The organism is Syntrophomonas curvata, from assembly GCF_052976825.1.
In genome coordinates this window covers 519042-576712 of record NZ_CM129641.1, presented here as the reverse complement: position 1 = coordinate 576712, position 57671 = coordinate 519042, and the positions used below count along the sequence as shown (strand labels likewise).

Below are 57671 nucleotides of genomic sequence, written 5' to 3'. Positions count from 1 at the left end.
AAATTCATCCATACTCATGATGGGGGTTTCATATTTCTCTGCTGATTTAATCCGGGTAAGATTGCTCATCAACACCCCTCCTTAAAACTTGCTATAGTTGTGCAGTTCGCCACTTGAACCATGTTTTCTCTGTATTTCCCGTATCTGGGGGACCCAGTTGCGAAGTTTATCTTCCACCTCGTCTTCCCGGGCCTGGTCGACCACCATTATCCGCTCCTCGTCCAGTTGTACTCCCAGGTTGTAGCATCGTTGTTTCCGGTCGGAACCTACTATCAACCCCTCATACTCTTCTTTGGCATAAAGTCCTTGTTCCAGAAATTGTTTTTTAGAAATGATATCTCCTTTTTTTACTTCCATAAGCTTACAACTCCTTTGCCGTCTTTAAGCTTATTTTGGCCCTCCATGCAGTACTTTATGTAAGCCTGTTGCGTTCGCCCTGGCTCCGTTCTCGCTTATTGGGAGTTGTCAGCCGTTTTATTATAGCTTGCAATAAGTGCCTGCTTTTGTTTGCGGGTTAAGGCTTTAATCTCCCGCTCCCGTTTCAGGGCTTCACTTTTACTTGAGCATTGTTCAGTATAGACACATTTTACTGGTAAGCGGCTGCGGGTATATTTGCTGGCTATGCCGGCATTATGGTTCTCCACTCTTTTTTCTATATTAACGGTGTAGCCTGTATACAAGGTATTGTCACCGCATTGCAAAATATAAACATAAAACATTTTTAACCTCCAGACCCATGCGCAGGTTTAGCCAATCCCGAACCATTTTTTCGGGAATATTATCCCTCTTAGGGAAACAAAAGAAAACACATTCCATAAAATACATTACAGTACAGGTAATAAAAGGAGTGATTTCCAAATGTTAAAATTGCACCTGTCGTCTGTTTGGGGCAGATTGGTTAAAGCGCTGGGTATATGCAAAAACACTGTTTCCGTCTATCAATATAAATATTATGATGAGCTCACCGGACTGCCCAATCGACACTATCTCCATGAATTAATAATTCATCTGACCCTTACTACCCGTACCCGGCTGACCCTGGCACTAATTGAGCTTAAGCCCACTTATTCAGGTGAAAATCAGGGTTTTCTGACCCATGATTTAGTGATCAAGCAAGCAGTCGAGATACTGAAAAAAAATATCTTCGATAAAAATATCATCATCAGCCGGTATGATGCCTGCAGGATTGCGGTGCTTTTTACCGGTATGAGCAAAAAAGTAACCACTTCCCGGATAGTTGATATGATAAGCAAACTGGGAGACATCGCCCTGCCCGGGGATGAAAACCGGAGGCTGGAGCCATATGCAGGCATTGCTTCCTACCCGGAGCCGGCCCATGATGCCAGGCAACTGGTTTCTATGGCGGAAATGGAGTTACACGATATTAGAGAATATAATTACAGCAATGTGAGTAGATTTAAAGATGTTTTTGCAACCCTCCGAACCATGGATAAAACCGAGGAAGAGTTTCTCCTTATTGCATGTACCCTGCTCAAAATAATCAACCTGGTCGACCATTACACCTATGCCCACAGTCTTCGAGTTTCCACTTACTGTGATCTGCTGGCTGCAAAGCTGGCTCTTTCTCCTGCAGACAGAAAAAATCTGTATTTCGCGGCTCTGTTGCACGATGTCGGGAAGCTAGGAGTGGCTAAAGAAATTCTCTGCAAACAGGATTCGCTCACTGACCATGAATGGGAGGCAGTCAAAAAACATCCCTTGCTCAGTGCTGAAATGCTGCAACAGTCCGGGCACTTTCCTCACCTTATACCAGTGCTCCGCCATCACCATGAGAACTACGATGGCACCGGTTATCCAGACGGGCTGGCCGGTGACCTGATACCTTTGGCATCAAGATTGCTAAGTATTGCTGACAGCTATGACGCCATAACCACCAATCGCCCCTACCGCCCCGCCCGCAAACCGGAAGAGGCTCTTCAGGAGCTCCGGGCGTTTGCCGGCAGACAATTTGACCCGCTTTTTGTACCCATCTTCTGTAATGCTATAATAGAGAACCACATAGAAAAACAGGGGAGTTAGCTCCCCTGTTACCATCTGTAATATGTGTGTTAAAAGCGGTGATGAGTGACCCGCAAGGGCAGGTTGAACTTATGAGTAATGGTGTTGCCTATTTCTTCTATATCCGCCAAAGTAACATCTATTACCAGACATTTCAGCCTGGCATAAATGCGATAGGCATTGTCCAGCTCTTCAGCCACCATTTCATCCAGGCTCTCAATGCTTTCTGGAATCCGGAAGCTTCTGAGCCTTTCTTTGCGTAATTCCATAAGTGTATCTATATCACAGGTCAATCCTACCATGGGGATTTTACCTTTTAGCTCCATAATTTCCTCGGGTATCTGGGTATCAAGGGCAATGGGATAATTGGCTACCTTTATCCCCAGATTGGCCAGGTGCATGGACAGGGGAGTTTTTGAAGTCCGGGGAAGCCCCAGAATAATCAAATCGGATTCGCCTATAGTCTCCAGATTCTGGCCATTGTCATGTTCAATGGTGTACTCAATTGCCTTCATGCGATTAAAGTACTGGTCATCCATTGTATGCGTCAAGCCGGTAATATATTCAGGTTTTAAGCCGGTTTTGGCCTGGATAGCCGCGAAAAGCGGCGACATGACATTAACCGCAATAACATTATTCTCCTGAGCTTTTTTATCCAAGAAACGGGACAATTCTGGAATAACAATGGTATAGATAATCAAGGCATCTTCTTCAACCGCCTGTTCTATAATCTTAACCACCTGTTCTTCCTTGGTTACCCGGGAGAAACGAGTTATGCTCCGCTCCATTTTAAATTGTAAAACAGAAGCCACCGCAATTTTTTCAGCAGTCTCACCTACAGAGTCTGACACAGCAAAGATGTGTAGTTTGTCAGCCATAAACTCATCCCCCTTCATTAAGGTCAGTACTAACTACCATCCGACTATATACTTGTTCTACAATCTTCAATGAATTTCCTTTTTTTTGACTTGGTAATTTTAGTTCGGTCTATAAAACACCGTAACCAGGATCGGGTGCCGCCCCTGCATCTCTTATTCCGCTGCACTCTGCTAGAACCCCGACGCCCTGGTAGGGAAAAAGCTTCAGTTCCAGATGTCTATTTGCCCTCCGGTATTATCGGGGCTGGTGTCGGCTGGTAGTGCTGTGCTGTCGCAGCTTAACAGATTGCAGAGCTCTTGCATGGAGGCCGAGGCAGAACTATCATGCCATGCAGGTTCTTCCTGCAAGTGGTATTCCCTGCCGTTGACGAAATATCTGCGGCTTCCCGGGATAAGCCTTATTGCCTTGCCCCCATCAATATTAAAGCTGAACAAACCAAAGCCATATAGATTATCAAACCCTATCTTACCCAGATCTATGGCTTGGTAATGGAGAAGGTCTTTTAAATATTCCGGAGCAGGGTATTTTTTAAAACGCATAAAGTAGCGGGAGTATATAAGGGCCACTGCACCAGATATATGCGGGGACGCCATAGAGGTGCCGGACAGTTTGACATATTGATTATCGGGGTAAGTGGAGTAGGTCTCTACCCCTGGTGCCACAATATCGATCCTGTCATTGGAATTGCTGAAGTTTGCTGCCCGGGTATTGAGCTCTACCGCTCCTACGGCCAAACATTCGGTATAATAAGCCGGGTAGGATATTTCCTCGGTGTAATCCTTGCCGTCGCCTGAGTTACCTGCCGCGCATACCACTGTAATACCCTCCTGAGCGACTTTAACCAGTTCCCGGTGCATGGCATTGTTAGGCAACGGGCCGCCGAGGCTCATGTTGATGACATTGACCCGCTCCCCCTTCTTGCCTTCCCACTGGCGTGCCCAGGCAATACCCTGGATTATATCACTATAACTCCCCTGCCCATTCTTGTTGAGAACCTTTACTGCCAATATTCCGGCATCCGGAGCCATACCCAGGATTTGGCCCCGGGCCGCGATGGTGCCGGCCACATGAGTCCCATGGCCATTGTAATCCATATAGTCCGGCTCCGCTGCCACAAAACTCCTGCCTCCTATTATATTAGGAGCCAAGTCATGATGCTTATAGTCAACTCCGGTGTCAATTACCGCAACTACTGCCCCTTCTCCCCGGGTAGTCGGCCACATTCGCCGCGCTGCCATGAGCGAAACCCCCGGAGGCGACCAGGGCTCGGTGGACAGGGTATGGGCATAAACCCCTCCTATTTTCGGTTTAAAAATACGCATTATCTTCACCTCTCCCTGCTCTATAGTAAGCAAGTAGAGGTAATAAGTTGCCAGTAACGGATAAGGGTCATAGAATGGTATAGAGGCCAAAAGCGCGGGATTAATAAATATTTTCTTAATACGGCATATAAATATGTAAAAAGATTAGCTTGACTGGAAAATACATGATAATATTAGGTCAAGCAAGACTTCCGAGGTGATATCATGGATGAAGGAACTATTTTTGTTCTGATATTGGGTTTATGCTTGGGTATAGGGCTGGTAGCCACTATTATAGGTGTTTTCCTTTTTAACGGATTTCACTGGTGGGATAAATTATAATATTTCCAGCTGATAATCTTTCGTCTGCTATAATCCTCTCATGTTCTCACTTCGCAAGAACCTTTTATCCCGGCTTTCCAATACACTGTTTACGGTATCCAGCATTTTCTGACGCTCCCTCTGCAAGGTGCCGCTGACAGGCAGGTAATTGGAGGCATGGGAACCAACAAATTTGAGATTATCAATAGTTATGTTTTCCAATAAACATTTCATTTCTTCCAGGGTTTCAAAGGCATCCGGTACTGTAAACTGTCCCGAACCGACCTGCCGAAAGAGAATAGTGTTGGGAACCGGGGTTACGGTTAAAGCAGCCAGATAATGGGGCCTCATGGCGTTAATTATCCCGGCCGTAGCCAGGGCATGTTCCCGGGAACCTCCTCCCCGGCCGGCCAGTCCTAATAAAACCATGGCGGAAAGATTCATCCCGGCATTGACCAGATTCCGCCCGGCTTTAAGCATTTCCCGGCTGTCGACTCCTTTCCTGATATCCTTTAACAGGCGGTCGTCCCCGGTTTCTACCCCCAGGTAAGCCTTGGTAAGACCTGCTGCCCGTAACGCTGTTAATTCAGACATGGACTTATTCAGGATACTGCGGGGGCCGACATAACTGCCTACATGACGCAAGGATGGGAAGGCGCTGTATAACAATCCCAGTATCTCCAGCAGGGTATCGGTATCAACAGCAATGGCATCCCCATCACAAAGGAAGACTTTTTCCAGGTCATTATAATAGTTTTTAGCCATGATAATGTCAGTCTTGATTTCCTCCAGGCCGCGTACCCGATACTGCTTGTCCTTGTACATTCCGCAGAAGGTGCACTGGTTATGAGAACATCCGATAGTGCATTGCAATAAATAGCTCCTGGCTTCACTAAAAGGCCTGAATATATTACCCTCGTATCTCATTTTGCTCCCCCCCTGTCATTTAGCCCTCATACCCTCGGAATAAAGCTTGCATAACAGCCGGTAAGGTAAATTGAAACAAGTACAGGATTACTGCGGCAATTGCGGAAGGCCACTGGTTCCGCCTGCAGGGTTTTCCTCCGGCTGCTCGGGTATTACCGGAGGTTTTTTCTCCTCTCCAGCAGGTGGCAGTTCCTCTTGCTGTCCCCCTTCTCCCCCTTTATCAGGCGAGGTTTCTTCCTCATCCTGGGGTATCTCCTCGCCTGGCAGCTCATCCTCAGGTGCAAGCTCGCCCTCATCCGGCAATTCTTCCTCAACCGGAGGTGTTGGCGCCGGCTTTTCGTAAAAGATCTTGCCATAGTAAAGCGTATTCATATAATCTCGCCAGATGGGTGCGGATATACTTCCCCCATAGCTGCTGTAGCCTTTTACTACGGTCCCATCACTATTGCCGGCCCAGACTGCAGTGGACAGTTCCCTGGTATAACCTACATACCAGAGGTCGCGACTGTCAGTGGTAGTTCCGGTTTTACCCCCGCTCTTGATGGCTATGGCAGCACGGCTGCCGGTTCCGCAGCGTACCACATCATTCAGTATACTGTCCATCATATCCGCAGTACTACGGCTGATAACCTGCCAGGAATTCGAGCGGTTGGTAAAGACCACCCTGCCGCCGGCATCCTCAATGCGCTCAATGCAATAGTACTCGTGATATTTACCGCGCTCCGGAAAGACCGCAAAGGCTGCCGCCATTTGTATCGGCGATATCCCCTTGTTCATTCCCCCCAAAGCCAGGGCCAGATTTTTGTCTTCTTCCTGCAGGGTGGTTATTCCCCATCGCTCCAGGTAGGCATAAGCCTCATTGACCCCCAGTTGGTTCAAAACCTCCACCGAGGCAACGTTATAGGAATTGACCAAAGCATTCCTGACACTGCTTTTTTCCGGGGACGGGCCATAGTTTTTCGGTTTGTAATTGCCAAAATCACGCGGCTTGTTATTTACTGTCGAATCGGGGTTAATAATTCCTTTATCCATAGCAGCCGCATAGTACAAGGGCTTGATGGCTGATCCCGGTTGTCTGGGAAGAACCGCCATGTTAAATTGGTTTTTCTGAAAATCCACCCCGCCAACCATGGACTTAACGGCGCCACTGGCGGGATCTATGGAAACCAGCGCAATATCCCGTGCGGCAATGCCCTGGTAAGCCAGGGAGCGCGCCTGTTTCTGCACTGCTTTTTCGGCCGCGTCCTGCATACGACTATCGACCGTAGTGTATATTTTTAAGCCTGCCTGATAAAGGCTCTTGGAGCCCAGCATACTCTCCAGCTTGCTGCTTATATAGCCGGCAAGATAAGGATGACGGCGGCTGTCAGGGGTGGACTCCTTTATATGAAGGGGCTGTTCTCTAAGGGCAGCAGCTTCGTCAACACTCAGCAGACCCTGTTCCAGCAACACATTGATTACGGTATCCTGCCGGGCCTTCATACCCTCGAAATTGCGTTCCGGCGCGTATGCTTCGGGCGCCTGGATAATTCCGACCAGCATGGTTATTTCCGCCTTGTTAAGCTGCCAGACATCTTTGCCGAAATAGGAGCGGGCTGCGCAGGGTATGCCTGAGCAGCCCCGTCCCATATAGATTTCATTCAGATACATATTAAGAATAGCATCTTTGCCATATTTTTCTTCAATGGCAACCGCTATGAGAACTTCCTTGATTTTTCGAGTGTAGGTCTTTTCCTGGCTCAGAAACAGGGTACGGGCAAGCTGCTGGGTAACAGTACTGCCCCCTTCGGTCTTGCTGCCGGAACGGAGATTATTCCAAATAGCTCTGCCTATCCCCCTCGTATCCAATCCATTATGTTCATAAAAACGGCGGTCTTCCACAGCAACTACGGCCTGTTTTAAAAATTCAGGAAAATTCTCGCTATATATCCTTTTATATCCCAGACGCGTCATTTCCTGACCATCGCTGTAATAAAGCACACTCTGTTCCCGGGGTTGATATTCCCATTGCTTAATTCCCGTCCCTACCAGAAGTACTTTGGGCATGGTCTGGGTCAGGGACGCTCCCAGGATAAAGAAAAGCGCAAACAGAACCAGCCCGGTTATGAGCAGGCCCAGGGTTTTAAAGAATCTAACCATTATGCCTTCCTTCCCACTTTTTAAAAGTTAATGCGAATTTCGCGTTTAAACAATATTAAGTGCAGGCATATGCACTCATAATCGATTTGATGAATCCTCCCCAATACTATCAAGCTTACTCGTCTATTTTCTAATACAGTATATAACAGAGCTTTCTTTCAGGCAAAGAAGGACTTTGTCGAGTTTTGCGAACACCTGTTCGCAGACCGTTTTTTATGCTATACTGGGAAAAAAGTACTTGCCGGTTTAAATCCAACGCTGATGGAGAGATAAAGTTATATGAAAACAGGAAATGCCAGCCTTCCGCTGCACGGAGGAAAATGTCCGGCCTGGTTGTTTACTCACATGAAGGCCCTGAGCGCAGCTATAATTGAAGTGATTATCGAGGACAAGGGCACGGCCGAGGTCTTAAGGAGATTATCGGATCCTTACTGGTTTCAGGCTCTGGGTTGCGTGGTAGGTTTTGATTGGCACTCTTCCGGGGTAACCACTACTGTCTGCGGAGCTGTTAAAGAGGGCCTGGCGGACATAGCTCCGCGGGCGGGCCTGTATTTTGCCGGCGGCAAAGGCAAGGCGTCTCGCAAAACTCCGGCCGAGATTATCTCGGTCTTGGAACACTACCCGGTAGCAGCAGAAGCCCGAGAGCTGATTTATGCCAGCAGAATGGCAGCCAAGGTTGATAACACTGCTGTACAGGACGGCTTTCAGCTTTATCATCATTTCTTTGTCTTTACCGCCGCTGGTGAGTGGGCTATTGTCCAGCAGGGGATGAATGAGGACTTACGGCAGGCCCGACGCTATCACTGGCTCAGTTCAAAGCTGGCCGATTTTACCGAAGAGCCTCAGGCAGCTATTTGCTGTGATAGAGCTGCCGATACTCTTAATCTGGTCTCCCGGGAAAATGGAGGAATACGTGACCTGAGCAGCAAAATAGCGTGCCGGCAGCCCAGTCGAATCATCGGTGAAATTAAACAAATGGAAGAAACGCTGCCCACCCTGGCTTTGCCCCGCAGACACAGTATTCCCCGAAGCTCCTATCTTAATAAAGCCTTGAATGCGGTTTATGCGGAGCAGCCTCAAAATTTTGAGCAGCTGCTTGCCATACCTGGAGTGGGACCGGGAACATTGCGTGCGCTCTGCCTGGTTGCCGAGGTGGCCTACGGGGTTAAACCCAGCTTTACTGACCCGGTGCGTTACTCTTTTGCCCATGGAGGTAAAGATGGCTTTCCCTTCCCGGTCAATGAGAAAGATATTGAGAATTCATATACCACCCTGGAAAGAGCCCTGCGCAAGGCCAGGGCGGGACGGAAAGAACAGCTTGACGCCTTGAGGAATCTGGCCCGGTGGCACAGCCAGGCTATTACTATAAAGGCCGGTCCGTTTCCAGCCGACCATAACCGCCAGCTTGTTCAGGACAGTAAAAGAGGATTCCTTAACCGCGGCAGTAAAGAAACCCTCTTTCAGCCCGGGTTATTTTAAAGCCTTGTCCATCATTACGGCACACTGCCCCCGGGTGGCATTGCTCTCAGCCTTAAAACCAGGGTATATAAGGCCTTTACCGGTACCTGCCTCTACATAGGGCTGGTACCAGGCGGCATCCGCCTGCCGTTCATTTACGGGTAAACCTATAACCTTTACAACAACCGTCAGCAGTTCAGCACCAGTTAATTGCTGGTCCGGTGCAAAACGAGCGCTATCTATGCCCTGCATCCATCCCATTCTTGTACAATAGGCAATCGCTTTACGGGCCCAGTGCGAATCACTTACATCCAGGAAATCCTTATCACCCGGAAAGGTCTGCACTGTTCCCCCTTTGGCCAGGGCCAGCACCTGGGCAAATTCTGCCCGGCTGATACCGGCTGCCGGGCGGAAGCTTTTATCCGGATAACCTGTCATCACCCCTTGTTCGACCAGTTTCATTACTGCTGTATAAGCGGGATCATTGGCTTTTAAATCGTTAAACGTCATCCGGCCCGTTTGGGGGGCCAGTCTCTTATAAACGCTTTCTCCCCGGATATAGTCGCCCAGTGCCATCAGCGCCTGTTCGCTGGACATGAGATTTCCCTTCCCGTCCTTTATATGGGCAAAGGAGCCATCCTTAAGCTGGTAGGACATTATTATGTCTATCAGTTTCTGACCGCCCCGCGACCAGGGTGCACGATCCGGGTCTATTCCTGCCGCCACCAGGGCCTGCATTACCATGGCAGCTGATTCCAGATTTTCGGTTTTCCAACTGGCAAAGCCGCCTCCGGGCAACTGGGCATGACGCAGGTAGTCTACAGCCCTGGCAAGCACAGGATCTGCCTCCGGTCCGCTTAAGGCCAGCGCTATAATAGCTGCGCTGGTGACATCGACATCCGCGTCGGTATCTCCAGTCAGAAAGTTAAACCCCCCGTCGGGGTGCTGCTGCTCCTTGAGCCAGTCAATCGCTTTTCCCCTATCCCATTGACTGGCACCGGTTGCAGACAGGGCTATCATTGACCAGATGTGTGCATTTACCAGCTCTTCTCCGCCGTTATTAATGCTGTCAGGGAATTTACCCGAGGGCAGCTGTTTTTTTTCCAGTCGGCTGATAAGGTTTTGCCCGGCAAAATCGGCCGGGTCTTTACCGGCAGCTTGCAGGATAATCATGTATCGGGCCAGGCTGGTAGTTATGTCCAGATCCGAGACCAGTTTTGTTTTTATATCCTGTTCCAGCTTTGCCACAGCCGCTTCACCCTGCCACCGGCTATCCATGAAATCCTTCTCGACAGCCCGCAAAGCTATGGGGGTCCAACCGGTAAAGCAGTCAAACTGTTCGGCTTGGCAATGCTGCTGGAGGTAATCGGTACATTTACCTGCAGCCGTTTCGGCCTCCGTTCCGACAGGCGGCGACGCCATCGCCACTGGCGCCGCGGTTGAGCATACGCTAAAAAAAAGCAGCCAAAGGCACAAAATTGTTTTTTTGAATTTTATACCCACCGTTCATCCTCCTTGATAATCATATACTTTTTCCGATTCTTTCCCAAGGGCCTTGGCCTGCGCCCCTTTAAGCACCAAACGGTTTTAGCGCAGCGGCAGAGGAGTAACCCCTTGCGGATCAAGCATTACTCCCCAGCCATAATCAGGATTGATGCTGCCCTGGTTTAAAAACGCAACTGCTCGTTCCAGCCCCTTTTCATCTTCGGCTACCATCAGCCAGAGGGGGTTGGCATCACCCATGCCGCTGGCTGTAGCCTGCACACAAACACAGCCTCCCTGGGCAACCGCCTGCCCCTCCTGCATAGCCGCATTAAGCAATTTAAAGCCGGAATCGCTAAACCCACAGAAAAGACCGGTCCGGTGCGGGTTGGAGTTTAGCGCCTGTATGGCCGGCAGTGCTGCTATTTCTTCCCGCAGCCCCAGTAAAATAACCGGTTGCGGCCTCGTCTTTATTACTTCGTTATTGACTTCCCGCAACTGTACCGTTTTTATACCCCGGCTGCCCAAGCTTGCCGCCAGCAGGCCGGACGCATCTTTAGCCGAAGGCGAATAGGCCAGTAAAACCCCATTGGTAAAGGGGTGGGGGAAGGCCCCGATCATGGCCGGAGTAAAAGCGGCTGAGCCCCAGTCATGGTAGTCCCACCAGATTACATCGCCATCGCTTAATTTTACATCTCCCGCGCCACTGCCAGCCAGGATTCCGTTGATATAAAAAAACCAGTCCTGTTTCGTTCGGTTTAGTGCCATCTTGCCGGTATATCCTGAAGTCAGACCGTTTATGGAATTGATAAAAGATCCGCCGTAGGAGGTTTTGACATCCAAATAAGATTCGGTCAGGCTTAAAGCGTCCTGCTGGTCCTGAACCGCCACCCATTGGTTAAAAATTACCGCCTCACCGTAATCCCGGGTGACCAGCAGATGAGCCCTTGACTCCCCCCTCCGGGGTTCAGCTTCACCAGCCCTGCCGCCTTCGGATTCCGGCTCACTGGCAGCAGACTTGCCTTTATCCACTGAAGCTGGTTGAATTGGATGGGCGGTTTCATTGTCGGTCTGCTTCTGGGAGGTGCTATTTGATTGGCTTAACCCCTTACCAACCGGTGCATCTGATACCGCAGCCTGCCGGGAATGACTGCATCCCGACAGTAACAGTATCAGTATCAGGAACACTGCCAGTACGGATTTTTTTCGCAAATTCTTACCACCTTATAGCGTTAATTTATAGATTATCATTGCGGCCTCCGCCCGGGAGAGCTTGCCATCTCCTCCAAAGCTGCCATCCGGATAGCCGCTGAATATCCCCCGGCGCTGCAGGTCAAAAACCGCTTCCCGTGCCCACCCGGGAATCTCATCCCCATCAGCGAAGCCGGTATTGCCCGGTTTGGATTTCGAGGTCCCGGAGGGGAAGATTCGGTTTAACAAGCAAGCAGCTTCATTGCGGCTAACCGGGTCATAAGGTCTGAAGGTGGAGTCCGGATACCCGCTTATCCATCCCTGCCGGGCGGCAGCGGCAATTGCGCTATAACACCAATTGTCTTCACTCACATCTTCGAACCCGGGGTCAGTTTTATCTACATCCGCCCCTTTTACTCTTATCAATAATCCCAATATTTCCGCCCGGTTAATACTGCGGTCCGGCTCATATCCCCTGCCTGTACCTTTAATAATTCCCTTTGCAGACAGGCTTTCGATAGCTTCCCGGGCCCAGTCGAATCGGGCGTCAATGTCGTCGAAGGATGGAAGGGGCTTGGAAGTGCCGCTTTTGTCCCCTGTTATCTCTTTCCCCTTTGCAATCAATGCAAAACTGGTAAAATGGTCAACTTGGAATATTACCAGACCATTTTTCAGGTCTATTATAGCAGGAATCTTTACCCATTGCCGGGTCTGGATATCGAACCAGGCAGGTGTTAATAAATCCAGATCGACCTCATCCGTAACAGCCAGTTTTATGGCCATGGTAACCGGGCGGTTAAATCTTAAGCCATCAGGTCCAAACTCATAAATCGATGAAAACAATCTCACCGCAGCGGTTTCCGGTTTATCCTGCGAGGTTTCTTTAATGGTTATTTTTGTGTTTTGAGTCAGGGCCCCTTCCGGTATCTTAAGGAAAACTTCACTGTCTGCCATAATCCCCCCTTCCCTGCCCGCTTCTTTAATAATATCAACTCTGTTTTCTATAAGAATCTGCCGCAGCTTATCCATTTCTGCAGCAGCCATCCGATCTCCCTGGTTTAAGACCACGTTTCCTTTTTTCAGCTTGCCAAGCGCCTGCTCATACGGGCCGGATAAATCAACCGTCCCCTGTTTAATCTCCAGCGGCTTATTCGCTATCACTGCAGGAGCACCTACATCCTTGCCACCGTCCAGTGTATACAGCCATTCCACCCGGTCGCCATTTCGTATTATTGCACTACCGGCACCGGTACCGGGAAAGATGCCGTTTATCCTGAACAACCAACCACTCAGGGGGTATCCCTCTTTCTTTTCCGTCAGGCCAGCTATGCTTCGGACATATTCGCCGGATATGCTGTAACTGATATTATTCTGGTTCAATACGCCCTTCAGGGCATCCAGAACGGTACAGCTGCCTGCCCAGTTCCAGTTAGCATTGGGAAGGATAGTACCAGTTCCTGCATCGCCGCATATACTGATCGAGGCGGTTGACTGCTGTGGTTCTGCTCCTCCGCCTCCCCCTCCTGGATCAACAAGGTCACTGTTCACTTCCACTAATGGAAGTTGTTGCACCTGCCCTCCTGCTGCAGTTTCAGCATTATAGCGCCCCCGGTCCAACGAGAAACGGAATTGATAATTGCCGTCACTACCGGCACGCACCTGGTTAACATATGACTTCTTGCCATCCTCCCGTTCCACCATCAGGCTTACCCATTGCCCCGCCCCGGCGTGTCCCGATATTGTCACCTGGTTGCCATCAACTGCGCTATCCGCCAGAGCAGGCATCGGAGATAACAGCAGCACGGCCAAAACCAGGAAGCTAAGAAACCTCTTGGTCATCATATTCGCCTCCCTAATGTACCGGTATTACACTGGGTGTAACCAGGGGGTTTTTGTCATCCCAATTGTCCCAGACCAACACCCGCACCTCATAAGAACCTCTGGCGGGGATAGTGAAAGCGCTGCTGAAATCTGCGCTCTCCCCCGGTTGCAGGATTTTACCGAGTGATGTCAGTATTGACTGCTGTTCGCCAGCGGTATCATAGAGTCCTGCCAGCACCAGAACCGGAACAGGGTGGTTAGCTGCATTGCAGATAGCATATTTCATGCTGGCATCATTATCCAAGCTGAAACGGTCCGCTGATTGCACGGTAAAACACAAGCCATTGGTATCAGGCAGTACGGTATGGTATTTTGATTGTCCCCGCACAAGATCCCCCAGAGCGAGCAAGGAATGATATGTACTCATACGATTGGGCACGGTGGGGTCATTCCACCCTGAAGGCTCCCAGCTGTAAACAAACCATCCCTGATTGGCTTGATACGAAAGAAGGGCATCCACCATATTATCCCCCCCCTTTATCCATTCGTCGGCAAAGGGATCTATTCCCAAGGCTGTAAGCGCTTCAATTACTGCTGCAATTGAGTCCGGGCTTTCACTGCCCCAGCTTCCAAAACCACCGGAAGAAAGTTGTTGCTCCTTGAAATATGCAAGGGCGGTATTTACGGTTGCAGTTACGGTATCTTTGCCCGGTTGCCGGTAATCTGGCGCCAGGGCAATCAGGGCGTGGGCGGTGGAATCTACATCAACACCCCAGCCGCTTTCGTCAAAGCCACCGCTGCCATCCTGACTGCTGCAGATAAATGCAACGGCATCATCCCGCTGGTAATTAACTGTAAAGCCATTTACCCGGGCGAAATCCAGGGCGATTACCGCCCAGACCGTTTGATTCAGGCTGGCATTGGCACCGTTGACAAAGCTTCCATCCCCATTCTGCATAGCGCCAAGCTCTGCAATATTGGCGTCGATTACTGCGCTATCCTGCCGTCCGGCAATCGCCCCAATAATATTGCGGGCATAATCACTGGCTGACACAGCATTTTCAGGTGAATATTTACTTCCGCACTCCACCGCAGCCCAGCGCATGGCTAAAACCTCCCAGGCATTGCAGTTATCCATCCGGTTATAATATCCCAGTAACTTATCGCGGGCAGTATTGATACTGTCAGGATTGACCGCTTCAGCCCTGCCAACGAAAACACTGAATACCAGCATCTGCATCAAAATAACGATTATCAACCTGCTAAAACATGCCTTTAAATATGATTTAAACATTCATCCACCTCCAGAACGTATAGCCATTTACGGCCTGACCATTAAAAAACCCCGACTTTTAAAGGCCGGGGCATAATAAAGGCAAAGGTTTGTATACCATCCCTTAATCCTCCCTTCTTATCCCCAGAAGTTAAGTAGTCATTACTGCCGGCAGGTCTCCTGGCTTAAAGTCATCCTAATCCCTGTGCCTTCCCAACCGATGCCCGGTCAGTGGCTGTATACAGGTTTCGTCCTTAATACAGTAAGGGGAACTGCAACGGATTCTCACCGTTTTCCCTATTAAAGCAGCTTATGATGGCTGCTGCCGGCAGGATATATTAAATTATCTTCATATTATATAGTATCGCCTGGTAAATCAAGTAAAGACATTTGAGATGTGAAAACAGCCCTATAAATATAAAAAATGTTAGAGATAAAAAATATATATATCCACTATCTTGTCATTTAGTGTCGACTTGTGTAATATTATAAGTAACCTTCACCCCCCAATTAACTAAATATAAATTCCATCACATTCCCTCTCCGCATGAGCCCTCCCCGGGCTCATGACACTTTTCTGGGGGTTTTACGTTATGTTTTCCAAAAATAGCAGTTTATTCAGACCTGATTATGATTTAGAATTATATATATGTGTCTGCTTTTGTCTAATAAAAAGATTGCTTATTTCTTGCTCAACAAACTAAGGGAGGCCAATTTAAATGGGTAATAAGACAGCAGAAGGTCAAGTCATTGTTGTAACCTCCGGTAAAGGAGGAGTGGGAAAAACTACGACGGTGGCCAATGTTGCCAGTGCGCTGGCCAAGCTGGGCCATAAAGTAATGGTCATGGACCTCGATATAGGATTAAAGAAACTGGACCTTATTCTGGGGCTAGAAAACCGGGTCATCTATGATATAGTCCAGGTTATAGAAGGCGAATGCACTTTGAAACAGGCTCTGGTTAAGGATAAACGCTTTCCTGAATTACATATGCTGCCCGCGGCTCAGACCCGCAATAAAGATGATATTACCCCAGAGCAGGTGAAAGAGCTCTGTACCCAACTGAAGCCTGAGTTTGACTACATATTTATCGACTGCCCGGCCGGTATCGAACAGGGGTTTAGGAACGCCATAGCCGCAGCCGACCGGGCCATTGTAGTTACTAACCCTGAGGTGTCAGCCGTTCGTGATGCCGACCGAATCATAGGCATGCTGGAATCAGCTAATTTCAAGGATATAAAATTGGTAGTAAACCGGATTAGAAACGATATGGTTAAAAGCGGGGACATGTTAAGCATCGAGGATTTGATGGAACATTTATGTATTGATTTGCTGGGGGTAGTCCCCGAAGATAAAAATGTCGTCGTCTCCACCAACAAGGGTGAGCCTATTATTTTAAACGACCGTTCCCAGGCAGCAACCGCGTTCAACAACATCGCCCGGCGGATGCTGGGTGAACACGTTGATTTCCCGAATTTTGAAGAAATTTCGTTCTGGAACCGGGTTAAAAGCCTCGGGCGCAACTTATTCCCTGGTAATTAAAGGGGGTTTATAAAGTGCTAAATTTTTTGAAAAGGGTTTTTAGTGGCGAAGATAATTCTAGCAAAGGCCAGGCCAACAATCGCTTAAGGTTGGTCTTGACTCATGACCGTTTGGGAACTTCGGCTCAGCTCATGGAGGTCATAAAGGAAGAGATTATTGAGGTTATTGCCCGGCATGTTGAAATTGAGGGAGTTCCCGAGGTAAAAATCATAACTGAGGGTAGACATGCCGCTCTGGATATCAGCATACCCCTAAAAGGCAGGTAGAATCTCAAATGTTAAAAGTAAAAGGAATAAATGACAGTCTGGTTATGGTTTTTGAAAAAGGCAGTTTTGAGGAATACCGTTCTTTACTGGAAGATAAGATAGTTGCCAACAAGCAATTATTCAGCGGTTCCCGGGTTATTTTCCGGGGTGAGGGGCTGCAATCCTTGTCTCATGATGAGCTCATCGCATTACAGAAACTATGCTTGGATAACGGTATGATTCTCAATAATACCCCCAGCAGAGGCAGCATATTGGAAAAGACCGCCGGTCCCCCCCCTCCTTCTTCTGCAGCCGAATCAAAAAAGCCCGACCCCGCTTTTTCTAATACGGGCAATAAGGATTTAATTATACGCAGAAACCTTCGTAGCGGTCAGAAACTGCACTCAGAAGGTTCAGTGGTTATCTGGGGTGATGTGCACGAAAGTGCAGAAATTACTGCGGCAGGCGATATCATTGTGCTGGGTAAACTGGCTGGCATAGCCCATGCCGGTTATTATGGCAAGGAGAACTGTGTGGTTTTTGCCCTCAATCTGGCTCCCAGCCAGATCCGTATCGGCAGCAGAATATCACGGGCCAGTGATGATCAGAATAAACGGCCCTACCCGGAAATAGCTTTCCTGGAGGAGGGCAATATCTGTGTACAGGAGTATACTTCCGGTAAATTGCCGCGGCGCTAGACTTAAACGGATGCGGCCCGCGCCCCCATAGGGCGCACGGATGTTCGTTGCCGCTTACGGTTAATGTGGCGGATAGATTGGGATTAACGCAGATATGCTCCCTTTATTCCGCGTCAAAAAACACCTGTATTTTAATCCGTGATTACGGCCTGCGGCCACGAGTGGTACCACTGTCCTTTACCGGCCTCAGCATCCGGGAACCGGCGGTTGGTTCATGCTGTACCATAGGATCTCAGCATATACGCCTGGTAGGCGCTTGGGGAGGTTTTGTTCTGTGCTTTCGGAAAAACGTTTAACCGGGCTACGCCTGCGTTCGATTGTTTCTGCCCTTTTTAATCACCGTCTGTTCATCCCTATTATACTATTGTTTATTGTTCAATTGCTGGTAGTGGTTGGACTTTTTACCCGGGTGGAAATGAAGCTTTACGATTCCTGGTTCCGCCTGAGCGGGGCTAAACATCCTGGTGACGAAGTAGTAGTTATTGCCGTAGACGATTACTCCATTGAACAAATTGGCCCTCTGGCCTGGCCGCGTTCGGTGCATGCAGACCTGGTAGACAAGTTGAGCCAGGCACGGGTAGTCACCTTCGACCTCACCTTCGGTTCCCTGAAAGAACCGCAAGGGGATAAAGCTTTTGCCCAAGCTATAGAACGCCACGGCCGGGTGATCCTACCCTTTGAGTTCGATTTTGAAACCGGTGACAACGGAGAAAAGGTGCAATACATCAAGTTTCCCCACCAGATGTTTATGGAGCATACGTCCGGCATCGGTTTTGTAAATACCCCTACTGACATAGACCAGGTAGTGCGCCGCGCTACCCTGGTGGATGTTAATACCTACGAATTCCCTATTCCCTCGCTGGATCTGGCCACCTACCTGGCTGCGAAAAATCTGGGCGTGGAAGACTTAAAAATCATCCCCGGCTATCTGGACATTAAGGGCTATAAAATCCCCATCGACCATGAAAACAAAGCCATGCCCGCCTTCTGGGGGCCGCGGGAAACCTTTAAGAATATTCGCTACGCTGATGTGCTAAACGGCAAAGTTGCACCGGAATACTTCAAGGATAAGATTGCCATTGTCGGTTCTGTCACCCAGGATGAACATGACGTATACGCCACCCCCTATACTACCAGTAACATGGTAAAGCACGGCTCCCCTGAGACCCCGGGGGTAGAGATCCATGCCGCCATTACCCAAAGTATGCTGTCCAATCTCTGGTACCGGCCGGTAAGTCCGCTGCATAATTTCCTGTTCCTGCTCTTCGGCGGGACGCTCACCGCAGTGCTGGTAGGGCGGCGGGGCCCCTGGAAAGGATTGCTGGGCACTTTGCTCATAATGGCGGTAAGCATCGGCCTGGTATACGGCTTATGGCACTATCACTGGTGGCTCAACTTGGCTGCCCCCCTGATTCTCATCCTTTTGACTTATGTTGTCGTCACCTCCACCGACTTTATCCAGGCCGAGATGGAACGCCGTAAAACCCGGGCGGTTTTTTCCCGTTACGTTTCCCCTGATGTGGTGGAGGAGCTTATGAAGGACCCTGACAGTGTTGAGCTCGGCGGCGCCAAGAGGGTGGTTACCATTATGTTTGCCGACATCCGCGGCTTCACTGCCTACAGTGAAAACAAAGACCCGGTAGATGTAATTACCCGTCTTAACGAGTATCTTACCGTTATGACCCGCACTATCCAGAAGCATGGCGGTACTCTGGACAAATATCTGGGGGATGGCCTGATGGCGTTCTTCGGCGCCCCGATATATTATGAAGACCATGTGGAAAGAGCAATAAGGGTAGCTGTAGAAATTCAAGATGCCATCAAAGAGCTTAATGCTGAGTGGGCTAAAAAGGATGGCTCCCCTCCTCTGCTGGTCGCTATCGGCATCAATACCGGCCCGGCAGTAGTAGGCAACGTTGGCAGCCCCGAACGCATGGACTATACCCTGATCGGCGAGGATGTGAACCTGGCTTCCCGTACCGAAGCCTTGACCAAACTCTTCGAGACCCTGGTGCTGATTTCGGAGCGTTCTTACGATTTTCTGCCACCGGGGGAAATCAAAGACTCCCTCCACTATGTGGGCGCGGAACTGGTCAAGGGATTTACCCATCCCATCAAAGTCTATTCCCTATCCGGTCTGGACTTGCACTTTGAAAAATCCAAGGATAAAGGCTTTAAATAACATATAAAATCACCCCCGGCTGATTTGACTGCCAAAGTAAACACCGCCTGAATACTCCCAGATTGCTCCCAGCACCAGAGACGACACGGCATTGTCCGGGTTACTGAAATAGGCTTCACTGACAGCATCCGGGGCTAGCAGGTCAAACCACATGCCGGCAGTATTGGCCAGAGCTGATTTGTAGTAGAGACCACAGGTACCTGCTACTGCCGCTATATTCGTACTGTTATATTCGCTGCTGTTAATATTGAAGGCTTTTACGCATAGCAGTACGGAATGGTTGGCGATGGCCTCAGGAGGGATGCCACCCGAACCGCCCCCAGCCCCGCCACCGGATTGGGAAAAGGTTTGCAGGGTTAGGTCCAACTTCATTTATATAATAGGAAAATCGGTAGTCACCCGGTGCAACTGCCAGACTATAGGCAGTCTCCTGTTCTCCAGCGGTCAGACTTACACTGGTACTGGAACCATCCGTACCGTTGGCTGAGATACAAATATGGATTTCTTTGCTTCTTTACTTCCCTGGCTTACCTGTACTTCACCGCTTTTTACTTTCAGGCTGGCTCTAAGGCCGGCACGACTTAGCTCCGGGTCCCGGGTGAGAAGCACTCCCAGAGCCCGTGCCAGGTCGCCCCGGCGGAATTCCTGGTCAGGGTAAAAGCTATTCTTATCCTGGCTCAGACCAGCCATGCCCGCCGCCAGGGCCGCCGCTACCGGTCGAGCTGCCCAGTGCCTGTTATCCATATCGCTCAGTACCGGCAATTCTGCCTGGCTCGTATCTTCTCGGGATAAACGCATAAAAAGGCTGATTCCCTGGGCTCGGCTCAGCTTTTCCTCCGGCCTGAACGTGTTATCAGGAAAACCTTTTATGTATCCGGCCCCAGCTGCTGCGTTGATGTAACCCGCCGCCCAGTGCGATGCGTCCATATCACTGAAGCTGCCGGCATCAGGGCCGCCTTTTAGTCCCAATATCTTGCTTGCCAATACTGCGGCCTGAGCCCGGGTTATACCCTCAGCAGGATGAAAAGCTCCATCCGGGAAGCCGCTCATAATACCTCGTTTAGCCAGATAGCTGATATATACTGCATTGGCATCTCCGCCTATATCCTTGAATACCGGAGCCGCCGACTTTCCTGTATCCCCTGCTGCAAAAGCCGTTACCGATACCCAAAATAGTATAACCAGCAGATAGAGGAAAAGAAAACGACAATACTTTTTCAACCGTACACTTCCTTTCTAACCTTTTCTATTTTTCTAGATATTAGTCAAAAAATGCTTCTATCCTGCTTGTTTCGGAAAAACAGCCCCCGCATAAAGCGGGGGCTATGGAGCGTTATATCTCACTTTCAGGCGGCTAATTTTTTACCATCCAGCTTATCCTTGCCCACATAGATTGCCTTACCAGCATCTACATTTTTTGCTTTATCCTGCGGGCCGGTGAATCTAACGTCTCTTTCTTTGTTTAATAGTTAATGGCATGGTTTATGGCTGAGGAGACGTTCCCAGCTCTCCTTCCGTCACTGCATGGTCAGTAAAACCAACGATTCGGTTATCGGCGTTCAGAGCAAAGACCCAGATGTGGTCAGCCGGCGCAACCCCATTGATATAACTCCCAATGGTATAAGCATTTCCTGTGGCTGACCCATCCGAGCCCATAGCAGCTTGTGAGGGAGCAGCCGGGCCGCTGGGACCAGGAGCAGTACTGGGCATTGCAACAATCTTGTATTGGCTTGCCTCTGAGGGAGGATTTGCAACTGTAAATGATGTTTGGCCCTGGTAAATACCGGGCGAGAAGTTAAGTTCCAACGCGGGCGCCGGGGCGGTATTTGCAATTTCACCGGGAATAAGGGTATGATCGATAAATTTTGCAACCTTGCCGGAAGCGTCCAAACCAATTACACCCAGGTGGTAATCTGCCTGTACCGGAAACAAGACGATACTGGAACTGAGAGGGGGACTACAATCCAGGTACCCGCTGAACTCAGGAGAACTGCCAAAGCTGTCTTCCGCCGGAGTATTGCCGGTAAAAGCTGCGGCCTGGAAAATCCATTTGAAGCCACCGGTGCAGGCTGAATCCCCGATGCTGGCCAAGTGGGTGCTTGAAACCCATATACCAGGTGCAAAAGTCGGCACAGTGTCGAAGGCGTCGGATGGAGCCTGTGCAATTTCGGCTGCTGTAACAGTATGGTCGGTATAGGCTATAGTCTGGTTTGAAGCATCTACCGCCGCTACATTTACATGATTTCCTTCAGCAATAGGAAAGGGGGTTCCCGGCTCATATAACGGACCCGTTACAGGCAACCCGGCAGGAATCCAACTATTAGTATCCAGGTATTCTCCCTTAGACGGGCAGGGCAGTGCATCCGGGTAAACGCGATACAGGTAATGGTCAGCACCAGGATAACTTAGACTGCTGAAGCGGCAATAGCCTGAGAATACCCAGTGCTCCAGGCCAAATCCGGTCAGAGGCGGGGGCGAATCGATTACCTTAAGCGGTGCAACGGCTATTGCCTTGCCATTCTTACTTATAATGTATTCGTATTGGAGCGGGGGCAGTTTGCTCTTAAGCTCAAAGGTGACAGTTGAATCAGTAACAGAGGTCGGAAATATAGCGGCAATATCCTGACCGTTAATATCCGCGGCAGGAGCATTGACTCCCGCCTGAATAAACTGAATGCTTATACCCGATTCATTATCTTCCCACAGGTCAGCTGTCGAATCATTAACTTGTATAGTTAAGGGAGCAGAGTAGGACATTGGTACATATTGCGGATTTACTCCGAGCGGATGAAGTACCGTAACTGCAATTATCTTGGTCAAAGGAGCATATCCCGGAGCCGTTGCATTAAAGGTTACGGTTTCCGTTCCAGTGGTATTTATATCTTTACAAGTGAATATTACCCGGCGGCAGGCGGTTCCCTCACCGGAAAGGCTTACATTTACGACATCGTTTCCGGTTTCGGTCCAGGTTATTTGGGCATGGGCCGGATTAATAGCAAATTCTCTGCCAATATGAGCCGGTACCGGGAATCCCATGGGTCCAGGGAACATCACCGGCATGTATAGTTTTTCCGGTATGGTGCCTATAACAATAGTTCCACTGCTGGTCCCTGCACTACCGCTGCTTCCACTAGTTTTTAAATGAGCACCAGGTGAATTACTATAGGCTTGCTCCAACGCCTGGTTCAGGCTATTTAACAGGTTGGGGGCATTCTCGGGGGGCGACTGATTTCCTGAATTCCGCCCGGTACTTCCTGGTGGTGCTTCCTGATTATCGGTAATCTCCTGCGCCCGGGTTTCTATCCATTCTTTCTGCTGGTTCCATTCTTGAGCTTGGGAGGGGCTCATAGGCGCCGGAGGGCTCGGGGCCTGTCCCTGTCCAGTTACGCCGCAACTTTGACCTTGAGCCAGGGTCTGAGCCTGTCCGCCGGCAATAACTTGGGCTTCACCTTGCAGGAGGGTAGTGTTGCAACCCGTTATAGCGACACTATTGCTCCAGAAGCTTCCTCTGATTGCGGCAACTCCCCAAGGCATGTCTACTTTTACTTTTACTTTTTTCCTCTCCGCAGTCTGATACCATTTCTCCCCATCGGCTGCCAACAAATCAAATACCCTGTCTCTGGCAGCTATTTTATCGTGTCTGCCCTGAGTCAGCTGCTGGGATGCCGCTCCATTTGCTCCGGTACCGGTATATCTGGAGGCCAGGGCTCCGAAGAGTTTTCCGTTTATAAGTTCTACTTCCAGCAGGTCTATGCCGGTCCCGGGGGTACCGTCGATTTTGATATAGGCTCGACCCCGGGACTCTTTTATCTTTAGCTCACTGTTGTTTTTTAAGAGTATGCCACTGCCGTCGGGATAGGTTATTTCTGCCTGGCCATCTTCACCGGTAATTATGGTATCCCCCGCAGCCGCCATACTGATTTCCGATACGGATTTGGTCTTATCGTTCACCGAGCTTTTAATGGTTACTTTGCCGCTTTTTACTTTAAGTTTTCCGGTAAGAGTTACCTGGCTCAGGTCGGGGTCCTTGGTCAACATGATACTCAAAGCCCGGGCCAGTTCTCCCCGGCTAAAGACATTATCCGGATCTACTTTATTGTCCTCCGCATTTATCATGCCTGCTGCCAGGGCAGTGGCTACGGAGGCAGCAGCCCAGTGGCTGTTGTTCAAGTCCTTTAGCGGCGGGAGCTCCGCGTCAGTAATATCCTGCCGGGATAAACGCAAAAAAAGGCTTACGCCTTGAGCCCTGGTCAGGCTCGTTTCAGGTTGAAAGCTTTTATCAGGAAAGCCTTTTAAGTATCCTGCCTCTGCTGCCATTTTTACATAACCTGCAGCCCAGTGGTCTATAGGGACATCATTAAAAATACTCGCTTCAGAGGTGTCCGGAGTTAAGCCTTTAATCCGGCAGAGGATCGCCGCTGCCTGGGCTCTGGTCAAACCCTCTCGGGGGTGAAAATTTCCGTCGGGGAACCCGCACAAAAATCCTTTTTTAGCCATGTAATTTATGTAGATGCCATTGGCATCCCCTTCTGCATCACTAAATGCTGAACCAACCGGTTTACTGTCGCTTTCTCCTTCCGCCCGGCCCATCCCTGCTGCTAATACCAGAAACAATACAATCAGAAGGCAAAGGAAGAGAGAATAATTACGCCTCTTCAGGTTCGTCCACTTCCTTTCTTGACGTTATGGTATTTCCTATCGACTCTTATTGTTTTCCATATAATTCAAAAATCTCCTGCTTTGTTCCCGCTAACGGAAAAAGTATCTGCATTTTGGTTTGGCTGGATAATTTACCTGGTTTGCGAGTAAGCTGACGATCTGATCTGCCTAGGAGCGTAATGATGCCAGGAAATACACTATCAGGCAGATTAACGCCATGCCAAAGCCTATGACTCCCAGATATGCATATTTTTCCACTTGAGCTGAATGATTAGTCTGGATAATCAGAGCCGAACCTATCAGAGCCCCGGTGATAATGAGGCTGGCGCTGACACGGCTGGCCAGTTGGGTCAGTTTGCGGTCGGTTTTGGGCGTGAATTCCACCTTCATAGTAATGGTTAGATTGCCTTCTTTGGCGGCGGATAAAAGGGCATTAAGATAAGAAGGCATCTTACCCAGGGGCCTTACGTCCTGATAGTATTTACTGCGGAAGAACTTGTATACGCTGTCAGGTTTTAAACGCTCTTTATATACCTTTAAGGCCAGAGGCCGGGCTACCTCGGTAAAATTAAAATCCGGGTCCAGTTTTTTGCCCACACCCTCCACCGTAATCAGAGCCTTCATAAGCGCAGTAAGATAGGATGGCATTTGCAGATGGTAACGATAGGCCAGTTCCATAGCTTCCTTTCTTAATCTTTTCATATCCAGGCTGCCGATATTGGTGGACGACACATCCTTAACCAAGTCAACGAAATCCTCATAAAAATCCTCATTATCGGTTGAGTCCCCCGCTATCCCGATATCCCTCAGGGTCCCCATAGCCTTGTAAATGTCACCTTTATTAAGGCTAACCAGCAATTCACCCAGATAAAGCAGCCTGCGTTCGGTCAGGGTACCGATTTCCCCAAAATCGATGAATGCGATAGTGTTTTCATCGACTACCAGAATATTTCCCGGATGGGGGTCAGCCTGAAAAAAGCCGTGCAATAGTATCTGGGACAGAAAAGCTTCGGTACCCAGTTGTGATATCTTGCGGCGATCCCAGCCCTGGCGGTCGATTTCACCAATATCGCTTAGTTTGAACCCAGCCAGGTACTCCTGGGTTAAAACCCGGGGGGTAGTATATTGCCAGTATACCCGTGGAATCACTACCCTTTCGTCGTCGCGAAAGTTGTTATATACCCTATCGGTATTGCGAGCTTCCCGAGCATAATCCAGCTCCCGCAAAAGCATGCGGCCATATTCTTCAACCATATCATAAATACCGATACGCCTGGCTTCAGATGATCTTCGTTCTGACATTCGGGCCAGACCTTTTATTATTTCCAGGTCGCTCTCCACCTTGCTTTCGATGCCTGGCCGCTGTATCTTGACGATAACCTCCTCCCCGCTTTTTAGCCGGGCCCGGTGAACCTGTCCGATTGAGGCTGCCGCCAGGGGATTGATATCGAATTCGGCAAAAATCTCCTCCGGGTCTCCCATTTCATTTATCATCTGCTTTAAGATTTGTTCGTAAGGCAAGGGCTCCACTTTATCCTGCAAGCTTTCCAGGGCCTCGATGTAAGGCGGAGGCAGCATATCCGGGCGGGTGCTTAACATCTGACCCAGTTTAATGAATGTAGGTCCCAGCTCAACCATAGCCCGACACAGATTGTCGGCCAGCAGGCGCCTTGCTTTACCATCTTCCCCGTTGATAAGCTGCCTGGGGGACAACTGAACCGCACTTGCCAGCCCGAAGCGCTGCAAAAGATAGCCCAGGCCGTGTTTCATGAAAGTCCCGACGATCTCCTGGCGCCTTCTTATGTACCTGACGTTCCACCATGAACTCATCTCCGCACCCCCAATATGAATTACTTTAAATATTCTATAACAATTCGACTATGTCCTGTCGCCATCCGTCTCGGGCAATACTGCTTTTTTGCGTCTGTTTGCCGGCCTGTGAAGCACCTGACAGCGGCGGGATATGCCTGAACACGGGTAAAATCGCACCTGCCCGCCTGCATCGCCCGTGATCTCCGGGTAAATCCGGATAAGAAGCGCAGCTTCTCCGGCCCTGCATTATTAGGATTGGGCCGTAATCGTCGGAGCTGCTGGTACAGGTTTCATCAGCGGCAGGTGGTAGGAAAGAAATCGGGCGGAAAAAGATTCATAAGAGTTTAATCCTCTTTGAACCAGCGCGGCAGGATTTTCAACAGATTGCCGATTCCTTTTATCCGGCGGGATAGTTTATGGGAGTAGCTGAAATCAATCAGCCCTTTAATACCATTGTAGATATCAGCATTGTTGGGGGGCCACCACAGGTTTTTTTTGGCCAAGGGCATGATGTCTTTGATAATCACCTGGGGTTGGGTCATTTCGTCGAAGCCGATCTTTCCATGGGTGCGTCCCAGGCCGGATTTCTTAAACCCTCCCCAGGGGGTTTCGGGCATACCATGGCTTACCAGGTGGTCATTGATGCTGACCGCCCCTGCCTGAAGCTGCCGGGCAATCTGTTCCGCCCGCTGCCGGTTGCGGGACCAGACCGACGCCGTCAGTCCCAGATCGGAATCATTGGCCAGTTTGATGGCCTCTGCCATATGATTGACCTTCGTTACCGCCACCACCGGCCCGAAGGTCTCACATTGCATGACCAGCATATCATGGCTGACATTGGTCAGTACAGTGGCGGGGAGAAAGTTTTTCCATTCCCGGTTGTCAGGTGTTCCGGATTGGGCATAAATGACCGCTCCCTTATCCAGGGCGTCGCGTATCTGTTCCGTGACGGTATGGATCTGGCCGGAGGTAGTCATGGCGCCCATATCTTTATCAGGCTCCAGGCCGAAGCCTACCTGCAGGGATTCCACCTTTTGCTTGAGCATTTGCAGAAAGGGGCCATAAACCTTTTCGTGCACATAAATTCGCTCGATTCCGGCACAGGTTTGGCCGGCACTGGTGAATCCTCCCCAGACCGCCCCCATGACCGCACGGTAGATGTCTGCATCCTCACAGACCAGCATGGCATCATTGCCCCCCAATTCCAGGGAAACCGGAGTCAGGGTCTCGGCCGCTTTACTCATCAGATACTGCCCTACCGCCACCGAGCCGGTAAAGAAAAGCTTGTCTATGCCATTGCCAAGCAGCATGTCCCCGGCCTGGCTGCCGGGAATATTAATAAAGCTGAAAAGACCGTCAGGCAATCCGATTGATTCAAAACATCGTTTCAACGCCAGTCCCGTCATCTGGGTCTGGCTGGCCGCCTTCAGCACAACGGCATTGCCGGCCAATAATGCCATAACTACTTCCGAGAAGGGAATAGCAAAGGGATAGTTCCAGGGAGATATTACGGCTACTATCCCCCAGGGAACTCTGACTATCTTGCTCCGTTTACTCATGGTGCCCAGATGCCCGGGAGATAACTTTTGCTCCCGGAGAAAACGGCCGGCATTTTTGCAATAATAAGATACTGCGGCGGTGGCGGGAAAAAGTTCGGCTGCCAGGGCGTCGTTGCGGGTTTTACCCGTATCCCGGCTTATGATAGCCGCCAGTTCGTCGAGATTTTCCACTATAAAGCCGCGGGTTTTTATAATCCGGCGAGTCCGCCCATCCACCGGGGTGCGGCTCCATTCCGACTGCGCAGTTCGGGCCTTATCCATCATCAGCCGTAAATCTTCTTCATTATGCAGGGGGGAATATCCCAGCAGCTCGCCGGTAGCTTTGCACCTGCACTCGCTATAGTTTGGGGATGACGGGATACCTGCAAGATCTGATATAATCACAAACCAGTCTCCTTCATCATCGGTTCTGGATTAGACTACGGTAGAAATGAAATATCCGCCTAATCCGGTGAGGAAGACCCCGCACAGTACAATAATGAACTGATAAGCCTGCTGCTTGAGAAACCGGCGGCCTCCGGCTATGGCTGCGGCGATGCAGGAATACCAAAGCAGATCGGCCATAATATGCCCGGTAAAGAAGGAAGCAACGCCCGCAGCGCCGCTCTTAAGGGCCAGGGTCAAATAAGTCAGGCCAATAGTGGCCCACCAAACACTCCAGAAGGGATTGGATAAGCTAACCAAAAAACCGGCCACAACCGGATGCATGTTCACTCCCTTGCCGGTATTATTATCACTTTTCTCCAGAGAAATCCGCCCCTTAATAACATCCCTTATCATATTAAGCCCGATAAAAATTAAAAAGGCTCCTCCAACCAGTGAAATTACATTAGTAACCACAGGCTTCTTGAGATAAAAAGAGAGCCCGGCCAGCAGGGCAATAATTAGGGCCAGTTCCAGTACAGCATGTCCCAGTACAATGAGAGGACCGGCCTTGAAGCCCCGGCGGGCACTTTCGGCAATGGTCACGGTTAAAAGGGGACCCGGCATCAAGGCTCCCGACAGGCCCACCAAAAAAGCGGTTACAAACAGCGCCGTAATATTCATTCCTTACACCACCATTATTATTGTTAAAGGGATTTACATATTATAGCATTAAACGCCGGGGGCGGGGTACGGTGATCTTCCCTACACAATAAGAATAATCCCCAATATTATAAAAGTGGCTCCGATCACCCTGAAGGTGGTAATCTGTTCACCCAAAAATATTATAGCGCAAATCATAGTAACCAGGGGCGAACTGGCCATAATTACCGTAACCACTGATACCTCTCCTCGTTTGATGGCAGCATAGTAGGCCAGATCTCCGATAAGGGTGGCCAGAATAGCTTCGATACCCAACAGTATCCAGGAGTTAAACGGAATCTGCTTAACCTGACCCAGACTCCCGCTTACCCCTATCCAGGCAGTTACCATCCCTGCCGCCATCAGCGTTCTTAAAACCAAAGCCGCCATGGGATTGGCGTTGTTCAAACCAATTTTGGCAAATATAGGTGCCACACCCCAGCAGACCATGCCGAAGATAGCCAGCAGATATACCATCTTATCCCCCTGTTAAACGCCAATAACGCAAAGTCAATTATTTGCGGTTATTTTAAGAGCATCACGGAATACTAATAAAGACGTTTTGATTGCTTAAATGGAGTGGTGAAAAGTTTTGTTTAATCGGAAAAAATTATTGCTGGTTTTACTGTTGGGATTAGTTTCCCTTACTATAATATTAGCAACCAACTATAAGCATGCTCCCAATCGCAAAGCAACTGTCAAAGAAAACACCAAGACTGCAAAAGCAGTGGGCCAGGAGAATAAAGAAGATGAATCCCCCCTGCAATTGGTACAGGAAAGAATGCACTCCGGTTCGGTAAAGCAGGTTCCCTGGGAAAAAGACCCTGATTTTCTGAAAGCGCAAAAGGAAAACAACGCCCTGACAATGATGGCTGCCTACCGCACCGTGCTGCCCGACCCGCTTCCGGGGGAGGAGTCCAATGTTCACCTGGGAGCCAGATACCTCCGCGGCACGGTACTGAAACCGGGAGAGGTGTTTTCCCAGAATCTTACGGTAGGCCCCTATTCCCAGTGGCGGGGTTTTAAGGAAGGCCCGGTCTACCTGGGAAGTCAACTTTCCACCACAACCGGCGGAGGGGTGTGCAAAATAGCCTCCACTTTATATAATGTTGCAGTTTTGTGCAACCTGCCCGTGGTTGAAAGGCATCCGCACAGTATGCCCGTACCTTACGTGCCTTATGGTCAGGACGCCACGGTAAACTACGGGGCCAAGGATATTAAGTTTATGAATGATCTATCCCATCCGATATTAATCTGGGCCCAGGGAGTCGACAACAACCTTTATATTGCATTTTACGGCAAAAGCAACCCACCCCAGGTAGAATGGCACCATAAGGTCTTAAAAATAGAAAAGGCCGCCAATATTTACAGAAATAACTGGTCTCTGCCGGAGGGGGAAGAAAAGCTGGTAGCGCACGGAATGGATGGCGCGCTGATTAAATCCTGGATTACTGTCAAGGATAAAAACGGTAAATCGGAAGTGAAAGAATTAGGGAGCTGTTGGTATTCCCCTATGCCGGCCATAATTGAAAAGGGACGCATGGCTCCGTCCCTTTCCGAACAACCCTGATCAAAGCCAGCAATCACTCGATGAGCCAAATTTTTCAATCTATTCAGCAGGTGCACAGCCAATATACAAATTTCATATTATAAACCGTAGTGGGGCTGCTACAATCCAAGACGGCCTGTACAGTTAGCCTGGGGAAGGAGTATGAACCTCGGTTATGGAACAGAACCGGACCCCTTTATTCACTGCGGTTAAAAACTATGTCGAAGATAAGGTAATACAATTTCACGTTCCCGGTCATAAACAGGGTCAAGGGCTGCCCGAGTTCGCAGCTTTCGTAGGTCAGCGGGCACTCGAAATGGATGCCAACGGAATGCAGGATCTGGACTATATCAATAACCCCGGCGGAGTTATCCTGGAAGCGGAAAAGCTGGCGGCATCGGCTTTTAATGCGGAAAAGGCTCACTTTCTGGTTAATGGTACCACTTCGGGGGTGCAGGCCATGATTATGAGCGCCTGCGAACCGGGAGACAAAATCATACTGCCCCGCAACGCTCATAAATCCGCTATTGGAGGGCTCATACTCAGTGATGCCCTGCCGGTATATGTGCAGCCCGAAATACAAAAGCCGGGTATGGCTGCAGGAGTACCGGTAGAGAATTATGAAAAAGCCCTGAAAGCCAATCCTGATACTCGGGCTGTTTTTGTTATCAACCCCACCTATTATGGTTACACTTCCGACCTGGAAAATATTATAAATGTTTCTCATCATTATGGGGCAGCGGTTCTGGTTGACGAAGCCCACGGCGCTCACATGTATTTTCATGAAGATTTCCCGGCCCCGGCTATGCATCTGGGAGCTGACTTGAGCGCTGCCAGCATGCATAAAACGGCCGGTTCCATGACTCAGAGCTCCGTTCTCTTATCCCGCAGCGAAATGATCTCGCCCGAGCGCCTGCAGCAAGTGCTCAATTTAACCTGTACTTCCAGTGCTTCCTATCTGCTGCTGTGTTCACTGGATATAGCCCGATGGCAACTGGCCGTACGGGGGAGGTCGATATTAAACCAGGCACTGGAACTATCCCGCTGGGCCCGGCAAGAAATAAACCGGATGGAGGAATTTTACGCCTTCGGGAAAGAGCTGACCGGAACCCCAGGCTGCTTTGATTTCGATGAAAGCAAACTGGGAATAAATATACATTGTGCCGGTTTCACCGGATATCAGTTGGAGGCCAGGTTAAGGCAGGATTACAATATTCAGATGGAATTATCAGACCTGAACAATATCCTGGCGGTAATAAGTATCGGACACCGGCGGGAAGACCTGGAAGCCCTCATCCATGCCCTGCAGGATATCGCCCGGAAAAGCCAGTATCGTAAATACGAGCGCTTCCGCACCGGGCCTGATTGTCCGGAAATGGTGGTTCCCCCGCGCCAGGCCTTCTATAATCCCAAGAAAACATTACGCCTCAGCAGCGCTGTCGGCCATATTGCGGGCGAGATGATTATGGCCTACCCTCCTGGTATTCCGGTAGTCTGTATAGGCGAACGGATAACCCAGGATATAATTGACTATATCAATATACTGAAGGAAGAAGCCTGTCAATTGCAGGGCCCGGCTGACTCCCGCATCGAGTATATTCAGGTACTGGCAGGGTACTGATTAAGGGTTGACAAGAGGCCCATCTTTCAGCCGCATAATCCCAGCGGCATCATTTAACAGGATATTATAAACATCTTTTAAGGCCAGCCCCTGCTCGCCGGCAATCCGCCGGCAGTCTTCATATTCAGGGGCATATTTGAGAACCCTGCCCCCTTTTCCCGCCACTTTTATCCGGACCATGCCCAGGCTGCTGTTTATATTTATCACTGTCCGCTCCAATTCTTCCCTATCAACTGCCGTTTTTCTTACTCCCAGAGTAGTAGTCTCGCGGAAGATGATTTCTTCCAGCAGATGGGCATCAGAACCCTGGCAAAGCACGGTTAGCAGTACCCCGGGCCGGTTCTTTTTCATCATTATCGAGGTGAGGTAAACATCCAAAGCGCCTTTTTCCAAAAGCATGGAGAATAAATAGGAATATATCTCGGGGTTCATGTCATCCATGGCTGTTTCCAGCAGCAGCAGGCCATTGTTATTCTCACTGCGCCGGCCCCGAATGACCCTCAGCAGATTGGGGCTGTCCAACTCCCGCTTGCCCCAGCCATAGCCGCTGTTTTCTACCGATAACGGCGGCAAAGGAATAAAATCCCGGGCCAGGGTTTTAATAATAGCTGCTCCGGTGGGGGTGACCAGTTCCGCCTGCACCCCGCTGGAATATACCGGTATCCCGCGCAGGATCTCCAGGGTAGCCGGTGCGGGAACCGGCAGCAGACCATGGGCACAGGAAACCAAACCGCTGCCCGTATTCAAAGGAGACGCATATATGGTGTCTGCCTTCAGCATATGGATACAGATGGCAGCGGATACTATGTCGACAATGGAATCCACTGCCCCAACCTCGTGAAAATGAATTTCACTCAGCTTTTTGCCATGTACCTTGGCCTCCGCCGCAGCCAACTCCATAAATATTTTCAGGCTCAACTCCTTAATTGCAGCCGCCAGCCCGCTGTTACCGATAATAGCTTCTATATCGTTGAGATTGCGGTGAGGGGCATGAGGGTGATGGTGATCATCCGAACGGCATCCTTCATGATCTTCCAGAATGACGTTAAAGTCGGTGGCCATAATTCCATTCTTCGGTTTCTTCGTTATTTCCAGCCGGTATCCTGCCAGCTGCAGCCGGGCCAATTGCTCACCGAAAACAGCCTGGTCAACCCCCAGATCAAGCAGGGCGCCAACCGTCATATCCCCACTAATCCCGGAAAAGCAATCAAAATATAAAACCTTTTCCATTGAAAACCTCCTAAATAATTTTACGGAGCGCCGAATCCCGAGGGAGCATCGGTATCCTGGCAGTGGGGGTGGTTTTCTTATTACTCCCTATTCCGCCAGCTGGTTGATAGAGCTGGCCAGGCAGCCGGCTCCGAAACCGTTGTCTATGTTGACCACACCTATCCCGCTGGCACAGCTGTTCAACATGGCAAGCAAAGCCGCCAGGCCTCCAAAACTGGCTCCATATCCCACGCTGGTGGGGACGGCAATTACCGGTTTGCCCACCAGTCCCCCCACTACACTGGCCAATGCCCCTTCCATCCCGGCCACCACAACAATTACCCGGGCTTTCTCCAGAAGCTCGCGGTAAGCCAACAGCCGATGGACTCCGGCTACCCCCACATCATATAGCCTCTCGACGGTGTTGCCCATAACTTCGGCGGTCAAAGCCGCTTCCTCGGCTACTGGAATATCAGCCGTTCCAGCCGTAATTACCAGAATAATCCCCCTGGATTTTGCCGGTTCACGCTGCTCGACCATAACCAGACGAGCCTCCCGGTAGTACTTGACCGTCAGCCCCCAACCTTCAAGGACATGATAAATATCTTCCCCGGCCCGGGTAAGGAGTATATTCTCCCCACTTTTTATGAGTTCCTGCATAATTCCTTCTATCTGCCTGAGCTCTTTTCCCTCGCAATATACTACTTCCGGGAAGCCCTTTCTGAGGCTGCGGTGATGATCCACCCGGGCATAGCCCAGGTCGGAAAAAGGCAAATTCCTTAGTGTCTCCAAGGCAGCGTCAATCTCAATCTCACCGTTTTTTACCGCCGACAACAGCTCTTTTATATACTTGCTATCCATTCCTGTTCTCCTGCTTAAATAAGTCCATACTGCCGCTGCTAAACCCCTGCAAATCAAGGGTCACGTAAGTAAAGCCCAACTTTAATAAAGACCGGCTGATATAGTCTCTGAATCCAGGCTGGAAGAACCCTCCCATATCTTCAGGCTCTACCTCGATTCGAGCCAGGTTATCGTGGCTTCTTACCCGAAACTGCCGGAAGCCGCTCTTTCTCAGGATCTCCTCCGCTTTTTCCACCTGGTTCAATTTTGCCCGGCTTATAGGTTCTCCGTAGGGAAACCTGGTAGCAAGGCAGGACTGAGCCGGTTCGCTCCATCCGGGGAGCTCCATCTGCCGGGCCAGCAGCCTTATTTCCGGTTTTGTTAACCCCGCTTCCCGCAAAGGGCTTAATATGCCAATTTCCTGGAGGGCTTTACGCCCCGGTCGGTACTCATTAAGATCATCTAAATGGGAGCCATCCAATATATGTGTAATTCCCTTCCGGCTTGCCTCCCGGCGTATGGTGGAAAAGATGCTTTTTTTACAATGATAACAACGGTCGCGGGAGTTAAGCTGAACCTTTATATCATTCAGCAGGTCTAATTCGAACCAGATCTGTTTCACTCCCAAAGCCCGGGCTTTTTCCAATGCAGCTTCAGAATCGCGCCGGGGCTGGAAAGGGGTTTTAGCCGTCACTGCGGTAACTCTGTCCCCCAGAATTATGTGGGTAAGGGCCAATAGGAAGGTACTGTCCAATCCCCCGGAAAAGGCTACCCATACCCGATCATAACCAGCTATTATCCGCTTAAGCCGTCGATATTTTTCATCCAATCGAATCACCTTTTTTAAATCCCTGGGGTTATTAACAACCATCACCCCATACCCGTTAAACGGTTCTGTCAGCAACTTGCAAGTAAAGTATAAAACAGAAAAGGTGATATTGCCACAACAAGCAACACCACCGGTTGTTCTAAAAACCCGGGATAAAATCCAGCAGGACTCTGACGAAGGGCCTGGGTTCAAGTAAAGCCCAAATTTATCGCCAGGCTACGGAGATTTAACACCTGTCTTCCTATAACCCCTGCATGGTTTCGGCATACCTCTTCAGTTCTCCTGCAGTTCGCCCACGGGAACCTTAAAACTGCTGCTGTCGTCAAGAAATCGGACCTGGGCCAGACTGCCATCCAAATCTTCAATCCACACCGGCCTCCCCCCGAGCGACACCTCAATAACTCCTAAAGATCGAATTATCTCCTGAACCCTTTTATTATCCATTTCCATCAGCACCTTTCTGTTTACCGGATATATAGTAGCTTTTCCTAAGCCCCGCATTATTATGAATCAAGGCTTTCCACCACCATGCCGTTATTAAATTACCTGCCGTTTGGGTTTAGTTGTTTACTTGTTTAATTCAGTAAAGTAAAATATAGATGTCAATCATATGGTCGAAGGAGGCTGTCAAATTGAAAAGAAATCTCGTACTTATTCTTCTATTGTGTTTTTCCTTGACTATGGTCTTGGGGGGCTGTAGCGGCAAAGACAAGGATGCCGGAAAAAACCCGGCACCGGCTCAGACTGATACTTCATTCGAAGATATCAAGGAAAAAGGGTACTTTATTGTGGGTCTCGATGATGCCTTTCCGCCCATGGGCTTCAGAGACGAGAAAGATCAAATCGTAGGTTTCGATATTGACCTGGCTAAAGAGGCGGCCAAGAAAATGGGGGTAGAAGTCAAGTTCCAGCCCATCGTCTGGGATTCCAAGGTGGAAGAACTGGATAGCGGCAATATTGATGTGATCTGGAACGGTATGTCCATAACGGCGGAAAGACAAGAGCAGATGCTCTTCACCAAACCCTACATCAAAAACCGCCAGGTTATCGTCGTCACCGAAGATTCCGCCATCAAAACCAAAGCCGACCTGAAGGGTAAAAAGATCGGCATTCAGGCGGGAAGCAGCGCCCAGGACGCGGTAATGGCAGACCAGGCTACCTATGAAGTCATTAAGGACAATCTGCTGGAATTCGATGATAACGTCATGGCTTTGCGCGACCTCAAAGGCGGCGGACTGGATGCCGTGGTGGTGGATATAGTAGTTGGCAAGTACTATGTAAGCAAACATCCGGGAGAATACAAGTTCCTGGAAGAGGACTTCGGAGCCGAGGATTTTGCGGTAGGCATGAGGCTGACCGACAAGGCCTTCCAGGCTGAACTGGATAAAGCCCTGGATGCCATGAAGGCCGACGGAAGCGCGACCAAGATTTCTGAAGAATGGTTTGGGGAAGATATCATAAATAAATAGTCATTAGGTTTAATTATTGCTATCATTAGCATGACAGGCTTACAGTGCAGCTGTTGGCCTGTTTATCTTTTAAAACTGCAAAGGGGTATACCCATGGATTATATTCTCATGTTGCTGCCATCCATGCTTAAAGGATTGACGGTAACCCTGAAGTTATTTTCATTGACCCTGCTGCTGGCCCTGCCCCTGGGGATACTTATGGGGATGGCGCGGCTCTCCCATTTCAAACCCTTGAAGTGGTTTATGGAATTCTACGTCTGGCTGTTTCGCGGCACTCCGCTGCTGCTGCAGCTCCTGTTTATGTACTTCGGACTGATGACTATAGGTATCCGCCTGGAGCGGGAAATCGCCGCTTATCTCGCCTTTGTTCTGAACTATTCCGCCTACCTGGCCGAGATATTCCGTTCCGGCATCCAGTCCATCTCTCCGGGTCAGTATGAAGCAGCCGATGTGCTGGGATTAAACCGGGTTCAGACCATGCGCAATATCGTCCTTCCCCAGGTATTTAAACGGGTATTGCCTCCCATCGGCAACGAGGTGATCAATCTGGTGAAGGACACCGCCCTTATTTATGTCCTGGCTATAAGTGAGTTATCCCGGGTGGCCAGAACTCATGTCATGCGGGATGATACTTTCATTCCCTTTATCATCGCCGCTGTTTTTTATTTGATCATGACCGGCACGGTGCAGCAGGCATTCAAATGGCTGGAATCCAAATTCGATTATTACCGTTAGGAGTTAAGACTCATGTATATGCTGCAAGCTTTGGATATTCATAAAAAATTCGGCTCTCTCGGTGTTCTTAAAGGGGTCTCCCTGCAGGTGGAAAAGGGTGAGGTCGTAGCCATCATCGGGCCCTCCGGTTCAGGCAAAAGTACTCTTTTACGCTGCCTCCATCACCTGGAAACCATAGATAAGGGCGCCATTGCCATCCAAGGGGAGATCATGGCCCAGAATGGACCGGACGGGACGGCCGTTTACAGCCCGGAAAAGAATATAGCCGCGATCAGGCGCAAAATGGGCATGGTTTTTCAGAACTTCAATTTATTCCCTCACAAATCGGTGCTTGAGAACCTGGTGATGGCGCCCATGCTGGTCAAGCAGACGGATAGGCCGCAGGCTGAGAATACCGCCCGGGAATTACTGAAAAAGGTCGGCCTGTCGCAAAAGGCTGACAATTACCCGTTCCAGCTGTCCGGGGGACAGCAGCAACGGGTGGCTATTGCCCGTGCCCTGGCTATGGATCCGGAAATAATGTGTTTCGACGAGCCTACCTCAGCTCTGGATCCCGAACTGACCGGCGAAGTGCTGCAGGTAATGAAGGATCTGGCCCAGGAACATATGACCATGGTAGTAGTTACTCATGAAATCGGCTTTGCCCGCGAAGTAGCCAATCGGGTGCTTTTTATGGATGAGGGCCTGGTGGTGGAAGAAGGCAGTGCCGAAGATGTTATTGTAAATCCCCGGCAGGAGAGGACCCGGGCCTTTTTAAGCAAGGTGCTGATGGCCCGGTAAGAGAAGAAATCCGGTATACAAAAGGGGCGCTTCTTGTATCTATTGCAAGAGCCGCCCCTTTTATATACCGGTATTTGTATGGGAAAATTGTTGCAAGCAAAAGGATATTTTTAAATAATGTTGAATTGGTACAATACAACTTGAACGCATGATAACGGAGATAAAGAGGGGGGAGAAAAACGGCATCCTTGGGAACTTGATTACTACCTTTAAATCTTTGCCGGCAGAGAAGGTCAGGTAAAGAAAAATGCCGAACCAAGTTAATGAAGTGGGGAGAGGGCTCTTAAATTAACTGGTGTGGTGCCAGCAAGATAGACTTTAAGTTTTCTGCTTTACGCCCGGTAGAGTAAAAAGCCACAGGCTTTTATGGATGCCGGTGAAGGTATGGACAATTTAATAGAAGTGATAGGCATTAAAGAGGAGAACTGCATTAACTGCCACCAGTGTATTGCGGTTTGCCCGGTCAAGGTATGCAGTGACGGCAGCGGCAATGTGGTCAAATTCAATAATCAGCTCTGCATAGGCTGCGGCAGATGTATCGATGCCTGCATTAAAAGCCATGGCGGAATCGTGGAAAAGAGTGCCCGGTTCCCCATAGATGATGCGGTCGAATTTACAGCCGCTTTACCTGAAAAAGACATGGTGGCTCTGGTGGCCCCGTCTGCCCAGAGTAATTTTGTTTTGCCTAAATTGATAACTGCCCTCAAATTGCTGGGTATAAAGGCCGTATATGATGTATCCCTGGGTGCCGAAATAACTGTCGCCTGTTATCATGAGCTGATTGCCTCCGGTCAAACCGACCTTCCTCTCATAGCCCAGCCCTGCCCCGCTATTGTTAAATACATTGAGCTCTACCAGCCCGGCCTGCTGAAGCATTTGGCCCCCAGCGGCAGTCCGGTGCATAATATTGCGGTTTATGTAAAATCGCTGCATCCGGACAGCGAACTGGCCTTTATCTCTCCCTGCCTGGCCAAAAGGCGTGAATTCCAGGACAGTAAAATGGTTCGGTACAATGTTATATACCAGTCACTGGTAAAAATACTGGAGGATAAAGGTATATCCCTGCCTCATCTTGCGGACAGCGATTTTGACAATTGCATACCTGCCGGAATAGCCACCAACTTCTCCAGTCCCGGGGGACTAGGCGAATGCTACCGGCACAACTATCCTGATATCCCGGCCAGCCAGATAAGAAGGGTTGAAGGCCCCATAGTCTATGATAAATACCTGCCCGATCTGGAAATGGCTATACTTAAAAAAGCGCCCCATCTTCCCCTGATTATTGACATTCTCAGTTGTGAGAAGGGCTGTAATATGGGGCCAGGCTCCATTAACCATCACCGTTCCCTGGATCAAATCGAACGTACTGTGGCCGCCCGTTCCGAACAAAATCGGGGGGATAGCGTTCAGCAGCAAAAGCTGACCCGCTTTTTACAGGACGTAAGGCAGAAATTCAATTTCGAATACCACTCTTACCAAAACCTGGCCGGATATAACAATTTAAAAATACCCACCGCCGATGAATTAGATAAAATATACCAGGCCATGCACAAAACTGAAGCAAAGGACTTCAGAAACTGTGCCGCCTGCGGCTACAACTCCTGCTACCACATGGCTATCGCCATATTCAACGGCCTCAATAAAGGCGAAAACTGTCACCTGTACCAGGAGAAAGAATTGCGCCGGGAACAGAACATACTAAATGACATGGTGGAAGAACTGGCTCAACTTAACGAGCAGCTGCAGGAGCAGTTTACCCAACGCAATAAACAGGAGCAGTTGCTGGTTCAGAACTCCAAGCTGGCAGCAATGGGAGAAATGATAGGTATGATAGCCCATCAGTGGCGTCAGCCTTTGTCATCCATAAGCACCTTGGCCGGCAATCTGCAGATATATCTTGACCTGGATATGTTTAACAAGAACCAGTTTAAAGAACTGCTGAACGATATCAACAGTCATGCCCAATATTTATCCAATACCATCAATGATTTCCGCCACTTCTTTAAACCTGATAATCCCCAGGATATGGTGGTTATGAACCAGGTAATCGATGACACCTTGGGCATCATAGGCAAATCACTGGAGTATAAAAACGTCTCCCTGGTAAAAGATTACAATTTTTCCGCCCCCATTCTTACCTATCCCAATGAGCTCATGCAGGTATTTCTAAACATTATCAAGAACGCATCGGATGCATTTGTGGAAAATGAAATAGTTGACCCCCGGATTATCATTACCGGCATAGAGACGGACGACTATGTTGAAGTTCACCTCCAGGATAACGCCGGAGGAATTCCTGAAGAGATAACCGCCAAGATATTTGACCCCTATTTTTCCACCAAAGGACCGGGCATAGGTACCGGACTCGGTTTATATATGTCCAAAATGATTGTGGAAGAACACTGCCGGGGACAACTGCTGGCCAGCAATACGGATCAGGGAGCATGTTTCACTATCAAGCTACCGCTTGCACAGGGGTAATGATTATGATAAATCCCAAAGAATTGCAGGAGGCCGCCCAGGGCATCACCATTTTATATGTGGAAGATGACCGGGAGTTGCGCCAGAATACATCCCGACTACTGTCAAGCTTTTTTCCAGTAGTAGATATTGCAGAAAATGGGGTAGACGGCCTGGATAAATTTAAGCAGGGCAGCTATGACCTCATCATTACGGATATTAATATGCCGCTTATGAATGGGGTCAAAATGGTTCGGGAAATAAAAAAGGATAAACCGCGCCAAATCATCATAGTGATATCAGCCCATGATGAAGCCAGGTATTTACTCGAACTGATCAATTTGGGAGTAGAACATTTCGTCCTTAAGCCTCTGGACTTGAGCCTTTTTCTGACTGTAATCGAAAAGGCGGTAAGGTTGGCCCGGGTGACCCAAATGGAAGAGGAATACAAGAAAAACCTGGAGGCCACGGTAGCCCTGCGTACGCGAGAGCTTTCCGATGCCCTGGCAGCAGTAAGCGATCTTACCACCGAGGTAGTATATCGCTTATCGGCAGCAGCCGAGCTGAGGGACAAAGATACCGGCATGCACAATAAACGCCTCGGCATTTATTCTCCCCGCCTGGCTCGGGAACTGGGAATGTCCTCTTCATTTGCGGAATCCATCGCCTTTGCTGCTCCTCTCCACGATATTGGTAAAATAGGCATTTGGGATCAAATCCTTTTGAAACCGGGACCTCTTAGCGAAGAGGAATTCGAAATTATGAAAACCCACACCATAACCGGAGCCAATATCCTGTCCAACTCCAGATTTAAAGAGATTCAGATGATTGAGTCCATCTCCCTGACCCACCATGAGCGGTGGGATGGTTCCGGCTATCCCCGCGGTTTAAAAGGGGAAGAGATACCGATTGAAGGAAGAATAGTGGCCATCTGCGACCAGTATGATGCCTTAAGGAGCCGCAGACCATATAAACCGGCCTTTTCCCACTACCGGACCATGGATATTATTACCCGGGGAGACGGCAGAACCAGACCGGAATACTTTGACCCTGATGTTTTAAAAGCTTTTATTCGCATCAGCGAAGAATTTGACGAGATATTCCACAGCAATCAGTAACGCATTATGTTATCCCAAACCTCACTGGGAGTTTTGCCCCGGGCATCAATAACCGGAGCATCGATGACAACGTCCTGCATCCCCAGTAAATCCTTGCTGCTTCCGGAAATAACCACGGCATCTACCCGGGTACCTCCGGCGGAATCCACGTCTATAACCTGGCAACCCTGATCCAGCAGGTAGTCTTTGATAGGGGCAAGATTATTTTCCACCGCAACAATTTTATTCAAGCTATCACCTCATAAAATATTTCTCATTGACTTTATTATGGTTTACCGGCATGCCGTTTATGCCAGAAAAACAGTTGCACCCTGATAGATTGATAAAAGAATCTTGCTTTTTGAGGTTATCAGGAGGTAAAATGTTATTAGATATTTAGATATGTTTCTAAATATCTAATAACTCTGCCGGAGTTGAACTATCATGCCGCTTAATCAGGTTTTCAAGGCTTTATCAGATGCCACCCGCCGGGATATACTGCATATGTTACAGCAGGGTGATTTAAGTGCCGGGGAAATCGCTGAGCATTTTGCTATTACTAAGCCAAGCATATCCCACCACCTTAATATTCTTAAGCAGGCTCATCTGGTGCAGGACGTAAGAAAAGGGCAAAATATATATTATTCTCTAAACACTACCGTTTTCCAGGAAGTAATCGGCTGGTTTTACGATATCCTGGATATATCGGATAAAGCCGGGAATCTGAATACAGTTGATGGAAAACCGGAAGCAAAGGAGCGGATTGACAATGGAAAATCAAAATAGGTCTGATTCCTATCGTGTAAACTGGTCAACGGTGAAAGCAGAATGGCCGCTATGGATATTGATGGCGGGGTTTTTGTTTGCGGGTATGCTGGTATACCCCCACCTGCCTGCCCAGGTGCCGGGCCACTGGAATATCCACGGAGAAATTGACGCTTATTATCCCCGCTGGTTTGGGGCTTTTTTTGAACCGCTACTGGCCATCGGTCTCTACCTGCTGATGCTTTTTATGCCCTTAATCGATCCCCGGCGGGACAACTATGCGCGCTTTACCGGTGCCTATACCTTTATGCGCTGGCTGCTGGTGCTTTTTCTGGGTATTCTGTGGGTAGTAACGGTAACGGTAGCACTGGGTTACCCGGTAAACGTAGCTCTGGCGGTAAAGGCAGCAGTAGCCGTTCTGCTTATAGTAATAGGTAATTTCATGGGACAATTCCGGCACAACTATTTTGTCGGCATCAAAAATCCCTGGACTCTGGCCAATGAGGAAGTATGGTATCGAACCCACCGGATGGCAGCCCGAATTTGGGTTCTTGGCGGTTTGCTCTGCCTGGCCATGTCCTTTTTCCAAACTCCCTGGGCAGCATACGTCTACCTGGGTTCAGTCCTTATTATGGTAATCATGCCCACTATATACTCTTATCTGATGTTTGTGAAACTCAAATAGGTCCCCATCCTGGCATCAGGAGCAAATAGGCATACGGTAATCAACAAACTGGTTCTTCTTCCCCTGCCGGGTGGCAGTCCTTACCGCCCCCCGGCAGCCAGCCGCCTTAAGATTAGAGCTACATCCGGTGGAACATCAGGTTGCCGCTGAGATCAGCATCCAGGTTCAAACCCCGCCTGGTGATTTTAGTATAGCGAGCTTCCATCAGAGTTAATTGTTTGTTTCTTATATTATCGTATCTGGTTATCATCGGGCTGTATAGAGGATGTTTCAGCAGGCTTTGCCGTATCGGTTTGGAGAAGGGACAATATTTGAACAATATGTTGCGGGCTACTTTGTTCAGGCGAAGCATGCCCCGGGACTCATAATTAACCCAGACACTGTAGTCAGCCGCAAAGATATCGCTTGCATTGTTGCGATATTTTTCTATTTGCACCCGCAGCTTTTCTTTGGCCTCGCCGGACAGTTCGGGATTTTTTTTATAAAACTGGATGTAGTCGCTGTATTCAGCAACCAGCGAGTTTTGATGGGCATTGTTTTGTATGGAACTGGACATGGTTCTGGATAACTCCCACCGGAAACGGGCCATAATGTCCACCGCCAGATCATCCGGATTTTCAGCCGTAAAGAGCGGAAATAACAGGCGTCCGGGAGAGTTTCTTACTCTCCCCGTGATTTCCTGCCACATTACTGCCCGGGCTCCGAATGTCGGTACCAGTATCAGGTCAGGGAAAACCTGTTTCATTATCAATTCTTTATTGGCAATCAGTTCCGGCCGGTAGTATACTATTTCACGGTGAAAGGCTGAAAAGTCCACGGCCAAAACCCGCCGGAAGGAATTAATAACTTTCTCCCCGGTGAGCAGTGCCGAAGATAAGTCCTTATTTATTATGCCGCTATGCAATACCGGCAAATAGCCTGCCGCCTGCCCGCAGCATATGCGCTGTCCCAATCGGAACAGGTTATCAATCTCATGGGATAAACGACGCTCTACATCGTTCTCATAGGAGGCCCGGTCGCTATCCTTCATTTCTCCCCGCCTTTTCAATTCTCTGAATACTTCGTAATAATCCTGTTCAAATTCGTTTACCGAAGGGTCCTTTTCATTGCTGTATATTTTTTTTAACCAATCTGCCAGGTTATGAACAGGATACCCGCAAGGAGTTTTAATCCCATCCAGCATGCTATACAGAGTATTGACCTGCTGCGGGGTCAGGATTTCCTCATCCATATAAGCATAAGTAATAAACATCCGATAGAGCCGGTCGTTACAGTTGCCGGGTAACATTTTTTTAAATATCGTCTTGTACAGGCTAAAGAAAATCGGGCTTATCGTTTCTCTTATTTTACCAAGCTCCCGCTCATTGAAAGATTGGGTTTTTATACGTTTATAAAGCTCGATCTGGGACAAAAATAGATTGGCCTGGTCTTCCGGCGCCTCCCCGAAACTCAGAAGCCTGGCCATGCTCTGCTTAAGCTCATCCGGAATATCAATATGCTTGTCAGTCATTTTATTCACCTGAATTCTCCACTGCAAAAAATATGCAGCAACTGTCGAAGGAGCGTGATAAAAAAAACCCTGCCCCGGCGAAGCAGCGGAAGGTATCAGCGCGACGCCCTGCCCGAACGCAGGTTGGAGCATCTCCGGCAGCCGCTCAAGGCAAACATTTTGTCCCATGCAAAGTCCTGCAACGGGATATTAATGTATCCAGACTAACTGATTTTTTGCAGTAAAATATTATTTCTATAATAATATTGCACAATCATGTCATAATCTCCTTCTTGCTAAGACTAAAATCCTTGTACAACCGGATGGCAATAAAAATAATCCGCCCCAGGAACTGGCAGGGACTGGGCCATAATGCCGCTACATATACTTTTGCAAACTTGCGGCCAGTTCCCCGGCATAGTTAGTATCGACAGGCAGATAGCCGCCTTGTGATGCTGCGAAGCGGTAATCTCTGCGGTATTCATATAAATTGGCAGCTATATGCTTAAGCCATTTAACCAGTTCATCAATTTCCTCCCGGGTGTTGTAGGCCGCCAGGCTTACTCTGACCATGCCGGGAAGCTTGGCCATACGCCCGCTGTCATAGAGTTCCAGGTAGTGTTCGCTTTCAGCCAGCCCCAGCAGCTGGCGTACGTATTTCTGAGCACAGAAACAACCGGTTCTTACCCCCATACCAGCATCAAAACAGAGAACAGCTCCCAGCAGGGCATGGGGTATGCCCGCCAGATTGAAGCTTATGACCCCCACCCGGGGTTTACTGCCGTATATGGTAATGCCTTTAACCTGCTGCAATTCGCTCAGGGCGTAACCGGTAAGTTCCTGTTCATACTGCCCTAATTTTTCCATGCCCAGTTGGTTTAGATACCTCAAGGTCCGGGCCAGGGTATAAGTACCGATGACATTAGGCGAGCCAGCCTCATCCCGGTCGGGCGGGTCAGCCCAAAATATCTTATCCTCCGTTACCAGTTTGACGGTCCCTCCCCCCGGATGCTCGGGGGGGCCGCCGGCAAATGTTTTCTGCGGCCCGATTAATACCCCGGCTCCAAAAGGGGAGTATATTTTATGTCCGGAGAAAGCCAGGTAATCAATATGAGCAGCATCGTTATGGGGCTTCATGTCAAAACCCTGGTGGGGCACCAGTTGGGCACCGTCCACCAGTATGGGGCAGCCATATTCATGAGCCATTTGAGCCAGCCGATGGACATCGTTTACATGACCGGTAACATTGGAAGCACCGCAAACGGCCAGCAGTTTGGTGCGGGGGTAACTGCTCTTTAAATGCTGCTCAAGATTTTCGGTATCAAGCTTGCCCTCATTATCGATGGCCGCATATTCAACCCTGGCCCGGGCTCTCCAGGGAAGGTCATTGGAATGATGTTCCATATCAGTAGTAATTACTACATCAGCCGGGTCCAACTGCAAACGGTAGGATAGCTTGTTTATGGCCTCGCTGGTATTCTTGACCATGATTACAGTATCCCGCGCTAAATCAGCCCCTACAAAGCGGCCGATGATATCGTGGGAGTCATCATAGATCCTGGAGCTTAAGAGGGATTTATATCCGGTGCCCCGGTGCACCCCGGAATACCAGTCCAGATAATCGCAGAGCTCATTGAGAACGGGAATTAAGGCAGGAGTACTGGCAGCATTATCGAAATAGATATAGTTTCTTTTCTTTCCCCGAGCAGGTACCTTGACCTTTATGCCTTTAATATTTTTGCGTAAAATCATCGCCGCTTTATAGCTATTGTTAATTACAATACACCCTTTTTATACATAGTTTTTATATACTATGTTCACCAGGGAGCATGAGGTTCCTTAAAACATGGAGGCCAGTTTTGCTCCAAGCTCTAAATAAATAGCTGAATATCGGCCTGGGCGGCATCTTCCAGGTAGGCGTAGACGTCAATGACTTCAATATCCGGCAAAAGCTCCTCGGTCTTAAACCCCATGATCTCCAGGGAAAGCTTGCAGGCACAGAACCTTACCTCTTTTTTACGGGCGCCTTCCAGAAAATCACGCAGGTGAGGGGTGTCCTTCTCGTCCATCATATTAAGGAGCATGCCCTTCCCGATCCCGGCCATGTTCATTTTGGACAGCGGCAGCTTCTCCGCTTCCGCCGGAGTAAAGGAAGCAAACATCTTCTCATAAGTACCCTTGTCCTCAAGGCTGAGCCTCTCCGGGTCTCTGAGTATAAGGAGTCCCCAGAAGGCACAGAATATGGTGACTGTCATCCCCTTTTCCCTGGCTCCGTTAGCAAGGATGAAAGCGGCCAGGCATTTGTCATAATCGCCGCTGAAAAGCAGTATATTCAGATGCCTGTTTTCGTTGCTCTCCATACTCTTTTCCCCCTTACCTGTTAATACAATTTATATAAGGGATACACAGTCCCGGTCAGTGCCGGTATCCCCATCCCGGACAATGTGCAGCCTGGTTTCACCATCATAATCCTGGCTTATATAAGCTCCTCCCACATTTTCCTTATCCGCTATCTGCGTCAATTCTTCCACCGTAACCCGGCGCCCGTCAGTCAGTTCTATATTGACAATAACTCCATGTTCGTCACGGTTTATGGCGTTGATTCCCAGCATTCGCTTGCCCCCTCCGATTAATTGTTATTAGTATTATGTTTAATTTAGCCCGCTTTATCCGGAGAATGATAATCCTGCACAAGAAAAGCCCCGCCTGCTTGAGACGGGGCCGCTTTCATTCCAGCTGGGAAACAGATTTCAAGCCATAAAATCAATTGATTTCATAACCTTGTCGATATAGGCCCGGGTTTCCTTGTACGGCGGTACGCCGCCATACTTTTTGACCGTGCCGCTGCCGGCGTTGTAGGCTGCCAGCGCCAGAGCCAGGTTGCCATTGAACTCATCCAGCTTCTGTTTTAAATAACAGGTTCCGGCCATAATGTTTTCTTCCGGGCTAAAGGCATCTTTAACCCCCAGGCTGCGTGCCGTTGCCGGCATAAGCTGCATGAGTCCCTGAGCGCCGCATCTGGATACAGCCGCCGGGTTAAATGACGACTCCTGTTTTATAACCGCCCGGATTACTCTTTCATCCACACCATATCTTGCGCTGGCCTGTCGGATTATCTCGCTGAACGGTTTTTTGTCCCTATCACCGGATATAGCTGCTTTACTACCTGCTTGGCTGTTTATACGCGGGTTTTTCCGTGAGGAAACGGACGCTAACGCTTCCAGCAGTTCTACCAGACTGATCCGGCTTATAAGGTCAGTGAAAAGGTTAGGCACAGGGCTCCCTCCCGGTTATTTCTGTTTCTGTAAGACCTCATTCATATCTACGGCTTTGCTTACATCCGGGACGGTAAAAGGCACCCCCAGGTCATAGATTTCATAAAATGCGCTTTGTTTCATATTCATATCCATGGTCACTAATTTGTCCGGCTGATCAGGTTCGGCAGGAATCTGCATGTTTAGGCTGACATCACTATCCAGTTGCATATAATCGGTTAAGAAATTCTTCTGGTTTACCCAAACACTGTATACCATATCGGCATTCATGTTTTTGAATACCTGAGCTATTGCTTGGTCCAATTCCGGAACCTCATCCTGGGGCAGGGGAACCTTTTTGAGTATATCCTGGGTAAGGCGGCTTATGCTGTCCGTTCCCATAGTTACATTGATTATCCAATAAGACTGTCCGTTTTTCTGCTGGTCGCTGCCAAAACTCATGATGGCTCCAGCATCCTGTAGCAGTTTAAGCGAAGTCATGGGGTCCTGGCTGCCGGCTTGTTCCATCAGGGCTTTTATATCCATGCCGGGAATCGTCATTTTCACCCAGCCCTGATCGGGCATAGTAATGTACATCCCTTCATCGTTCAGCAGCATTTCGCTTTCCAAGGCCTCCAGACCATTACCCGCCTCTCCGGGAGCTGCCATATTCATGACGGTCTTCCCATAAACCAGCACCGGTTTGTTTTGAACCGCCATTTCCATGTTCATCTTCATATCCACTTTTTCTTTTTTACCGGCTTTTTCCGGGTTGGCTACTTCGATTTGCTGGTTCATGTCGACCTTGGTCTTGTAAGTATTGTATGCCGCCAGAGCTTCACTGGATTTAGCCAGCATTTCCTCTACACTCATGCCCTGGCGCTGTTCCTGGTAATCTACCAGTACAGTCGAGGACTGCCCCTGCCAGTCGATTTTAGCTCCAAACGCGTCCATTACTGCCCGCAGCGGTACTATTATTTCATTGTTTACCCGGCTGGGGGCTACGGGAAGATTAACCGTCTCGCCGTTAAGGCTGGCCGCTTTGTTATCCAGCGTAAGGGTTAGTTTCCGGCCATTCTTTTCAATATCCAGGTTCTGGCCGTCAGTGGCTATTTCCGCCCCCAGTACCCGGCCTACTACATAAGCCGGTACCATGGTGGTGCCTTCCTCTATTCGGGGCTGGATGAGCGGCTGATAAGATTTACCATTAATATTTAGATTAACATCAGCCAGAGCAGGTGTTGCCAGCAAAAACAGCAAACAGAAAGTCGATAAAATAATCAGTCCTTTTCGCAACGGAACTCCCTCCTTATACGTTCTTTTATCAATGATACCAAAGTTAACTACGCATCAACAACCAGAAACTGTCACTATGCCGTTAAAGGTTATTAATACATGCAATGCCATATTTAGCTATTTGCCGGTTTATAAGAAGTGCTTAGGGCAAATTGCCTCTTTAGCCTTTATGAGATCTATAAAAAACCCGGTTATGATTTCTGCAAACAATATCCTGATTTATAATCGCCGGTTATACATTATACCCCCACTTACCGGTTAAACTATGCCAAGGGTTAAACTTTCCACCGGTTCTAAACCCATATTAACTCAAAAGCAGGTGAGCGCTATCAAGGTCGTATATTTTGATTATGGCGGAAGCCATTCCTCGGTTGTGGCTGCCAACATCCATGCAGGCAAATTGGATTCACAGGAAAACCCGCCTATTGAGGAGATCTTCAACCTGCCTTATTTTGACAAAACCCAAAAAGACGACTTCGGTAAAATAAGGCGGACGGGAACCGACCCTGAAGGCAATGACATCTATGTGCTGGGCACAAAAAACGGTAACTCCGGAGGTCTTATAACCAGTCTGGTAAAAGCTCAAGGTGCGGCGCATCAATTTCGTTTTGTGGACACGATGCCCTATGTAAATATGTGGTTGCGGATTGGAGGCTGGTTATCCCGCGGTCTTTCCCTCCCTTTTCTGGGAAGGCCGTTGATAAAAACCGGTATTAAGCAAGCCTATCCCAAGCTGAAAACCCTGGTACGGGAAGCAGGAAAAACCAGATTAATGGAGGTGCTCGAATGAACCTGTTATTTGCAGCCCGGACCGGGGTCTTTGAAGCCTTAACGGTCGGGCTGGGTTACCTCAACCAGGAAGACCGGCTCGAAACCTCTTCTGTCTTCGGTAATATGGAAACCGAGAAAACCGGTGAGCTTATCTACCTGGGAAAAAGCGGAGACAATGACGTCTATTGCGTGGGAAACAAGTATCCGGATATTGTAGTAAGAATCAATGAGGAGATTAATTCTTTGCTGGGACAGACTGATAGTCCCCTCAAAGTGATTCCCGTAAGTGTAGCGGGCAGTGAATCGGTCTATCTGCTTTCCCGTCTGGCCATGCTTCCGCTGGCAGGCAGCTTTTTTGCCGCCCGGGCCAAATCAAAAACCCTCAAAATCAAAGACCAACTGGTAAGCGCCGGCAAAAATCTTCGTGAAAGGAACACCGCTGCTTCCCGGGCTGCCGCCAAACCATTTTCACCAGAGCAAAACAGCCGGGAATAATAAACCGGGGCAAGGTGGACGCCGAATCATTTCTTTAACCGGCCAGAGTTTTCTTGCGCATGCGAATGGATGCCGGGGTAATTTCTACCAGTTCATCATCCGTTATGAATTCCAGACACTGCTCCAGATTCATGTTCCGCGGCGGGCTCAGTTTTACCGCGATATCCGAGGTTGAACTGCGGATATTAGTCAAGTGCTTCTTCTTACAGACATTGACTACCAAATCGTTGGGGCGTGAGTTCTCCCCTACGATCATACCCCGGTATACCGCTACTCCCGGCTCGATAAAAAGTTCGCCCCGCTCCTGGGCATTCTCCAGGCCATAACCGGTAGTGTCACCCGGTTCGTGGGCTACCATTGATCCCCGCTGGCGGGTGGCAATCTCTCCTTTGTAGGGAGCGTACGAATGGAAACGGTGATACATGGTGCCCATTCCTCTGCTGTCGGTTAAAAATTCCGAGCGGAATCCAAACAAGCCCCGGGTAGGAACCAGGAATTCCATATACATCATGCCGTCGCCTCTCTGGGTCATATTGACCAGTTCGCTCTTTCTGGAACCCAGACGCTCCATAACAATCCCCACATACTCTTCCGGCACTTCCACCACCAGTTCCTCAATGGGCTCGCAGCGTTGGCCGTCGACAGCTTTTTCGATTACCCGGGGACGGGAAACCTCAAATTCGTATCCTTCACGCCGCATAGTCTCTATTAAAACGGAAAGATGCAGCTCACCGCGCCCGGAGACCATAAAGGTATCCGGGGAATCAGTAGAGTCAACCCTCAAGCTAACATCGGCCTCCAGTTCCCGCAGTAACCTTTCCCCCAGTTTGCGGGAAGTGACATAAACACCTTCCCGCCCGGCAAAAGGGCTCTTGTTTACCTGGATGGCAACCGCCACCGTAGGTTCGTCAATAGGTACAAAGTCTAATGGCAGAACCTGTTCCGGGTCACAGATAGTATCGCCCACATTAAAGTCCAACAGACCTGAAACCACTACAATTTCTCCGGTTCGGGCCTCTTCCACCGCAACCTTTTTCAAACCGTCATAAATATACAGCCCGCCTATCCGCTGGCGGTTTCCGGCGGTGCCGTTGGACGCTACCACCACTTCCTGACGAAGATTAAGGGCGCCATTGTGTATCCGCCCTACCGCCTGGCGGCCAACATAAGGATCATAGTCGATCATGCTTACCCCCAGCTGCAGAGGCTGCTTGTTATCTCCAACCGGTGCGGGTATCTTTTCGATGATTATGTCAAATAGGGGCTTTAAATCCGAACCCGGGCTGGAGGAATCAAGTGAAGCCCTGCCGGCGCGAGCATTGGCGTATACTATGGGAAAATCAAGCTGCTCTTCACTGGCATTAAGCTCAATAAAAAGGTCCAGTACCTCGTCCAGCACAGCCTCGGGGCGAGCCTGGGGGCGATCCATTTTGTTTATTACCACAATGGGGAAGAGTCCTGCCGCCAAGGCCTTCTTAAGCACAAAACGAGTCTGGGGCATGGGGCCTTCCAAGGCATCTACCAGCAGCAACACCCCATCCACCATTTGCACAATGCGCTCAACTTCCCCGCCAAAATCGGAATGGCCGGGCGTATCCACGATATTAAGGCGGTAACCGTTATATAGGATAGCGGTGTTTTTGGCCATTATAGTAATTCCGCGCTCCCGTTCCAGGTCGTTGCGATCCATAACCCGCTCCTGTACCTGCTGGCGTTCGTGAAAGACACCGCTTTGCCTCAAAAGCCCATCCACCAAAGTGGTCTTGCCGTGGTCGACATGGGCAATAATAGCCAGATTCCTGATTAACTCTTGTTTCATAAAGCCTTTCCTTCCATTACAGACTGGACAAGTTGTACAATTATATTTACATTTTTGCCGGACAACTTATAATTATAATCCGCAGCGCGCCTGCTGCCAATAAAAATTTTGCAGGTACATCTACCTGCAAATAAAGAAGGACTCTTCGTTAAGAGTCCTTCGTCCGTACACGATAATCTTATTCCTAAGAAGCCACATTGTGGTCTTCATAATGGGAAAACTCCATCGAGAAGGCCGCCCTTCCCTGGGTTAACGACCTTAAGACGGTAGAGTAGCCAAACATCTCCGCCAGAGGCACACAGCCTTTTATAACCTGGGTATTGTTGACCATCTCCATGGACTGCAGCCGACCGCGGCGGTTGCTTATATTGCTGATTATACTGCCGGTGAATTCCTCGGGAGAGGTTATTTCCAGGCGCATAACCGGTTCCAGCAACTGTGGCCCCGCTTTTTTCAAGCACTCCCGGGTGGCAAACATGGCTGCGGTCCTAAAAGCCATTTCGGAAGAGTCAACCTCATGAAAAGACCCATCCAGCAGGGTAGCCTTGACATTGACTACCGGATAGCCTTTAAGCACCCCTTCTTCCAGGGCCTGTTTTACCCCAGCTTCCACCGCCGGTATATATTCCCGGGGGATAGCTCCGCCCGTTATCTTATTGACAAATTCAAATCCATCACCGGGCTCCAGACGCAGAACCACATGGGCGAACTGGCCCTTACCTCCGGTCTGTTTAACGTAACGGGTAACCTGTTCGGCCTGTTTGGTAATAGTTTCCTTATAAGCCACCTGTGGTTGTCCGGTATTAAAATCGACCTTGAACTCTGTAGCCAAACGCTCCGCCACAATTTCCAGATGCAGTTCGCCCATCCCCGATATCAGGGTTTGCCCGGTCTCTTCATTATACGAGAGCTTGAAAGTCGGGTCTTCGGCTGCTATGCGCGCCAGCGCTTCCGATATTTTGTCCTGATCCGACTGGGTTTTAGGTTCAATAGCCACCTGAATAACCGGTTCCGGGAAATCGATGGATTCCAGCAATATATCTCTGCCCTCCGTACACAGGGTATCTCCGGTTCCGATGTCTTTTAGCCCGATAAAGGCCACAATATCTCCGGCCCTAACCTCGTCAATCTCTTCCCGGTGATTGGCGTGCATCCTTACCAGTCGGCCTACCCGTTCTTTTTTGCGCTTGCTGCTGTTATAGATGTAGCTGCCAGCCTTTGCATTTCCGGAATAAACCCGGGCAAATGCCAGCTTGCCAACGTGACGGTCACTAACAATCTTAAATACCAGAGCCGCAAAATCGCCTTCCGCATCAGGAATTACCTCCATCTCCCCGCCGCTGTCCTGACACAGCGCCCGGGCCGCCTGTACGTCAAGCGGTGAAGGCAAATAATCAACTACCGCATCAAGCAGAGGCTGTACCCCAATGTTGCGATAAGAGCTCCCGCATATGACCGGCACTGCGTTGCCTTCAATGGTGCTTTTCCTGATGGCCTGCCTGAGCAGGTCATCAGGTATAGCTTCATTACTAAAATAGAGTTCCAGCAATTCCTCATCGGTTTCGGCCAGGTCTTCCAGCATAGCGATACGCCACCGCTCAGCCTCTTCCTGGTACCGGTCCGGGATATCGCTTTCCATAATATCGTTTCCCGCCTGGCTGGAAAAAGTGTAAAACTTGGAGCGTATTAAATCGACTATGCCACAAAAGCTTTCGTTTTCGAATACCGGCAGGTTTATTATCAGCGGATGGGCCCCCAAACGGCTTTTTATCTGTTCCACCACTCGGAAAAAGTTCGCTCCCACCGCATCCATTTTATTGATATAGGCAATGCGCGGAACCTGATATTTATCAGCCTGTCTCCATACCGTCTCGGACTGGGGTTCAACCCCGCCCTTGGCACAGAAGATAACCACTGCCCCGTCCAGTATGCGAAGGCTTCTCTCCACTTCAGCCGTAAAGTCAACGTGGCCTGGAGTGTCGATAATATTAATGGCACAGCCTTTCCACAAGCAGCGGGTAGCGGCTGAGGTAACCGTAATGCCCCGTTCCTTTTCGTAGGGCAGATAGTCCATGACGCTTTCCCCATCGTGGGTCTCCCCCATTTTGTGGGTCAGACCGGTATAATATAGAATTCTTTCAGTTGTAGTTGTTTTACCGGCATCAATATGGGCAATGATACCAATATTTCTCAGTTTGTCCAGCACGGAACAGTCTCTCCTTCTAAAGTCAAAAATTAACGGCAACACATTTGTGATGCCGAAATAATCAATTTTTAATCCATTTTTCGTATAGGATTTAAAATTTTGCACCCGAATTTATATTTTAGGTACTTGAAAGCCATTTGTCAATTATTATATCCAAATTATTTTTCCTTATCCTTTTTAGCCAGGGCCGCTTGCAACAACTCACCCAGATTGGTACCCAGTTCTTCTTTATCGCTGTAGCGGGCAATCAGCTTCTGGGCGGCGCGGCTTCCCATCTTGCCGTAATCATCACCTTTTTCGGGCTGGCGGTAGCCGCAGGAGCGTTCCGGGCAAACCAGCATTTTACCCCGTTTGCCGTTTACTATAAGCATATAGCGGCCGCATTGAGGGCATTTGCTCTTGGATACATTGTCCGGCCGGTATACGGTGCTGTCGGCCCGGATGTTCTGAACCAGCCGGGATGCATCTTTACGAATGTCGCTCATAAAATCGGCTTTTTGGGCCTTGCCCCGGGCTATATCAGCCAGCCTCTGCTCCCACTGCGCCGTTAATTCCGGTGAACGCAGGGCTTCGGGAACCAGCCCCTGTAACTGTATACCTTTGGAAGTCGGGACCAGCTCCTTCCCGTGGCGTTCAATATAGCTGGTATGAACAAGTTTTTCAATAATTTCCGCCCGCGTGGCCGGAGTACCCAGACCGCTTCCCTTGATGGATTCACGCAGCTCCTCATCCTCCACCAGTCGGCCGCAGTTCTCCATCGCACTCAGCAGAGTAGCCTCGGTATAGCGGGCAGGGGGTTTGGTTTTTTGCCTACTGCTTTTACAGCTTTTGACCTGAACTTTTTCTCCCTTTTGATACCGTCCCAGGATCTGTTCAGGTATTTTCTCCTCATCGCTTTCTTCCTTATCGGCAGGAATTGCCTGTACCGCATGCCAGCCCTGATCAGTAACCACTTTGCCCCGGGAATAGAAGCTTTCGCCCTTAACCACAGTAATGACGGTAGTCTGGTCATAGCCGAAAGGCGGGAACAGGACCGCCAGGAAACGTCTTGCAATCAGATCATAAAGCCGCTTCTCATCCTCATCCAAGGCAGCCAGGTTAAGCGCTTGCTCAGTAGGGATGATAGCATGGTGATCCGTTACCTTGCTGTCGTTGACCAAACGCTTGCCGGGATTAATTGGCTTTGCCAGTAAAGATTTTGCCAGGGCCTGGTAGGGGCCTACAGCCATGGCCTTCAGTCTGACCGGCAGGGTAGGCACAATATCGGCGGTTATGCAGCGCGAATCCGTACGGGGATAAGTTACCAGCTTATGCCGTTCATAGAGATCCTGCAAAACAGCCAGGGTCTTCTGGGCCGGCCAGCCATAGCGGCGGTTGCCGTCCCGCTGCAACTCAGTTAGATCATAGGCCAGCGGCGGGGGTTCTTTTTTGGCTTCGGTTTTAACTTCCGCAACGATCCCCTCCTGCCCTTTAATCTTGGCAAGCAGTTCCTCAACCTGGGCCGGCCGATACAAACGCCCGCCGTCAGGGCCGCGCCAGTCACCAAAAAAGCCGCCGAAATCGCTTCTTACCGTCCAGTAGTCCGCCGGGCGAAAATTCTTAATCTCTTGTTCCCGATTTACTATCATGGCCAGGGTAGGAGTCTGCACCCTCCCGGCGTTAAGCTGGGCGTTAAATTTGCAGGTTAAGGTTCGGGTGACATTAAGCCCAATCAGCCAGTCAGCTTCCGCCCGGCAGACTGCCGCAGCATATAGATTGTCGTATAAGCTTCCCGGTTTAAGGCGATTAAACCCCTCCCGAATCGCATTATCGGTCTGGGAAGATATCCACAGGCGCTTAAACGGTTTTTTCCAGTGCACCATATCCATTATCCAGCGGGCTACCAGTTCCCCTTCCCGACCGGCATCAGTAGCGATTATAAGCTCCTTGATATCCTGACGATTCATCAGCCCCTTAACCACCTGATACTGGTGCGCTGTTTGCTTGATTACTTTTAATTTCATCTTTTCGGGCAACATGGGCAAGTCCTCCATGTGCCACTGTTTAAGATTTTTATCGTAATCCTCCGGCTCGGCCAGGGTGACCAGATGTCCCAGAGCCCAGGTAACCACGTAATTCGGCCCCTCCAGGCAGCCTTTGCCCTTATGCCTGCAATCCAGTACCCGTGCGATTTCCCGGCCTACGCTGGGTTTTTCCGCCAGTATCAGGGACTTCATGCCTCACCCTCCGGTTCGGTATTTGCGGCAGGCGCCAGCGCACTTTTTTTATTCTTGTTTTTGCGCGCCTTGGTGGTTCCGAAGCGATCCTGCGGCCCTCGCCTGATACTACCCTGGGATGCGCTTTTCTCTTTCTTCCCGGCAATAAATTTTCGCATTATTTCTATGTCCGTATTTTCTGCCATTTTCCTATCCTCCTGGATTAATCGTTCCTAGTTATTATACCACAGCAGTTATTAACACTTGGACTCTCCAGAGCAGGGGCTCCGTCAGCCCCGGTAGGTTTTAAAAAGAGATTAGCGCTGATATCGCAGCATATTGTTAAAACCCATTGCGGGCTGTATTTTTAGGTAAGTTCATGGGTAATGCCGGTATATCCGGTATATGGTGGATATCAGGCAATTTTTCCGCCCCCAAAAAATCGGAAATAGTATATAATTAAGTTAGTTCCCTAACGGATAATTATATTCATTCCCCGCATATTTTGAGAAGGGAGTTGACGCATAAGCACGCGTATTGGATGGGCCTTTATAATTAAAATTTAACAGGGGTGGATAGGATGGGTAGACCAGACTTAAACCGCAACGAATTAAGCTTTTTACGGAGTAACTTTGTTGATGCTGGAACACTCGGATATGCCTGTCTTGATGTTGCTGTGGCTGAAAGGTTTGATCATTGCTTAGCCAAAATTATTAACCATATGCCTGCCGGTATTATTTTTTTTTCAGGTAATGGTACGATTGAGCTAACTAATCCCGCTATGGTACAAATCTTGGGTAAACAGCCAGATGATATATTAGGAACCCTTTTGTTTGATCTTTTTGTAGGCAAACCCCCCTTATTCAGTAAATCTTTTTATAAAGGTAATTCGTTCGATAACGTAGAGGTTGTTTTAAATGGGGTTTCAAAAAAAATCCCTTGTCTAGTTTCAGGCTATATGAACCTAACTGAGAATGAAACTATTGACAGTGGGATAATGTTTTTTCAAATTATGGATCGGATCCATCGCCCGGCGGTCTGTTCCGGAGCCCGGGCGCAGTATTGTTTCGACGATATCATCGGCGCCAGCAATGCACTGCTGGAATGTATTGTCAGTGCCCGGATAGCTTCCAGCAATGACAGTAACGTATTGCTGCAAGGAGAAAGCGGTACCGGCAAGGAAGTTTTTGCCCAGGCTATACACAACGCCAGTTCACGGGCAAAAGAACCTTTTATCGCTATCAATTGCGGAGCTATACCCCGGGAACTGGTCGGCAGCGAGTTGTTTGGATATGTTGAGGGGGCATTTACCGGAGCCAAGCGGGGCGGAAAGATTGGTAAATTTGAGCTGGCTTCCGGAGGCACCATTTTCCTTGACGAAATCGGAGATATGCCGTTTGATTTGCAGGTGGCATTATTAAGAGTGCTCCAGAATAGGCACATTACCCGGGTCGGCGATTCCAGGGAAATCTCAATAGATGTTAGGGTAATCTGTGCTACCAACAAGGATCTTCGTTACGAAATAGAAAAGGGAA

The 57671-nt window shown here is 49.3% G+C and carries 51 protein-coding genes, 1 pseudogene and 1 riboswitch (2 of these 53 cut by a window edge); of the genes and pseudogenes, 19 read left to right on the top strand and 33 right to left on the bottom strand.

Going from position 1 to position 57671, the window contains the following annotated elements:
* The 3 genes from ACU70B_RS02640 to ACU70B_RS02630 form a co-directional block, all read right to left on the bottom strand.
* Window positions 1-69, bottom strand: partial view of a hypothetical protein gene (locus ACU70B_RS02640; protein ID WP_447184812.1) — the beginning only. It extends 213 nt beyond the left edge of the window; only the first 69 of its 282 coding nucleotides appear in the window; its start codon is at window positions 67-69; its stop codon lies beyond the left edge, outside the window.
* 12 nt (window positions 70-81) lie between these two features.
* Entirely contained in the window at window positions 82-357 is a 276-nt protein-coding gene (locus tag ACU70B_RS02635; RefSeq protein ID WP_447184811.1) for a hypothetical protein, read from the bottom strand.
* Between the two features lie 95 nt (window positions 358-452).
* A complete protein-coding gene (locus ACU70B_RS02630; protein WP_447184810.1) occupies window positions 453-719 on the bottom strand; it encodes a GIY-YIG nuclease family protein in 267 nt (88 codons plus the stop codon).
* 139 nt (window positions 720-858) lie between these two features.
* Here ACU70B_RS02630 and ACU70B_RS02625 point away from each other — a divergent pair, with 139 nt between their 5' ends.
* Window positions 859-2040: an HD-GYP domain-containing protein gene (locus ACU70B_RS02625; RefSeq protein ID WP_447184809.1), complete on the top strand. Its 1182-nt coding sequence runs from the start codon at window positions 859-861 to the stop codon at window positions 2038-2040.
* A gap of 29 nt (window positions 2041-2069) precedes the next feature.
* On the opposite strand, the gene ACU70B_RS02620 is transcribed toward ACU70B_RS02625, so the two are convergent.
* The 4 genes from ACU70B_RS02620 to ACU70B_RS02605 form a co-directional block, all read right to left on the bottom strand.
* Entirely contained in the window at window positions 2070-2897 is an 828-nt protein-coding gene (locus tag ACU70B_RS02620) for a pyruvate, water dikinase regulatory protein (protein ID WP_447184808.1), read from the bottom strand.
* Between the two features lie 204 nt (window positions 2898-3101).
* The gene (locus tag ACU70B_RS02615; RefSeq protein WP_447184807.1) at window positions 3102-4220 is read right to left on the bottom strand and encodes a S8 family peptidase; all 1119 of its coding nucleotides are present in this window, start codon (window positions 4218-4220) and stop codon (window positions 3102-3104) included.
* A 348-nt stretch (window positions 4221-4568) separates the two neighbouring features.
* Window positions 4569-5447 (bottom strand): radical SAM protein, encoded by an 879-nt coding sequence (locus tag ACU70B_RS02610; protein ID WP_447184806.1) that lies wholly within the window; start codon window positions 5445-5447, stop codon window positions 4569-4571.
* 87 nt (window positions 5448-5534) lie between these two features.
* Entirely contained in the window at window positions 5535-7586 is a 2052-nt protein-coding gene (locus tag ACU70B_RS02605; protein ID WP_447184805.1) for a transglycosylase domain-containing protein, read from the bottom strand.
* 279 nt (window positions 7587-7865) lie between these two features.
* Here ACU70B_RS02605 and ACU70B_RS02600 point away from each other — a divergent pair, with 279 nt between their 5' ends.
* Window positions 7866-9065 carry a DUF763 domain-containing protein gene (locus ACU70B_RS02600; protein WP_447184804.1) on the top strand — a complete coding sequence of 400 codons (1200 nt, stop codon included), beginning with the start codon at window positions 7866-7868 and terminating at the stop codon, window positions 9063-9065.
* Here ACU70B_RS02600 and ACU70B_RS02595 read toward each other — a convergent pair.
* The 4 genes from ACU70B_RS02595 to ACU70B_RS02580 all read right to left on the bottom strand — a co-directional run bounded on the left by ACU70B_RS02595 (window position 9057) and on the right by ACU70B_RS02580 (window position 14832).
* Window positions 9057-10547: an S-layer homology domain-containing protein gene (locus ACU70B_RS02595; RefSeq protein WP_447184803.1), complete on the bottom strand. Its 1491-nt coding sequence runs from the start codon at window positions 10545-10547 to the stop codon at window positions 9057-9059. The genes ACU70B_RS02600 and ACU70B_RS02595 overlap by 9 nt on opposite strands.
* An 84-nt stretch (window positions 10548-10631) precedes the next feature.
* On the bottom strand, window positions 10632-11738 hold the full coding sequence (locus tag ACU70B_RS02590; RefSeq protein WP_447184802.1) for a DUF4430 domain-containing protein: 1107 nt from the start codon (window positions 11736-11738) through the stop codon (window positions 10632-10634).
* A 12-nt stretch (window positions 11739-11750) separates the two neighbouring features.
* A complete protein-coding gene (locus ACU70B_RS02585; protein ID WP_447184801.1) occupies window positions 11751-13559 on the bottom strand; it encodes an S-layer homology domain-containing protein in 1809 nt (602 codons plus the stop codon).
* 10 nt (window positions 13560-13569) lie between these two features.
* Entirely contained in the window at window positions 13570-14832 is a 1263-nt protein-coding gene (locus tag ACU70B_RS02580) for a prenyltransferase/squalene oxidase repeat-containing protein (protein WP_447184800.1), read from the bottom strand.
* Window positions 14833-14964: 132 nt separating this feature from the next.
* Window positions 14965-15156: riboswitch (cobalamin riboswitch) on the bottom strand.
* A 374-nt stretch (window positions 15157-15530) separates the two neighbouring features.
* On the opposite strand from ACU70B_RS02580, the gene minD reads away from it, so the two are divergent.
* The 4 genes from minD to ACU70B_RS02560 all read left to right on the top strand — a co-directional run bounded on the left by minD (window position 15531) and on the right by ACU70B_RS02560 (window position 19477).
* Window positions 15531-16352, top strand: coding sequence for a septum site-determining protein MinD (gene minD, locus ACU70B_RS02575; RefSeq protein ID WP_447184799.1), 822 nt, complete (start codon window positions 15531-15533; stop codon window positions 16350-16352).
* 14 nt (window positions 16353-16366) lie between these two features.
* A complete protein-coding gene (locus tag ACU70B_RS02570) occupies window positions 16367-16618 on the top strand; it encodes a cell division topological specificity factor MinE (protein ID WP_447184798.1) in 252 nt (83 codons plus the stop codon).
* Between the two features lie 8 nt (window positions 16619-16626).
* The gene (locus tag ACU70B_RS02565; protein ID WP_447184797.1) at window positions 16627-17295 is read left to right on the top strand and encodes a septum site-determining protein MinC; all 669 of its coding nucleotides are present in this window, start codon (window positions 16627-16629) and stop codon (window positions 17293-17295) included.
* A 274-nt stretch (window positions 17296-17569) separates the two neighbouring features.
* Window positions 17570-19477, top strand: coding sequence for a CHASE2 domain-containing protein (locus ACU70B_RS02560; protein WP_447184796.1), 1908 nt, complete (start codon window positions 17570-17572; stop codon window positions 19475-19477).
* Between the two features lie 9 nt (window positions 19478-19486).
* Here the strand turns inward: ACU70B_RS02560 and ACU70B_RS02555 are convergent, their stop codons facing one another.
* From ACU70B_RS02555 to ACU70B_RS02525, 7 genes are all read right to left on the bottom strand, one after another.
* Window positions 19487-19849 (bottom strand): hypothetical protein, encoded by a 363-nt coding sequence (locus ACU70B_RS02555; protein ID WP_447184795.1) that lies wholly within the window; start codon window positions 19847-19849, stop codon window positions 19487-19489.
* Between the two features lie 78 nt (window positions 19850-19927).
* Window positions 19928-20698 (bottom strand): S-layer homology domain-containing protein, encoded by a 771-nt coding sequence (locus ACU70B_RS02550; RefSeq protein WP_447184794.1) that lies wholly within the window; start codon window positions 20696-20698, stop codon window positions 19928-19930.
* A 261-nt stretch (window positions 20699-20959) separates the two neighbouring features.
* Window positions 20960-24067 (bottom strand): S-layer homology domain-containing protein, encoded by a 3108-nt coding sequence (locus ACU70B_RS02545; RefSeq protein WP_447184793.1) that lies wholly within the window; start codon window positions 24065-24067, stop codon window positions 20960-20962.
* Window positions 24068-24304: 237 nt separating this feature from the next.
* Complete coding sequence (locus ACU70B_RS02540) at window positions 24305-25966, bottom strand: ABC1 kinase family protein (protein WP_447184792.1); 1662 nt, start codon at window positions 25964-25966, stop codon at window positions 24305-24307.
* Between the two features lie 326 nt (window positions 25967-26292).
* Window positions 26293-27891, bottom strand: a complete 1599-nt coding sequence (locus tag ACU70B_RS02535; protein WP_447184791.1) for an aldehyde dehydrogenase family protein — start codon at window positions 27889-27891, stop codon at window positions 26293-26295.
* 30 nt (window positions 27892-27921) lie between these two features.
* The gene (locus ACU70B_RS02530; protein ID WP_447184790.1) at window positions 27922-28554 is read right to left on the bottom strand and encodes a LysE family transporter; all 633 of its coding nucleotides are present in this window, start codon (window positions 28552-28554) and stop codon (window positions 27922-27924) included.
* A gap of 81 nt (window positions 28555-28635) precedes the next feature.
* Window positions 28636-29049, bottom strand: coding sequence for an EamA family transporter (locus tag ACU70B_RS02525; RefSeq protein WP_447184789.1), 414 nt, complete (start codon window positions 29047-29049; stop codon window positions 28636-28638).
* A gap of 115 nt (window positions 29050-29164) precedes the next feature.
* Here ACU70B_RS02525 and ACU70B_RS02520 point away from each other — a divergent pair, with 115 nt between their 5' ends.
* Both ACU70B_RS02520 and ACU70B_RS02515 read left to right on the top strand, forming a co-directional pair.
* The gene (locus tag ACU70B_RS02520) at window positions 29165-30142 is read left to right on the top strand and encodes a VanW family protein (protein WP_447184788.1); all 978 of its coding nucleotides are present in this window, start codon (window positions 29165-29167) and stop codon (window positions 30140-30142) included.
* A gap of 154 nt (window positions 30143-30296) precedes the next feature.
* Window positions 30297-31742, top strand: a complete 1446-nt coding sequence (locus ACU70B_RS02515) for an aminotransferase class I/II-fold pyridoxal phosphate-dependent enzyme (protein ID WP_447184787.1) — start codon at window positions 30297-30299, stop codon at window positions 31740-31742.
* On the opposite strand, the gene larC is transcribed toward ACU70B_RS02515, so the two are convergent.
* The 4 genes from larC to ACU70B_RS02495 form a co-directional block, all read right to left on the bottom strand.
* On the bottom strand, window positions 31743-32972 hold the full coding sequence (larC, locus tag ACU70B_RS02510) for a nickel pincer cofactor biosynthesis protein LarC (protein ID WP_447184786.1): 1230 nt from the start codon (window positions 32970-32972) through the stop codon (window positions 31743-31745).
* Between the two features lie 87 nt (window positions 32973-33059).
* On the bottom strand, window positions 33060-33812 hold the full coding sequence (gene larB, locus ACU70B_RS02505; protein WP_447184785.1) for a nickel pincer cofactor biosynthesis protein LarB: 753 nt from the start codon (window positions 33810-33812) through the stop codon (window positions 33060-33062).
* On the bottom strand, window positions 33805-34662 hold the full coding sequence (larE, locus tag ACU70B_RS02500; protein WP_447185689.1) for an ATP-dependent sacrificial sulfur transferase LarE: 858 nt from the start codon (window positions 34660-34662) through the stop codon (window positions 33805-33807). The genes larB and larE overlap by 8 nt, the downstream gene beginning before the upstream one ends.
* A 231-nt stretch (window positions 34663-34893) precedes the next feature.
* Window positions 34894-35064 (bottom strand): H-type small acid-soluble spore protein, encoded by a 171-nt coding sequence (locus ACU70B_RS02495; protein WP_447184784.1) that lies wholly within the window; start codon window positions 35062-35064, stop codon window positions 34894-34896.
* Window positions 35065-35252: 188 nt separating this feature from the next.
* Here ACU70B_RS02495 and ACU70B_RS02490 point away from each other — a divergent pair, with 188 nt between their 5' ends.
* From ACU70B_RS02490 to ACU70B_RS02470, 5 genes are all read left to right on the top strand, one after another.
* On the top strand, window positions 35253-36089 hold the full coding sequence (locus ACU70B_RS02490) for an amino acid ABC transporter substrate-binding protein (RefSeq protein ID WP_447184783.1): 837 nt from the start codon (window positions 35253-35255) through the stop codon (window positions 36087-36089).
* A 93-nt stretch (window positions 36090-36182) separates the two neighbouring features.
* The gene (locus ACU70B_RS02485; RefSeq protein WP_447184782.1) at window positions 36183-36824 is read left to right on the top strand and encodes an amino acid ABC transporter permease; all 642 of its coding nucleotides are present in this window, start codon (window positions 36183-36185) and stop codon (window positions 36822-36824) included.
* A 12-nt stretch (window positions 36825-36836) separates the two neighbouring features.
* A complete protein-coding gene (locus tag ACU70B_RS02480) occupies window positions 36837-37604 on the top strand; it encodes an amino acid ABC transporter ATP-binding protein (protein ID WP_447184781.1) in 768 nt (255 codons plus the stop codon).
* Between the two features lie 384 nt (window positions 37605-37988).
* A complete protein-coding gene (locus ACU70B_RS02475; RefSeq protein WP_447184780.1) occupies window positions 37989-40085 on the top strand; it encodes a [Fe-Fe] hydrogenase large subunit C-terminal domain-containing protein in 2097 nt (698 codons plus the stop codon).
* 5 nt (window positions 40086-40090) lie between these two features.
* Window positions 40091-41182, top strand: a complete 1092-nt coding sequence (locus ACU70B_RS02470; protein WP_447184779.1) for an HD domain-containing phosphohydrolase — start codon at window positions 40091-40093, stop codon at window positions 41180-41182.
* Here the strand turns inward: ACU70B_RS02470 and ACU70B_RS02465 are convergent.
* A complete protein-coding gene (locus ACU70B_RS02465; RefSeq protein WP_447184778.1) occupies window positions 41176-41412 on the bottom strand; it encodes a YkuS family protein in 237 nt (78 codons plus the stop codon). The genes ACU70B_RS02470 and ACU70B_RS02465 overlap by 7 nt on opposite strands.
* A gap of 193 nt (window positions 41413-41605) precedes the next feature.
* Here ACU70B_RS02465 and ACU70B_RS02460 point away from each other — a divergent pair, with 193 nt between their 5' ends.
* Both ACU70B_RS02460 and ACU70B_RS02455 read left to right on the top strand, forming a co-directional pair.
* Entirely contained in the window at window positions 41606-41947 is a 342-nt protein-coding gene (locus tag ACU70B_RS02460; RefSeq protein ID WP_447184777.1) for an autorepressor SdpR family transcription factor, read from the top strand.
* Window positions 41931-42611, top strand: a complete 681-nt coding sequence (locus ACU70B_RS02455; RefSeq protein WP_447184776.1) for an SdpI family protein — start codon at window positions 41931-41933, stop codon at window positions 42609-42611. The genes ACU70B_RS02460 and ACU70B_RS02455 overlap by 17 nt, the downstream gene beginning before the upstream one ends.
* Window positions 42612-42729: 118 nt before the next feature.
* Here ACU70B_RS02455 and ACU70B_RS02450 read toward each other — a convergent pair whose 3' ends face one another.
* From ACU70B_RS02450 to ACU70B_RS02425, 6 genes are all read right to left on the bottom strand, one after another.
* Window positions 42730-44121, bottom strand: a complete 1392-nt coding sequence (locus tag ACU70B_RS02450) for a DUF8509 domain-containing protein (RefSeq protein WP_514393152.1) — start codon at window positions 44119-44121, stop codon at window positions 42730-42732.
* Window positions 44122-44478: 357 nt separating this feature from the next.
* Window positions 44479-45852, bottom strand: coding sequence for an aminotransferase class V-fold PLP-dependent enzyme (locus ACU70B_RS02445; RefSeq protein WP_447184774.1), 1374 nt, complete (start codon window positions 45850-45852; stop codon window positions 44479-44481).
* 119 nt (window positions 45853-45971) lie between these two features.
* Window positions 45972-46460: a DsrE/DsrF/DrsH-like family protein gene (locus tag ACU70B_RS02440; RefSeq protein ID WP_447184773.1), complete on the bottom strand. Its 489-nt coding sequence runs from the start codon at window positions 46458-46460 to the stop codon at window positions 45972-45974.
* 30 nt (window positions 46461-46490) lie between these two features.
* Window positions 46491-46712 carry a DUF3892 domain-containing protein gene (locus tag ACU70B_RS02435; RefSeq protein ID WP_447184772.1) on the bottom strand — a complete coding sequence of 74 codons (222 nt, stop codon included), beginning with the start codon at window positions 46710-46712 and terminating at the stop codon, window positions 46491-46493.
* Between the two features lie 138 nt (window positions 46713-46850).
* Window positions 46851-47375 carry a lytic transglycosylase domain-containing protein gene (locus ACU70B_RS02430; protein ID WP_447184771.1) on the bottom strand — a complete coding sequence of 175 codons (525 nt, stop codon included), beginning with the start codon at window positions 47373-47375 and terminating at the stop codon, window positions 46851-46853.
* A 15-nt stretch (window positions 47376-47390) separates the two neighbouring features.
* On the bottom strand, window positions 47391-48650 hold the full coding sequence (locus ACU70B_RS02425) for a DUF6612 family protein (protein ID WP_447184770.1): 1260 nt from the start codon (window positions 48648-48650) through the stop codon (window positions 47391-47393).
* Window positions 48651-48915: 265 nt separating this feature from the next.
* Between ACU70B_RS02425 and ACU70B_RS02420 the strand changes: the two genes are divergently transcribed.
* Entirely contained in the window at window positions 48916-49440 is a 525-nt protein-coding gene (locus ACU70B_RS02420; protein WP_447184769.1) for a DUF3189 family protein, read from the top strand.
* A complete protein-coding gene (locus ACU70B_RS02415) occupies window positions 49437-49916 on the top strand; it encodes a hypothetical protein (RefSeq protein WP_447184768.1) in 480 nt (159 codons plus the stop codon). Before ACU70B_RS02420 ends, ACU70B_RS02415 begins: the two co-directional genes overlap by 4 nt.
* A 34-nt stretch (window positions 49917-49950) precedes the next feature.
* Here the strand turns inward: ACU70B_RS02415 and typA are convergent, their stop codons facing one another.
* The 4 genes from typA to ACU70B_RS02395 all read right to left on the bottom strand — a co-directional run bounded on the left by typA (window position 49951) and on the right by ACU70B_RS02395 (window position 56342).
* The gene (gene typA / locus ACU70B_RS02410) at window positions 49951-51735 is read right to left on the bottom strand and encodes a translational GTPase TypA (protein WP_447184767.1); all 1785 of its coding nucleotides are present in this window, start codon (window positions 51733-51735) and stop codon (window positions 49951-49953) included.
* A gap of 184 nt (window positions 51736-51919) precedes the next feature.
* Entirely contained in the window at window positions 51920-53941 is a 2022-nt protein-coding gene (gene fusA / locus ACU70B_RS02405; RefSeq protein ID WP_447184766.1) for an elongation factor G, read from the bottom strand.
* 158 nt (window positions 53942-54099) lie between these two features.
* On the bottom strand, window positions 54100-56157 hold the full coding sequence (locus ACU70B_RS02400) for a DNA topoisomerase III (protein ID WP_447184765.1): 2058 nt from the start codon (window positions 56155-56157) through the stop codon (window positions 54100-54102).
* The gene (locus ACU70B_RS02395; protein WP_447184764.1) at window positions 56154-56342 is read right to left on the bottom strand and encodes a hypothetical protein; all 189 of its coding nucleotides are present in this window, start codon (window positions 56340-56342) and stop codon (window positions 56154-56156) included. Before ACU70B_RS02395 ends, ACU70B_RS02400 begins: the two co-directional genes overlap by 4 nt.
* Window positions 56343-56716: 374 nt before the next feature.
* Here ACU70B_RS02395 and ACU70B_RS02390 point away from each other — a divergent pair.
* Both ACU70B_RS02390 and ACU70B_RS02385 read left to right on the top strand, forming a co-directional pair.
* Window positions 56717-56977: pseudogene (locus ACU70B_RS02390) on the top strand (PAS domain-containing protein); the annotation flags it as partial.
* A 156-nt stretch (window positions 56978-57133) separates the two neighbouring features.
* Window positions 57134-57671, top strand: partial view of a sigma-54 interaction domain-containing protein gene (locus ACU70B_RS02385; RefSeq protein ID WP_447185688.1) — the 5' portion only. 530 nt of this gene lie beyond the right edge of the window; 538 of the gene's 1068 nt are visible here — the first part of the coding sequence; the start codon lies at window positions 57134-57136; the stop codon falls past the right edge of the window.

Coding starts and splice junctions, on each gene's coding strand:
- ACU70B_RS02635 (WP_447184811.1), bottom strand. CDS start 357: ATGGAAGTAAAAAAAGGAGATATCATTTCTAAAAAACAATTTCTGGAA.
- ACU70B_RS02630 (WP_447184810.1), bottom strand. CDS start 719: ATGTTTTATGTTTATATTTTGCAATGCGGTGACAATACCTTGTATACA.
- ACU70B_RS02625 (WP_447184809.1), top strand. CDS start 859: ATGTTAAAATTGCACCTGTCGTCTGTTTGGGGCAGATTGGTTAAAGCG.
- ACU70B_RS02620 (WP_447184808.1), bottom strand. CDS start 2,897: ATGGCTGACAAACTACACATCTTTGCTGTGTCAGACTCTGTAGGTGAG.
- ACU70B_RS02615 (WP_447184807.1), bottom strand. CDS start 4,220: ATGCGTATTTTTAAACCGAAAATAGGAGGGGTTTATGCCCATACCCTG.
- ACU70B_RS02610 (WP_447184806.1), bottom strand. CDS start 5,447: ATGAGATACGAGGGTAATATATTCAGGCCTTTTAGTGAAGCCAGGAGC.
- ACU70B_RS02605 (WP_447184805.1), bottom strand. CDS start 7,586: ATGGTTAGATTCTTTAAAACCCTGGGCCTGCTCATAACCGGGCTGGTT.
- ACU70B_RS02600 (WP_447184804.1), top strand. CDS start 7,866: ATGAAAACAGGAAATGCCAGCCTTCCGCTGCACGGAGGAAAATGTCCG.
- ACU70B_RS02585 (WP_447184801.1), bottom strand. CDS start 13,559: ATGATGACCAAGAGGTTTCTTAGCTTCCTGGTTTTGGCCGTGCTGCTG.
- ACU70B_RS02580 (WP_447184800.1), bottom strand. CDS start 14,832: ATGTTTAAATCATATTTAAAGGCATGTTTTAGCAGGTTGATAATCGTT.
- minD (WP_447184799.1), top strand. CDS start 15,531: ATGGGTAATAAGACAGCAGAAGGTCAAGTCATTGTTGTAACCTCCGGT.
- ACU70B_RS02565 (WP_447184797.1), top strand. CDS start 16,627: ATGTTAAAAGTAAAAGGAATAAATGACAGTCTGGTTATGGTTTTTGAA.
- ACU70B_RS02555 (WP_447184795.1), bottom strand. CDS start 19,849: ATGAAGTTGGACCTAACCCTGCAAACCTTTTCCCAATCCGGTGGCGGG.
- ACU70B_RS02545 (WP_447184793.1), bottom strand. CDS start 24,067: ATGGGCCGGGCGGAAGGAGAAAGCGACAGTAAACCGGTTGGTTCAGCA.
- ACU70B_RS02540 (WP_447184792.1), bottom strand. CDS start 25,966: ATGAGTTCATGGTGGAACGTCAGGTACATAAGAAGGCGCCAGGAGATC.
- ACU70B_RS02530 (WP_447184790.1), bottom strand. CDS start 28,554: ATGAATATTACGGCGCTGTTTGTAACCGCTTTTTTGGTGGGCCTGTCG.
- ACU70B_RS02525 (WP_447184789.1), bottom strand. CDS start 29,049: ATGGTATATCTGCTGGCTATCTTCGGCATGGTCTGCTGGGGTGTGGCA.
- ACU70B_RS02515 (WP_447184787.1), top strand. CDS start 30,297: ATGGAACAGAACCGGACCCCTTTATTCACTGCGGTTAAAAACTATGTC.
- larC (WP_447184786.1), bottom strand. CDS start 32,972: ATGGAAAAGGTTTTATATTTTGATTGCTTTTCCGGGATTAGTGGGGAT.
- larB (WP_447184785.1), bottom strand. CDS start 33,812: ATGGATAGCAAGTATATAAAAGAGCTGTTGTCGGCGGTAAAAAACGGT.
- larE (WP_447185689.1), bottom strand. CDS start 34,662: ATGGTTGTTAATAACCCCAGGGATTTAAAAAAGGTGATTCGATTGGAT.
- ACU70B_RS02495 (WP_447184784.1), bottom strand. CDS start 35,064: ATGGATAATAAAAGGGTTCAGGAGATAATTCGATCTTTAGGAGTTATT.
- ACU70B_RS02485 (WP_447184782.1), top strand. CDS start 36,183: ATGGATTATATTCTCATGTTGCTGCCATCCATGCTTAAAGGATTGACG.
- ACU70B_RS02480 (WP_447184781.1), top strand. CDS start 36,837: ATGTATATGCTGCAAGCTTTGGATATTCATAAAAAATTCGGCTCTCTC.
- ACU70B_RS02475 (WP_447184780.1), top strand. CDS start 37,989: ATGGACAATTTAATAGAAGTGATAGGCATTAAAGAGGAGAACTGCATT.
- ACU70B_RS02470 (WP_447184779.1), top strand. CDS start 40,091: ATGATAAATCCCAAAGAATTGCAGGAGGCCGCCCAGGGCATCACCATT.
- ACU70B_RS02460 (WP_447184777.1), top strand. CDS start 41,606: ATGCCGCTTAATCAGGTTTTCAAGGCTTTATCAGATGCCACCCGCCGG.
- ACU70B_RS02455 (WP_447184776.1), top strand. CDS start 41,931: ATGGAAAATCAAAATAGGTCTGATTCCTATCGTGTAAACTGGTCAACG.
- ACU70B_RS02450 (WP_514393152.1), bottom strand. CDS start 44,121: ATGACTGACAAGCATATTGATATTCCGGATGAGCTTAAGCAGAGCATG.
- ACU70B_RS02445 (WP_447184774.1), bottom strand. CDS start 45,852: ATGATTTTACGCAAAAATATTAAAGGCATAAAGGTCAAGGTACCTGCT.
- ACU70B_RS02440 (WP_447184773.1), bottom strand. CDS start 46,460: ATGGAGAGCAACGAAAACAGGCATCTGAATATACTGCTTTTCAGCGGC.
- ACU70B_RS02435 (WP_447184772.1), bottom strand. CDS start 46,712: ATGCTGGGAATCAACGCCATAAACCGTGACGAACATGGAGTTATTGTC.
- ACU70B_RS02420 (WP_447184769.1), top strand. CDS start 48,916: ATGCCAAGGGTTAAACTTTCCACCGGTTCTAAACCCATATTAACTCAA.
- ACU70B_RS02415 (WP_447184768.1), top strand. CDS start 49,437: ATGAACCTGTTATTTGCAGCCCGGACCGGGGTCTTTGAAGCCTTAACG.
- typA (WP_447184767.1), bottom strand. CDS start 51,735: ATGAAACAAGAGTTAATCAGGAATCTGGCTATTATTGCCCATGTCGAC.
- ACU70B_RS02400 (WP_447184765.1), bottom strand. CDS start 56,157: ATGAAGTCCCTGATACTGGCGGAAAAACCCAGCGTAGGCCGGGAAATC.
- ACU70B_RS02395 (WP_447184764.1), bottom strand. CDS start 56,342: ATGGCAGAAAATACGGACATAGAAATAATGCGAAAATTTATTGCCGGG.